Source organism: Streptomyces sp. NPDC093065 (assembly GCF_044754585.1).
Lineage (GTDB): Bacteria > Actinomycetota > Actinomycetes > Streptomycetales > Streptomycetaceae > Streptomyces.
The window spans coordinates 111434-165425 of the sequence record NZ_JBIVPJ010000018.1 but is presented as its reverse complement, the minus strand read 5'-3'; the positions used below and the strand labels follow the sequence as shown (position 1 = coordinate 165425).

58 protein-coding genes and 1 pseudogene (2 of these 59 cut by a window edge) are annotated in these 53992 nt (G+C 73.2%); 32 read left to right on the top strand and 27 right to left on the bottom strand.

All coding sequences use genetic code 11. The annotated features are described in order from the left end of the window. The 3 genes from ACIQFU_RS27910 to ACIQFU_RS27900 form a co-directional block, all read left to right on the top strand. Positions 1-21: the 3' end of a PP2C family protein-serine/threonine phosphatase gene (locus ACIQFU_RS27910; RefSeq protein ID WP_402555007.1), read on the top strand. 1713 nt of this gene lie to the left of the window's left edge; 21 of the gene's 1734 nt are visible here — the last part of the coding sequence; the start codon falls outside the window, past its left edge; it ends in the stop codon at positions 19-21. A gap of 244 nt (positions 22-265) precedes the next feature. Further along, positions 266-1642 carry an NAD(P)/FAD-dependent oxidoreductase gene (locus ACIQFU_RS27905; protein WP_402555005.1) on the top strand — a complete coding sequence of 459 codons (1377 nt, stop codon included), beginning with the start codon at positions 266-268 and terminating at the stop codon, positions 1640-1642. A gap of 133 nt (positions 1643-1775) precedes the next feature. Then, positions 1776-4022: an FUSC family protein gene (locus ACIQFU_RS27900; protein ID WP_402555003.1), complete on the top strand. Its 2247-nt coding sequence runs from the start codon at positions 1776-1778 to the stop codon at positions 4020-4022. Positions 4023-4045: 23 nt separating this feature from the next. Here ACIQFU_RS27900 and ACIQFU_RS27895 read toward each other — a convergent pair whose 3' ends face one another. The 5 genes from ACIQFU_RS27895 to ACIQFU_RS27875 form a co-directional block, all read right to left on the bottom strand. Further along, on the bottom strand, positions 4046-4480 hold the full coding sequence (locus tag ACIQFU_RS27895; RefSeq protein WP_042825638.1) for a hypothetical protein: 435 nt from the start codon (positions 4478-4480) through the stop codon (positions 4046-4048). A gap of 55 nt (positions 4481-4535) precedes the next feature. Next, a complete protein-coding gene (locus ACIQFU_RS27890) occupies positions 4536-5369 on the bottom strand; it encodes a DUF1206 domain-containing protein (protein ID WP_402555002.1) in 834 nt (277 codons plus the stop codon). A gap of 204 nt (positions 5370-5573) precedes the next feature. Further along, on the bottom strand, positions 5574-5819 hold the full coding sequence (locus ACIQFU_RS27885) for a DUF5133 domain-containing protein (RefSeq protein ID WP_402555000.1): 246 nt from the start codon (positions 5817-5819) through the stop codon (positions 5574-5576). Between the two features lie 55 nt (positions 5820-5874). Beyond that, positions 5875-6741 carry a SigB/SigF/SigG family RNA polymerase sigma factor gene (locus tag ACIQFU_RS27880; RefSeq protein ID WP_402554999.1) on the bottom strand — a complete coding sequence of 289 codons (867 nt, stop codon included), beginning with the start codon at positions 6739-6741 and terminating at the stop codon, positions 5875-5877. A gap of 183 nt (positions 6742-6924) precedes the next feature. Next, the gene (locus tag ACIQFU_RS27875; protein WP_402554997.1) at positions 6925-7380 is read right to left on the bottom strand and encodes an ATP-binding protein; all 456 of its coding nucleotides are present in this window, start codon (positions 7378-7380) and stop codon (positions 6925-6927) included. Positions 7381-7534: 154 nt separating this feature from the next. On the opposite strand from ACIQFU_RS27875, the gene ACIQFU_RS27870 reads away from it, so the two are divergent. From ACIQFU_RS27870 to ACIQFU_RS27860, 3 genes and pseudogenes are all read left to right on the top strand, one after another. Next, positions 7535-7750, top strand: a complete 216-nt coding sequence (locus tag ACIQFU_RS27870) for a hypothetical protein (protein WP_373901225.1) — start codon at positions 7535-7537, stop codon at positions 7748-7750. A 48-nt stretch (positions 7751-7798) separates the two neighbouring features. Continuing rightward, a pseudogene (locus tag ACIQFU_RS27865) lies at positions 7799-9276 on the top strand (aminotransferase class I/II-fold pyridoxal phosphate-dependent enzyme). Between the two features lie 320 nt (positions 9277-9596). Beyond that, positions 9597-10052, top strand: a complete 456-nt coding sequence (locus ACIQFU_RS27860) for a cyclic nucleotide-binding domain-containing protein (protein ID WP_402554995.1) — start codon at positions 9597-9599, stop codon at positions 10050-10052. A gap of 7 nt (positions 10053-10059) precedes the next feature. Here the strand turns inward: ACIQFU_RS27860 and ACIQFU_RS27855 are convergent, their stop codons facing one another. Beyond that, positions 10060-11367, bottom strand: coding sequence for an MFS transporter (locus ACIQFU_RS27855; RefSeq protein ID WP_402554993.1), 1308 nt, complete (start codon positions 11365-11367; stop codon positions 10060-10062). 97 nt (positions 11368-11464) lie between these two features. Next, complete coding sequence (locus tag ACIQFU_RS27850) at positions 11465-12079, bottom strand: LysE/ArgO family amino acid transporter (protein ID WP_402554991.1); 615 nt, start codon at positions 12077-12079, stop codon at positions 11465-11467. 77 nt (positions 12080-12156) lie between these two features. Between ACIQFU_RS27850 and ACIQFU_RS27845 the strand changes: the two genes are divergently transcribed. Together ACIQFU_RS27845 and ACIQFU_RS27840 are read left to right on the top strand one after the other, a co-directional pair. Next, entirely contained in the window at positions 12157-13059 is a 903-nt protein-coding gene (locus tag ACIQFU_RS27845; RefSeq protein ID WP_402554989.1) for a LysR family transcriptional regulator ArgP, read from the top strand. A gap of 125 nt (positions 13060-13184) precedes the next feature. Continuing rightward, positions 13185-13436, top strand: a complete 252-nt coding sequence (locus ACIQFU_RS27840) for a WhiB family transcriptional regulator (protein WP_003971835.1) — start codon at positions 13185-13187, stop codon at positions 13434-13436. 82 nt (positions 13437-13518) lie between these two features. On the opposite strand, the gene ACIQFU_RS27835 is transcribed toward ACIQFU_RS27840, so the two are convergent. Further along, positions 13519-15192, bottom strand: a complete 1674-nt coding sequence (locus ACIQFU_RS27835; RefSeq protein WP_402555038.1) for an FAD-binding dehydrogenase — start codon at positions 15190-15192, stop codon at positions 13519-13521. A 23-nt stretch (positions 15193-15215) separates the two neighbouring features. Continuing rightward, the gene (locus ACIQFU_RS27830; protein WP_402554987.1) at positions 15216-15839 is read right to left on the bottom strand and encodes a TetR/AcrR family transcriptional regulator; all 624 of its coding nucleotides are present in this window, start codon (positions 15837-15839) and stop codon (positions 15216-15218) included. A gap of 129 nt (positions 15840-15968) precedes the next feature. Between ACIQFU_RS27830 and ACIQFU_RS27825 the strand changes: the two genes are divergently transcribed. The 3 genes from ACIQFU_RS27825 (at position 15969) to ACIQFU_RS27815 (ending at position 18703) form a co-directional block, all read left to right on the top strand. Then, complete coding sequence (locus ACIQFU_RS27825) at positions 15969-16598, top strand: alpha-ketoglutarate-dependent dioxygenase AlkB (protein ID WP_402554986.1); 630 nt, start codon at positions 15969-15971, stop codon at positions 16596-16598. A 77-nt stretch (positions 16599-16675) separates the two neighbouring features. Beyond that, on the top strand, positions 16676-17422 hold the full coding sequence (locus ACIQFU_RS27820; RefSeq protein WP_402554985.1) for an MBL fold metallo-hydrolase: 747 nt from the start codon (positions 16676-16678) through the stop codon (positions 17420-17422). A gap of 9 nt (positions 17423-17431) precedes the next feature. Beyond that, a complete protein-coding gene (locus tag ACIQFU_RS27815; protein ID WP_402554984.1) occupies positions 17432-18703 on the top strand; it encodes a DUF4032 domain-containing protein in 1272 nt (423 codons plus the stop codon). A 16-nt stretch (positions 18704-18719) separates the two neighbouring features. On the opposite strand, the gene ACIQFU_RS27810 is transcribed toward ACIQFU_RS27815, so the two are convergent. After that, positions 18720-19592 (bottom strand): universal stress protein, encoded by an 873-nt coding sequence (locus ACIQFU_RS27810; protein ID WP_402555036.1) that lies wholly within the window; start codon positions 19590-19592, stop codon positions 18720-18722. Between the two features lie 209 nt (positions 19593-19801). Here ACIQFU_RS27810 and ACIQFU_RS27805 point away from each other — a divergent pair, with 209 nt between their 5' ends. The 9 genes from ACIQFU_RS27805 (at position 19802) to ACIQFU_RS27765 (ending at position 31780) form a co-directional block, all read left to right on the top strand. Further along, positions 19802-21478, top strand: coding sequence for an FAD-dependent oxidoreductase (locus ACIQFU_RS27805; protein ID WP_402554983.1), 1677 nt, complete (start codon positions 19802-19804; stop codon positions 21476-21478). A gap of 11 nt (positions 21479-21489) precedes the next feature. Continuing rightward, the gene (locus tag ACIQFU_RS27800; protein WP_402555035.1) at positions 21490-22977 is read left to right on the top strand and encodes an ATP-binding protein; all 1488 of its coding nucleotides are present in this window, start codon (positions 21490-21492) and stop codon (positions 22975-22977) included. Beyond that, positions 22974-23327, top strand: a complete 354-nt coding sequence (locus tag ACIQFU_RS27795; RefSeq protein ID WP_402554981.1) for a UBP-type zinc finger domain-containing protein — start codon at positions 22974-22976, stop codon at positions 23325-23327. The genes ACIQFU_RS27800 and ACIQFU_RS27795 overlap by 4 nt, the downstream gene beginning before the upstream one ends. A gap of 410 nt (positions 23328-23737) precedes the next feature. Then, entirely contained in the window at positions 23738-26701 is a 2964-nt protein-coding gene (locus tag ACIQFU_RS27790; protein ID WP_402555033.1) for an AAA family ATPase, read from the top strand. A 61-nt stretch (positions 26702-26762) separates the two neighbouring features. Further along, positions 26763-27440: an AIM24 family protein gene (locus ACIQFU_RS27785; protein WP_402554979.1), complete on the top strand. Its 678-nt coding sequence runs from the start codon at positions 26763-26765 to the stop codon at positions 27438-27440. A 92-nt stretch (positions 27441-27532) separates the two neighbouring features. Continuing rightward, entirely contained in the window at positions 27533-28492 is a 960-nt protein-coding gene (locus ACIQFU_RS27780; RefSeq protein ID WP_402554978.1) for a threonine/serine dehydratase, read from the top strand. A gap of 150 nt (positions 28493-28642) precedes the next feature. Then, entirely contained in the window at positions 28643-30223 is a 1581-nt protein-coding gene (locus ACIQFU_RS27775; RefSeq protein WP_402554977.1) for a serine/threonine-protein kinase, read from the top strand. A 57-nt stretch (positions 30224-30280) separates the two neighbouring features. Next, the gene (locus ACIQFU_RS27770; protein WP_402554975.1) at positions 30281-31258 is read left to right on the top strand and encodes an LLM class F420-dependent oxidoreductase; all 978 of its coding nucleotides are present in this window, start codon (positions 30281-30283) and stop codon (positions 31256-31258) included. Between the two features lie 93 nt (positions 31259-31351). Continuing rightward, positions 31352-31780, top strand: a complete 429-nt coding sequence (locus ACIQFU_RS27765; protein ID WP_402554973.1) for an SsgA family sporulation/cell division regulator — start codon at positions 31352-31354, stop codon at positions 31778-31780. 18 nt (positions 31781-31798) lie between these two features. On the opposite strand, the gene ACIQFU_RS27760 is transcribed toward ACIQFU_RS27765, so the two are convergent. Then, positions 31799-32308, bottom strand: a complete 510-nt coding sequence (locus ACIQFU_RS27760; RefSeq protein WP_402554971.1) for a DUF6328 family protein — start codon at positions 32306-32308, stop codon at positions 31799-31801. A 154-nt stretch (positions 32309-32462) separates the two neighbouring features. On the opposite strand from ACIQFU_RS27760, the gene ACIQFU_RS27755 reads away from it, so the two are divergent. Beyond that, the gene (locus ACIQFU_RS27755) at positions 32463-32807 is read left to right on the top strand and encodes a hypothetical protein (RefSeq protein WP_402554970.1); all 345 of its coding nucleotides are present in this window, start codon (positions 32463-32465) and stop codon (positions 32805-32807) included. Between the two features lie 27 nt (positions 32808-32834). Here ACIQFU_RS27755 and ACIQFU_RS27750 read toward each other — a convergent pair whose 3' ends face one another. The 5 genes from ACIQFU_RS27750 to ACIQFU_RS27730 all read right to left on the bottom strand — a co-directional run bounded on the left by ACIQFU_RS27750 (position 32835) and on the right by ACIQFU_RS27730 (position 37270). Further along, positions 32835-33818, bottom strand: a complete 984-nt coding sequence (locus ACIQFU_RS27750) for an aldo/keto reductase (RefSeq protein ID WP_402554968.1) — start codon at positions 33816-33818, stop codon at positions 32835-32837. Between the two features lie 12 nt (positions 33819-33830). After that, positions 33831-35093: an FAD-dependent monooxygenase gene (locus ACIQFU_RS27745; protein ID WP_402554967.1), complete on the bottom strand. Its 1263-nt coding sequence runs from the start codon at positions 35091-35093 to the stop codon at positions 33831-33833. Positions 35094-35190: 97 nt separating this feature from the next. Beyond that, positions 35191-35898 carry a ribonuclease H gene (locus ACIQFU_RS27740; protein WP_402554965.1) on the bottom strand — a complete coding sequence of 236 codons (708 nt, stop codon included), beginning with the start codon at positions 35896-35898 and terminating at the stop codon, positions 35191-35193. 31 nt (positions 35899-35929) lie between these two features. Continuing rightward, the gene (locus ACIQFU_RS27735) at positions 35930-36727 is read right to left on the bottom strand and encodes a VOC family protein (RefSeq protein WP_402554963.1); all 798 of its coding nucleotides are present in this window, start codon (positions 36725-36727) and stop codon (positions 35930-35932) included. A gap of 60 nt (positions 36728-36787) precedes the next feature. Continuing rightward, entirely contained in the window at positions 36788-37270 is a 483-nt protein-coding gene (locus ACIQFU_RS27730; protein WP_402554962.1) for a VOC family protein, read from the bottom strand. Positions 37271-37487: 217 nt separating this feature from the next. On the opposite strand from ACIQFU_RS27730, the gene ACIQFU_RS27725 reads away from it, so the two are divergent. Then, on the top strand, positions 37488-38141 hold the full coding sequence (locus ACIQFU_RS27725; RefSeq protein WP_402554960.1) for an ATP-dependent Clp protease proteolytic subunit: 654 nt from the start codon (positions 37488-37490) through the stop codon (positions 38139-38141). Between the two features lies 1 nt (position 38142). Then, a complete protein-coding gene (locus ACIQFU_RS27720; RefSeq protein WP_109028910.1) occupies positions 38143-38745 on the top strand; it encodes a ClpP family protease in 603 nt (200 codons plus the stop codon). A gap of 67 nt (positions 38746-38812) precedes the next feature. Here ACIQFU_RS27720 and ACIQFU_RS27715 read toward each other — a convergent pair whose 3' ends face one another. Further along, positions 38813-39241 carry a helix-turn-helix domain-containing protein gene (locus ACIQFU_RS27715; RefSeq protein ID WP_402554958.1) on the bottom strand — a complete coding sequence of 143 codons (429 nt, stop codon included), beginning with the start codon at positions 39239-39241 and terminating at the stop codon, positions 38813-38815. Positions 39242-39495: 254 nt separating this feature from the next. On the opposite strand from ACIQFU_RS27715, the gene ACIQFU_RS27710 reads away from it, so the two are divergent. Continuing rightward, a complete protein-coding gene (locus ACIQFU_RS27710; protein WP_402555032.1) occupies positions 39496-40383 on the top strand; it encodes an RNA polymerase sigma factor SigF in 888 nt (295 codons plus the stop codon). A gap of 30 nt (positions 40384-40413) precedes the next feature. Here the strand turns inward: ACIQFU_RS27710 and ACIQFU_RS27705 are convergent, their stop codons facing one another. Beyond that, entirely contained in the window at positions 40414-40869 is a 456-nt protein-coding gene (locus ACIQFU_RS27705) for an ATP-binding protein (RefSeq protein ID WP_402554956.1), read from the bottom strand. Between the two features lie 168 nt (positions 40870-41037). Between ACIQFU_RS27705 and ACIQFU_RS27700 the strand changes: the two genes are divergently transcribed. From ACIQFU_RS27700 to ACIQFU_RS27690, 3 genes are all read left to right on the top strand, one after another. Beyond that, entirely contained in the window at positions 41038-41622 is a 585-nt protein-coding gene (locus tag ACIQFU_RS27700; protein ID WP_402554954.1) for a PRC-barrel domain-containing protein, read from the top strand. Beyond that, positions 41619-42041 carry a PRC-barrel domain-containing protein gene (locus tag ACIQFU_RS27695; protein ID WP_402555031.1) on the top strand — a complete coding sequence of 141 codons (423 nt, stop codon included), beginning with the start codon at positions 41619-41621 and terminating at the stop codon, positions 42039-42041. The genes ACIQFU_RS27700 and ACIQFU_RS27695 overlap by 4 nt, the downstream gene beginning before the upstream one ends. Before the next feature lie 134 nt (positions 42042-42175). Next, positions 42176-43450: a streptophobe family protein gene (locus tag ACIQFU_RS27690; protein ID WP_402554952.1), complete on the top strand. Its 1275-nt coding sequence runs from the start codon at positions 42176-42178 to the stop codon at positions 43448-43450. Positions 43451-43480: 30 nt separating this feature from the next. Here ACIQFU_RS27690 and ACIQFU_RS27685 read toward each other — a convergent pair whose 3' ends face one another. Beyond that, positions 43481-43891, bottom strand: coding sequence for a hypothetical protein (locus ACIQFU_RS27685; protein ID WP_402554951.1), 411 nt, complete (start codon positions 43889-43891; stop codon positions 43481-43483). Positions 43892-44213: 322 nt separating this feature from the next. On the opposite strand from ACIQFU_RS27685, the gene ACIQFU_RS27680 reads away from it, so the two are divergent. After that, positions 44214-44597, top strand: coding sequence for a nuclear transport factor 2 family protein (locus ACIQFU_RS27680; RefSeq protein WP_402554949.1), 384 nt, complete (start codon positions 44214-44216; stop codon positions 44595-44597). Positions 44598-44676: 79 nt separating this feature from the next. Here ACIQFU_RS27680 and mgrA read toward each other — a convergent pair whose 3' ends face one another. Next, positions 44677-45669: an L-glyceraldehyde 3-phosphate reductase gene (gene mgrA / locus ACIQFU_RS27675; RefSeq protein ID WP_402554948.1), complete on the bottom strand. Its 993-nt coding sequence runs from the start codon at positions 45667-45669 to the stop codon at positions 44677-44679. Positions 45670-45797: 128 nt separating this feature from the next. Here mgrA and ACIQFU_RS27670 point away from each other — a divergent pair, with 128 nt between their 5' ends. Both ACIQFU_RS27670 and ACIQFU_RS27665 read left to right on the top strand, forming a co-directional pair. Continuing rightward, a complete protein-coding gene (locus ACIQFU_RS27670) occupies positions 45798-46682 on the top strand; it encodes a LysR family transcriptional regulator (RefSeq protein WP_402554946.1) in 885 nt (294 codons plus the stop codon). A gap of 40 nt (positions 46683-46722) precedes the next feature. Continuing rightward, positions 46723-47238, top strand: coding sequence for a DinB family protein (locus ACIQFU_RS27665; RefSeq protein ID WP_402554944.1), 516 nt, complete (start codon positions 46723-46725; stop codon positions 47236-47238). Here the strand turns inward: ACIQFU_RS27665 and ACIQFU_RS27660 are convergent. The 7 genes from ACIQFU_RS27660 to ACIQFU_RS27630 all read right to left on the bottom strand — a co-directional run bounded on the left by ACIQFU_RS27660 (position 47220) and on the right by ACIQFU_RS27630 (position 53067). After that, positions 47220-48299 (bottom strand): adenosine deaminase, encoded by a 1080-nt coding sequence (locus ACIQFU_RS27660; RefSeq protein ID WP_402554942.1) that lies wholly within the window; start codon positions 48297-48299, stop codon positions 47220-47222. The two genes, ACIQFU_RS27665 and ACIQFU_RS27660, sit on opposite strands and share 19 nt — an antisense overlap. An 82-nt stretch (positions 48300-48381) precedes the next feature. Further along, entirely contained in the window at positions 48382-48777 is a 396-nt protein-coding gene (locus ACIQFU_RS27655) for a VOC family protein (protein WP_402554941.1), read from the bottom strand. Positions 48778-48875: 98 nt separating this feature from the next. Further along, positions 48876-49775: an aldo/keto reductase gene (locus ACIQFU_RS27650; protein WP_402554939.1), complete on the bottom strand. Its 900-nt coding sequence runs from the start codon at positions 49773-49775 to the stop codon at positions 48876-48878. A 28-nt stretch (positions 49776-49803) separates the two neighbouring features. Then, positions 49804-50694 carry a glycoside hydrolase family 19 protein gene (locus ACIQFU_RS27645; RefSeq protein ID WP_402554937.1) on the bottom strand — a complete coding sequence of 297 codons (891 nt, stop codon included), beginning with the start codon at positions 50692-50694 and terminating at the stop codon, positions 49804-49806. 234 nt (positions 50695-50928) lie between these two features. Continuing rightward, the gene (locus tag ACIQFU_RS27640; RefSeq protein WP_402554935.1) at positions 50929-52077 is read right to left on the bottom strand and encodes an LLM class flavin-dependent oxidoreductase; all 1149 of its coding nucleotides are present in this window, start codon (positions 52075-52077) and stop codon (positions 50929-50931) included. A 116-nt stretch (positions 52078-52193) separates the two neighbouring features. Then, complete coding sequence (ssuE, locus tag ACIQFU_RS27635) at positions 52194-52784, bottom strand: NADPH-dependent FMN reductase (RefSeq protein ID WP_402554934.1); 591 nt, start codon at positions 52782-52784, stop codon at positions 52194-52196. A gap of 199 nt (positions 52785-52983) precedes the next feature. Then, positions 52984-53067, bottom strand: a complete 84-nt coding sequence (locus ACIQFU_RS27630) for a putative leader peptide (RefSeq protein WP_350891961.1) — start codon at positions 53065-53067, stop codon at positions 52984-52986. A 226-nt stretch (positions 53068-53293) separates the two neighbouring features. On the opposite strand from ACIQFU_RS27630, the gene ACIQFU_RS27625 reads away from it, so the two are divergent. Further along, entirely contained in the window at positions 53294-53737 is a 444-nt protein-coding gene (locus ACIQFU_RS27625; RefSeq protein ID WP_402554932.1) for an SPW repeat protein, read from the top strand. Between the two features lie 153 nt (positions 53738-53890). Beyond that, on the top strand, positions 53891-53992 hold the 5' portion of the coding sequence (locus ACIQFU_RS27620; RefSeq protein WP_402554930.1) for a GlsB/YeaQ/YmgE family stress response membrane protein. 168 nt of this gene lie beyond the right edge of the window; only the first 102 of its 270 coding nucleotides appear in the window; the start codon lies at positions 53891-53893; the stop codon falls past the right edge of the window.

Sequence of the window (53992 nt, the reverse complement as noted above, 5' to 3'; positions counted from 1 at the left end):
CACCTGCGCGACCGCGGCTGACCTCACGCGTCTCACGTGGTCTCGCCCGGTTCGCGTCTCTCGTGGTTCGCTCGCGCCCGGTGCCTTCCCGGCCCGGGCGGGGCATGGTGGTGGCCGGGCCGTGTCGCCTGCCTGCCGCGTCCGGCTGGCCGGAGCGGTCCGGGCGCGGTGACATGGGCGAGGTGACATGGGCGAGGTGCGAAGCAGCGATCCTCGGGCAGGCGAATGGCGTTCGCGGCAGACCGCCCCGGAGCCGCAGAAAGGGATGAACACCGTGACACGACCCAGGATCCTGGTGGTCGGCGCAGGCTTCGCCGGCGTGGAGTGCGTCCGTCGTCTGGAACGTCGGCTCTCCCCGAACGAGGCCGAGATCACTCTGGTGACACCGTTCTCCTATCAGCTCTATCTGCCGCTGCTGCCGCACGTCGCCGCCGGGGTGCTCACCCCCCAGTCGATCGCGCTCTCCCTGCGCCGCAGCAGCAAGTACCGGACCCGGATCATCCCGGGCGGCGCGATCGGGGTGGACCTCAAGGCGAAGGTCTGCGTCGTGCGCACCATCACCGACCGGATCGTCAACGAGCCCTACGACTACATCGTGCTGGCGCCCGGCAGCATCACCCGCACCTTCGACATCCCGGGGCTGACCGACCACGCGTTCGGCATGAAGACGCTCGCGGAGGCCGCGTACGTCCGCGACCACGTCATCTCGCAGCTGGACCTCGCCGACGCCAGCGAGGACCCCGTGGAGCGCGCCTCCCGGCTGCAGTTCGTGGTGGTGGGCGGCGGCTACGCGGGCACCGAGACCGCGGCGTGCCTGCAGCGGCTGACGCACGCGGCCGTCAAGCGCTACACCCGGCTGGACCCGGCCCTGATCAAGTGGCACCTGATCGACATCGCGCCGAAGCTGATGCCGGAGCTGGGCGAGCAGCTCGGCCGGGACGCGCAGCGGATCCTGACGCGGCGCGGCATCGAGATCTCCCTGGGGGTCTCCATCGCCAAGGCCGGGGCCGAGGAGGTCACGTTCACGGACGGCCGGGTGGTCCCCACCCGCACGCTGATCTGGACGGCGGGCGTGGTCGCGAGCCCGCTGATCGCCACGCTCGGCGCGGAGACGGTCAAGGGACGGCTCGCGGTCACCGCGGAGATGTGCCTGCCGGACCACGACGGGGTGTTCGCGCTCGGCGACTCCGCGGCCGTGCCCGACCTCGCCAAGGGTCAGGAGGGTGCCGTCTGCCCGCCCACCGCGCAGCACGCGATGCGGCAGGGCCGGCACGTCGCCGAGAACGTCATCGCCACGCTGCGCAACCAGCCGATGCGGCCGTACGTGCACAAGGACCTCGGTCTCGTCGTCGACCTCGGCGGCGCCGACGCGGTCTCCAAGCCGCTGGGTGTCGAGCTCAAGGGCCTGCCCGCGCAGGCGGTGGCCCGCGGCTACCACTGGTCGGCGCTGCGCACGGGCGTGGCCAAGGCGCGGGTGGCGGCCGACTGGGCGCTGAACGCGATCGCCGGCGACGATTTCGTCCGCACCGGTTTCCAGGCCCGCAAGCCGGCCAAGCTGAAGGACTTCGAGTACACCGACGCCTACCTGACCCCGGAACAGGTGCGGGAGCAGGTGGAGGGGGCGCAGCGGGCGGAGCTGTGACCCCGGCCGCCCCCGCGGCCCGTACCGGTCCGGGGCATGACATGCTGAGAAGTGGATCTCGGCGTGAACCGGCCGGGACATGGCTGGAACCGGCTGCGAGGGCCGGCTGTGAATCGGGAGTGTGTACGGCGGCGTGAAGGCAGCGGGGCGCCCGGCGCGGACACGGCTGCGCGACCGCGTCGCCGCGTCCGACCCCGGGCTGTTGCGGTTGACGGCGGGCTTGCGGACGGTCGGCGCCATCGCGCTGACGCTGGGCGTGCTCGCCCTGTCCGGCGTGGACGTCAAGCATCTGGTGGCGGGCGCCATGGTGGCGATGGTCGCGACCTTCGCCATCCGGGAGAAGGAGCCGGGCCCGCAGGCCGTCACGCTGGCGCTCGCCCTGCCCGTCGCGCTGGCCTCGGTCTCGCTGAGCACGCTGCTCAGCTCGTTGGTCGTCGTCGGTGACGCCTTCTTCGTCGTTCTGATCTTCTGCGCGGTCTTCGTCCGCCGGTTCGGCGACCGGGGCACGGCGCTCGGGCTGATCGGCTTCCAGGTCTACTTCGTGTCGCTGTTCGTCGGCGCGAAGGTGTCCGGGCTGCCGGGGCTGTGGGCCGCGGTCGCCGTGGCGTTCGCGTCCAGCGCGGTGGTGCGCTTCGGGGTGGTCCCGGCGACGCCCGCGCGCATCCTGGGTCTGCTGCGGCAGGCCTTCCGCGCCCGGCTGGCGCAGCTGATCGCCACGCAGATCGACTTGCTGGACGCGGGTCCCGACGCCATCGACAAGACGCTGGAACGCCTGCGCGAGGGCACCGCGCGCCTGCACGAGACGGCCCTGCTGATCCAGTCGCGGCTGGAGGAGGGCACGCCCGACGCGTCCACGGCACGGCTGGTGCAGCGGCGCATCGCGGACGCCGAGATCGCCGCCGAGCGGCTCGGGCTGCTGCTGCTGACCGCGCGCAGCGCCGAGCGGGCCGACACCCTGACCCTGCATCTGCCGGGCGCGCCCGCGCCCACCGTGGGCCGTTCGCCCGCGCCCGGCGAGGCCACGGAGACTCTGCGCCGCGATCTCACGGCGCTGCGCACCCTGGTGCTGCGCCCGCCCGCGGAGGCGCGCGGCACCGGGCTGTCCCACCTGCGCAACCGGCTGCTGGGCTACCGCGACGAGGAGAACCTGCCCGAGGCGACCGCCGCCGTCCAGGACGTGTTCCGCGGCATCGGTGAGACGGCGCGCGCGGTCATGGGCCTCAGGATCGCGCTGGACGGACCGCAGGACGAGTCCGACGACTCACCGGCCACCGCCCGTTCCCGCGAGGAGCTGGACGCCGAGGACGCGGCCATCGACGCCGGTGAGGAGGCGGCCGAGGAGGAGGAGCAGACCGGGCTGCGGCGGCCCACCACTCGTGCCGCGGTGCAGGTGGCCGTGGCGTCGTCGCTGGCCATCGTCGGCGGGGAGTTCCTGTCCACGCAGCGCTGGTACTGGGCGGTGCTCACCTGCTGGATCGTCTTCATCAACACCGCTTCGACCGGCGAGATCCTGGTCAAGGGCTACCGCCGGCTGCTGGGCACCGTGCTCGGGGTGGTGGCCGGCATCGTGCTGGCCGGGCTGGTCGGCAACCACACCTGGACGGCGTTCGGTCTGGTGCTGGTGCTGATCTTCGCCATGTTCTACACGGCGCCGCTGTCCTACACGCTGATGTCGTTCTTCGTCACCGCGATGCTCGGACTGCTGTACACGCTGCTGCACACCTACAGCATGTCGGTACTGCTGCTGCGGGTGGAGGAGACGGCGCTCGGCGCCGCCTGCGGGATCGTGGCGGCGGCGCTGGTGCTGCCGATACGCACCGACCGGCGTACGAACGAACTGCTCGGCACGGTGCTGGAGCGGCTCACCGACGTGACGGAGGGTGCCGTCGACCAGCTCAGCGGAGGGCCCGCGGCCGACCTGCTCGACACGGCGCGGGAGCTGGACCAGGCGCTCGGCGATCTGCGGTCCGCCACCCAGCCGCTGACCCATCCGATCACGCCGCTGCGGGCCCGGCGCGACACGGCCCAGTACGTGGTGGCGCTGCTGGAGACCTGCGCCTATCACGCGCGGTCGCTGGCGGCGACGGCCGAACTGCTGCCCACCCATCCCTCGATCGCGGCCGACCCGCGGCTGCGCGGCGCGGTGCGGCGCACGGTGCGCAACATCGAGGCCATCGGCGCCCGGGTCGCCGACGACGACGCCGGGACTGAGGTGGAGACCGGGCCGAGCATCGCCTCGCTGCTGGAGCCGGACGCCGCCGGAGTGCCGCGGTACGGCCGCATCACGGGCCGGGTGCTGCGGCACCTGGAGCGGCTGGACGAGGCGGTGGTCGGCCTCGCCCGGCCGCTGGGTGTTCCCGTCAGGGCTCCGCAGCGCTGACGGTCCCGCCCGGGTGGTGGGGGTCAGAAGTCGCTGGGCAGGCCACTGGCCTCGGCGATGCCGCGCAGCTCCTCGTTCTGCTGGTGGCGTTCCTTGAGGTAGTCGGCGATCTCGCCGAGACGCTCGGGGTCGGAGGCGGTGGCCGCGTCGGTGACGACCCGGACCGGACCGGTCTCGTCGGTGTCGATCTCGACGACCTCGTTGTCGAGACGACCGGTGACGGCGGTGGCGATGACCAGTGCGGCCTCGTCCCTGATCTCCTGGGGCAGCGCCTCGGCGTTGTCCCCGTCCAGGGAGAAGTCGATGGTCGGCATCTGCTGCTCGTCGATCGCCTGGAGGACCGGTTCCACCACGCTGAGCAGCAGCTGGTAGTCGTCGTTCGGCATGCGAACGCGCAGGAGGTCGAGGTAGACGTCCACGGGACGTCCGTCCGGCGGAGGAATCTCGTGTTCGTTCATTCGCCCCGTGTTCCCCGTGCCGGGCCGCTCAGACCCGTTCCCCGTGCCGGGCCGCTCAGACCCGCCGCAGTCGGGCGAGCACGAAGGAGAAGACGCCGAACAGCACCAGGCCCGCGGCGACACAGACCAGCAGCCAGGGGCCGAGCGGGGTGTCGGCGAAGGAGCGCAGGGTGTCGTCCATCCCCTTGGCCCGGTCGGGTTCGTAGTCGACGGCGGCCCGGACGGCGAAGGTGCCCGCCCCGGCGAAGACCAGACCGCGGGCCACCCCGCCGGCCACGCCCGTGACGTCGACCAGCCGCCGGACACGGGGACCGAGCCCGCCGAGCTTCATCTTCTTGTGAAAGGTGCGGCGGGCGGCCTGTACGCCGATCACCACTCCGGCGACGACGACCGCGGCCCCGGCCGCGCCCACGAGCCAGCGTCCCGCGGGCATGTCCATCACCCTGGCCGTGACGTCCCGGGACTGCCGGTCGCTGGAGCCGCTGCCGCCGGCGCCGGCCGCGAAGGCCAGTACGGAGTAGGCGACGAACGCGTAGAACACGCAGCGGGCCGCAGCGGGCAGGCGCTTCTTCGCCGTGCGGCCGTCCTTGCCCGTGACGCCGAACAGCGCCTCGGACAGTCGCCACAGGGCCATACCGGCGAGCCCGGCACCGAGCGCCCACAGCAGCACGGCCCCGAACGGCTTGTCGGACAGTTCGGCCAGGGCGCCGCCCCGGTCGGCCTGCCGGTTCCCGGCGCCGAAGGCGATCTGCAGGGCCAGGACGCCGACCAGCAGGTAGATGACGCCGCGGGCGGTGAGCCCGGCCCGGGCGGCTCCCTCGGCCGCCGACCCGTTCGCCGCCCGCCGGGCGCGACCTCGTCCGGTGGCCGCCAGGACACGTGCGTTCATGTGGATCCCCTCCCGGACTCCGGATGCCCCGGCTTCCTGCGCGCACACCGTGCGGCCCGTCCGCGCACGGCTCCGGCGTACGGCCGGCGGCGCACGGCTGCCCGTACACCGCGTCAGGCGGGTACGGGCAGCCGTCGCGTCGCGCCCCTGTTCGTCCTCGTCCGCCGGCCGCTCGTCCGTTCGTCCTCCGTCCGCCCCACCCCGTCAGTCCGCCACGCCCGCGTGCGCGCCGCCGGGCACGGGCGTCGGCTCCAGCGCGTCGGCCAGCTGGTGCCGGGCGGCCTCCAGGGCCCGCCCGACGTCACGCGTGCCGGTCGACACGCACAGCGTGTAGGCCAGGTCCCGGGTCCGCGGCCCGGGTTCGCCCGTCGCGCCCGCGGGCTCGTCCACCGCGGCCGCCTCGTACTCCGCCAGGAGCCTGCGCAGTACCTCGGGGTGTGGCGTCAGCATCCGTCTCGTCCCTCCCTGGTCCCCTGTCCGTGGCACGTGTCGTCCGTCCGGCTCGTCACGTGCGCACGGCGTGGCCGGGGCGGGCGGTCCGCTCCCCCATCGCCTCGTCGCGCACGCGGGCGCAGCTGCGGCTGATGAGCCGCGAGACGTGCATCTGCGAGATGCCCAGGCAGTCGGCGATGCGGCTTTGCGTCATGTCCTCGAAGAAGCGCATGTAGAGAATGGCGCGCTCGCGTTCGGGCAGCCTGCGCAGGCCCTCCTTGGCGGATTCGCGGTCGATCACGGTGTCGTACGAGGCGTCGGCCGCGCCGAGGGTGTCCGCGAGGCTGTAGCCGTCGTCGCCGGCCGACAGTTCGGCGTCCAGCGACAGGGTGCTGAAGCTCTCCAGCGCCTCCATGCCGGCGCCGACCTCGTCCTCGGTCAGCCCGGTGTGGGCGGCGAGGGCGGCCACCGAGGGCTCGGGGCTGCCCGGGCTCTGGGCGAGTTCCCGGCGGGCGACGCGCACCTTGTTGCGCAGTTCCTGGACCCGGCGGGGCACCCTGAGGGCCCACATCCGGTCGCGGAAGTGGCGCTTGACCTCGCCGGTGATGGTGGGCACGGCGTAGCTCTCGAAGGCGCCCCGCTCGGGGTCGAAGCGGTCGATGGCCTTGACCAGGCCGAGCGCCGCCACCTGGCGGAGGTCCTCGATGGATTCGCCGCGGTCCCGGAACCGTCCGGCGATGCGGTGGGCCATGGGCAGCCAGGCCGTGACGAGTTCGTCGCGGACGGCGTCGCGCTCGGGTCCGTCCGGCAGTCCGGCCAGGCGGCCGAAGAGGGCCATGGTGTCGGGCGTGTCGTCGTGTCGGCGGCGGGTCGGGGCGGCGGAGGGGTCGGTGGCGGGCTGAGGGGTACCGGGACGGATGGTGGGCGTTTCTATGAGCATGCGGATCCGCTCCTGAACGGTGGTCTCAGGGGACTTCCGCGGGAACGGCGCTGTCCGGGTCGCCCCGGCAGAGCCGGAGTACCGAAACAGCCGTACCGCTCCCGCTGCTGCGCCTCCGGTCCGAAGCACGAATCTGCGACTGCCCCTGCCCCGGTGGAACAAACTCCGCTTTTCGAAAAGTCATCAGGACAGCGGAACGACGACGGTGATGCACTTGCCGCCCGAGGGAAGATCTGCCACGCGCACCTCTCGGGCCAGCCGGCAGACGATCGGCCAGCCCCGGCCGCCGAGGCGCCGCCGTCCGCGGTCGTCGGTGGGCGGCACCGCCACCGGGAGGTCGTGGCTGCGGTCGCACACCGACAGGCGCACTCCGGGGTGCACTCCGGGCCCCACGACGTCGACCTGGAAGTCGGTGATGCCGCCGCCGTGCAGGATGGCGTTGGTGGTCAGTTCCGAGGCCACGAGCACGGCGTCGGAGAGGGCACCCACGTCGCACGCCGCGAGGCCGTGGATGCCCCGGCACTCGGTGACGGCGTGCTCGACCGCCTTGCGCGCGTCGGCGGGCCTGCACGGCCGGTACCGGCGGTGCGTGTCCGTGCTCCGCCGTTCGACGGGTCGGGTCGTGTCCCTCTCGCTCATCCGTCGGCTCCCTGGTAGGTGGACGGTCCGGTCCGGCCGGCGTGCTTGCCGTGCGGCCCCGTCACTGTCGGCTGACCCATGCCGGTACCGGCAAACCTTCGGTCCTCCTTGCGGCCCAAGGGATCCGGGCGCCCTGCGGGGGTACGCGGAGTGCATGACGGATGTTGTGGACTCGGACGAACTGCTGCGCCGCATGCATCGCGCGAGGGCATGTGCGCTGGAGGAGGGACGCAGCTGGCGGGCGCGCAGCGAGGAGCTGCGGCCGACCGACCCGGAGGGCTCGCGGGAGGCCGCCGTACGGACGGTGGCGTACGAGGCCGTCCTGCGGGTGCTCGACGAGGTGCTGACCCCGGGCCGGAACTCGCGGTGAGGGACCTCGGGGCGGATTGACGCGCCGCCGGGAGGGAAACCGGGCGGCATGACCGCCGATCACCGCCGCGCACCTGTCCTGGAGCCCCTCGTCGGGTACCGCCGCGAGGGCCGGCTGTCGTTCACGCCGCCCGGGCACAAGCAGGCGCGCGGAGTGGACCCGGCGGTGCGCGAGGTGCTGGGCGACGCGGTGTTCCACGGCGACGTGCTGGCACGGCCGGGCTCGACGACCGCCTCACCCGGGGCCGCATGCTGCAGCGCGCCCAGGAGCTGATGGCCCACACCGTCCACGCCGATCACACGTTCTTCTCGACGTGCGGGAGTTCCCTGTCGGTGAAGGCGGCGATGCCGGCGGTCGCGGGACCGCACGAGAAGCTGCTGATCGGCCGGGACGCCCACAAGTCCGTGGTCTCGGGCCTGATCCTGTCCGGCATCGAGCCGGTCTGGGTCGAACCGCGCTGGGACGCCGAGCGGCATCTGACCCGTCCGCCGTCCGCGGCGGCCTTCGAGGCGGCCTTCGCCGCCCGTCCCGACGCCAAGGGGGCCCTGGTCACCAGCCCGACTCCGTACGGCGCGAGCGCCGATCTGCGGGCCGTCGCCGAGGTCTGCCACCGGCGTTCGGCGCAGCTGATCGTCGACGAGGCGTGGGGCGCGCATCTGCCCTTCCACCCCGACCTGCCGTCCTGGGCGATGGACGCGGGCGCCGACATCTGCGTGACCAGCATCCACAAGATGGGCAGCGGTCTCGAGCAGGGCTCGGTGTTCCACCTGCGCGGCGACCTGGTGCAGCCCAGGCTCCTCGGCATGCGTGCCGACCTGCTGAGCACCACCAGCCCGTCGGTGCTGATCTTCGCCGGTCTCGACGGCTGGCGCCGCCAGATGGCGCTCGGCGGGCGGGAGCTGATGGGCGGCGCGCTGAAACTGGCGGCCGACGTACGCGCGGCCGTCGAGGAGATCGACGGCATGCACGTCAACGACCGCGACGACTTCTGCGGTCCGGGGGCGGCACACGGCTTCGATCCGCTGCCGGTCGTCATCGACCTCGACGGGCTCGGTGTCTCGGGCTTCCGGGCGGCGGACTGGCTGCGCGAGCACCGCGGCGTGGTCGCCCACATCACCGACCACCGCCGCATCGGCGCGCAGATCACCCACGGCGACGACCGGGAGACGGCGGACGAGCTGCTCACCGCCCTCAAGGACCTCGCCCGCGCCGCCCCCGGCCTGGGCCCCGCCCCGCGCGTCGAGGTGCCGTCCCCCGCGGAGCTGCGGATGCCCCAGGTGTGCCTGCCCCGGGACGCGTTCTTCGGCCCCACCGAGGACGTGCCCCTGGACCGGGCGGTCGGCCGGGTCGCGGCGGAGATGATCACGCCGTATCCGCCCGGCATTCCCGCCGTCCTGCCGGGCGAGCGGCTGGCCGAGCCGGTCCTGCGCTATCTGCGCAGCGGTCTGGAGGCCGGGATGTACCTCCCCGATCCGACCGATCCGGCACTGGAGACGATCAGGGTGGTCGCGGAGGGTGACCAGTGAGGAGAGGGCCGGGGGGGAGGCGAGTGAAACGGGTCACTCGCCCCGGTACCGGATTCGCGGAACACCCAGAGATGGTTTAGCGTTCATCCATACGTGGCGACGGAGTCGACGGAAATGTCCTCCGCGGTCACCGCTTGCGGCCCTGGCCGGCCTCCCCCGTCCGGCCAGGGCTTTTTCATGTCCTTTTCACGTCCTCGCGCTCCCGTCCCCGGTTCCCGCACGGGATCCGCCGGCCGCCGAGGTGCTCAGGGCGCCTGCAGCGACTGAAATGGGCATAGGGAAAGCCCCGGAACCGAATCGCCGGCGAGGAGTCCCGTGCCATGACCAAAGCGATCAAACTCCTGACCGCCCTCCCCCGCCCCCAGCGCGCGCGGCTGATGGAACTGGCCCAGGAGGTCTCCTTCCCGGAGGACGAACGGATCTTCGAGGCGGGGAGCAGGGCGGACCGTTTCTGGGTCATCCGCTCCGGCGCGGTCTCCCTGACCCAGCAGGTGACGTCCCTGCAACGGGTCACGGTCGCCAGCCTCGGCGTGGGCGACCTGCTCGGCTGGTCCTGGCTGTTCCCGCCCTACGAGTGGGACTTCGGCGCCGAGGCGTTCAGCCCGGTGCGCGCCTACGAGTTCGAGGCGTCCTCCGTGCTCGACCTGTGCGAGCGGGACCCGCAGCTGGGCATCGTGCTGGTGCGCTCGGTCGCGGAGATCCTCGCGCACCGGCTGGAGTCCACCAGGGGCCGGCTCATGGAGCACTACGCGCTGCACGGACGCGGCTCCCTGTGAGCGGCCGTCAGACGCGGTAGCGGCGCAGCGCCGGCATCGCGGCGGCCAGGGCCAGCATCACCGCCACGACGAGCAGCCCGCCGCCGGCCACGGCCTCCCGTGCGCCGAAGGCGGAGCCGGCGCCGCCGTGCAGGACGTCGGCGAGCCGCGGTCCGCCCGCGACGACGACGGTGAACACGCCCTGCATGCGCCCGCGCATCTCGTCGGTGGCCGCGGACAGCAGGATCGCCCCGCGGAACACCATGGAGACCATGTCGGCGATTCCGGCCACGGCCAAGAACGTCACCGCGAGCCACAGGCTGCCGCTCAGCCCGAAGCCGGTGATGGCGGCGCCCCACACGACGACCGCTCCGATCACCATCCAGCCGTGCCGGCGGGCCCGCGAGAAGGTGCCGGAGAACAGCCCGCCGGCCACCGCACCGATGGGAACGGCCGCGAACAGCAGGCCGAGCGCCAGCCCCTCGCCGTAGGAGGAGTACGTCTCGGCGGCGAGTTGCGGGAACAGGGCGCGGGGCATGCCGAAGACCATGGCGACGATGTCGGCCAGGAAGGACAGCAGCAGCACCTTGTGCCCGGCGATGTAGCGGAAGCCGGCCACGACCTCGCGCACGCCCGCGCGCCGCACCGCCGTGCCCGCCAGCGGCGGCAGGGCGGGGAGCCGGTAGACCGCCCACACGGTGACGCACAGGGCCAGGGCGTCGATCAGGTACAGCTCGGGCAGCCCGATCACCGGGATCAGCGCGCCGGCGAGCAGCGGGCCGACCACCTGTCCGGTCTGCATGACGGTCGAGCCGAGCGCGTTCGCCGCGGGCAGTTCGTCCTCGGGCACCAGCCGGGCGATGGAGGCGTTGCGGGCCGGGGCGTTCAGGCCCCAGAAGGCCTGCTGCAGGGCGAGCAGGACCATCAGGGCGGCCACCGACTCCATGCCGGTGACCGCCTGTATCCAGAAGAGCAGCGAGGTCACCGCGATGCCGGTGTTGGTGATCAGCAGCAGTTTGCGGCGGTCCATGGTGTCGGCCACGGCGCCGCCCCACAGCGCGAACACGATGAGCGGCAGCAGGCCGGCGAGGCTCGCGGCGCCCACCCAGGCCGAGGACCCGGTGATGTCGTAGATCTGCTTGGGTACGGCGACCGCGGTGAGCTGGCTGCCGACGGCAGTGACGATGGTCGAGGACCACAGCCTGCGGTAGGCCGGGCGGCGCAGGGGGCGGGTGTCCACGGCCCAGCGGCGCCACCCGCGCTGCCGGGCCCCGTCCGGCGCCGGGTCCTTCGCTCCGGATTCGGTGCCGCTGTTGCTGCTCTCGCTCGTGTCCACGCGCTTCCCACATGCTCGGTACATCTTTCGGCTGCGGGGATCACTATCGCAGCTCCGTTCGAGCCCGCCGGACGCGTTGGCCGGTCACCGGTCCCGCTCACGCCCCGACGACGAGGGAGACGCCGAGGACGATCATGGTGGCTGCCACCAGGCCGTCCAGGACCCGCCAGGCCGAGGGCCGGGCCAGGAAGCGGCCGAGGCAGCGGGCGCCGAAGCCGAGCGCGGCGAACCAGACCAGGCTGGCGACGGCGGCTCCGAGACCGAAGGTCCAGCGCAGCGGCCCCCGGTCGGCGGCGACGGAGCCCAGCAGGAACACGGTGTCCAGGTAGACGTGCGGGTTCAGCCAGGTCAGCGCCAGGCAGGTGAGCACGGCCCGGCGGCGGGAGCCCGCGGCGTCGCCGTCCGCCCGCAGCGCGCCGGACGGACGGAACACCCGCCGGGCGGCCAGGGCGCCGTAGCAGAGCAGGAAGGCGCCGCCGATCCAGCCGACGGCGGTCAGCGCGCCCGGCCAGGCCACCACCACGGCGCCGACCCCGCCGACGCCGAGGGCGATGAGCACGGCGTCGGACAGCGCGCAGATGCCGACCACGGCGAGGACGGCGTCGCGGCGGACCCCCTGACGCAGGACGAAGGCGTTCTGGGCGCCGATGGCGACGATGAGCGAGAGTCCGGTGCCGAAGCCGGCGGCGGCTGCCGTGAGGGCGCTGTTCATGCCCTCGACGCTAAGCGGACGATCACAGGACGTACAGCTAAAGATTCTTACGTAACATTAGCCAGTGTGATGACGACATGATGACGACCTTCGCGGATCTGCCGCTGGACCATGTGCGCACCCTGCTGGCCGTCGTGGACGAGGGCACGTTCGACGCGGCCGCCGCCGCTCTGCACGTGACGCCGTCCGCGGTCAGCCAGCGGGTGAAGGCGCTGGAGCAGCGCACCGGCCGGGTGCTGCTGCTGCGCACCAAGCCGGTGCGGGCGACCGACTCCGGTGCCGTGCTGGTGCGGCTGGCCCGCCAGGTGGCGCGGCTGGAGCGGGACGCCTCGGCCGAGCTGGGCCTGAGGGGGGAGGGCGAGCCGACCCGGGTGACGGTGGCGGTGAACGCCGACTCGCTGGCGACCTGGTTCCTGCCGGCCCTCACCCGCATTCCCCGGGAGCCCGCCCTCTGCTTCGAACTGCGCCGCGAGGACGAGGGCCACACGGCGACGCTGCTGCGGGAGGGCGTGGTGATGGCGGCGGTCACGTCCTCGCCCGAACCGGTGCCGGGCTGCACGGTCCGGACGCTGGGCCGGATGCGCTATCTCCCCTGCGCCGCACCCGAGTTCGCCGCCCGGCATCTGGCCGCGCCGCCGCGGGAGGCCGTCGCGGACGCCCCGGTGGTGGTCTTCGACCGGCGGGACGACTTCCAGGACGCCTTCGCGCGCCGGCTCGGTCACCGCGGCGCGAGTGCCGCGCGGCACTACGTGCCGACCTCGGAGGGATTCGTCGAGGCGGTCGCCGCCGGGCTGGGCTGGGGCATGGTCCCGCAGCCGCAGGCCGAGCCCCTGCTGCGCACCGGCCGGCTCGTCGGTTTCGCCCCGGACCTGGCGGTGGACGTCACGCTGTACTGGCAGCAGTGGAAGCTCGACTCCCCGGCGCTGGCCACGGTGGCGGACGCGGTGGTCACGGCCGCCGCGGAGGCGCTGAGCCGGTAGACGCACGGCGCCGGACACGGCGTCCCACGCGGGCCGCGCCGGTTTCACCCCGCTGTCGACAGGTCACCCGCAACGGAGTAAGCCATGCACGAGGGCCCGAACGAGACCGATCGCAGGTGACTTTGATGGACAACTGGCGAGAGCACGCCGCATGCCGGACGGAGGACCCCGACCTCTTCTTTCCGATCGGCACCACCGGCCCGGCCGCTTTGCAGACCGAGCAGGCGAAGGCGGTCTGCCGGACCTGCCCGGTCCAGGAGCAGTGTCTGCGCTGGGCCCTGGACACCGGGCAGACCCTCGGCGTGTGGGGCGGCACCAGCGAGCTCGAACGCCGGGCGCTCAAGCGGCGCGAGGCCGCGCGCCGGAGGTCGGGCTGACGGAGGCAGTTGGCGGACACGGGAGACGTGACACCGCTGACGGCGGCCGCGTACCCCGACGGGAGCCATGCCTCCGTGCCGCTCAGCCCGTCTGCCGTGCCGCGGCCCGGCCCGCCGCCCGTCCGGAGAACAGGCAGCCGCCCAGGAAGGTGCCCTCCAGCGCGTTGTACCCGTGCACCCCTCCCCCGCCGAAGCCGGCCACCTCGCCGGCCGCGTACAGGCCCTCGACCGGGGTGCCGTCGGCGCCCAGGGCGCGGGAGTTGAGGTCGGTCTGGATGCCGCCGAGGGTCTTGCGGGTGAGGATGTGCAGCTTGACGCCGATCAGCGGGCCCGCCGCCGGGTCGAGGAGGCGGTGCGGGGTGGCGACGCGGCCGAGCCGGTCGCCGATGTAGCGACGGGCGTTGCGGATGCCCTGCACCTGGGCGTCCTTGGCGTACGGGTTGGCCATCTGTAGGTCCCGGGCCTCGATCTGGCGGCGGAGTGCCCCGGCGTCCAGGAGCGGTTTGTCCGTCAACCGGTTCATCTTCTCCACCAGTTGCTCCAGGTCCGGCGCGGTCACGAAGTCGGCGCCGTTGCGCAGGAACGCGTCCACGGGGGCCGGGGCGCCCTTGCCCAGGACGCGTTCGCGCAGGAAGCCGGCGCGGTCCTTGGCGGTGATGTCCGGGTTCTGCTCGGAGCCCGAGAGCGCGAACTCCTTCTCGACGATCTTCTGGGTGAGGACGAACCAGGAGTGGTCGTGGCCCGCGAGGCCCTCCGCGGTGCGCAGGTGGCGCAGGGTGCCGAGGGTGTCGTAGCCGGGCAGGTACGGCTCCGGCAGGCGGCGGCCCAGCGCGTCGAACCACATCGAGGACGGTCCGGGCAGGATGCGGATGCCGTGGCCGGGCCAGATCGGGTCCCAGTTGCGTACGCCCTCGGTGTAGTGCCACATGCGGTCGCGGTTGACCAGGCGGGCGCCCGCCTCGGCGCTGATGTCGAGCATCCGTCCGTCGACGTAGGCGGGGACGCCGGTGACCATCCGGGCGGGCGGGGTGCCGAGCCGTTCGGGCCAGTGGCGGCGGACGATGTCGTGGTCGGCGCCGATGCCGCCGGAGGTGACGATCACGGCCTGGGCGGTGAGTTCGAACTCCCCGGCCGCTTCACGGCTGGAGGCGACGCCGCGCGGTGAGCCGTCCGGGGCGAGCACGGTGCCGCGCACCCCGCGCGCGGTGCCGCCCTCGACGACCAGGTGGTCGACGCGGTGGCGGTGGTGGAGGGTGAGCAGCCCGTCCCGCACGGCCTGCTTCGCGTACCGCACGAAGGGCTCGACGACCCCCGTGCCGGTGCCCCAGGCGATGTGGAACCGGGGCACGGAGTTGCCGTGACCGCCGGCCCTCAGGTCGCCGCGCTCGGCCCAGCCGACGGTGGGCAGGAAGGTGATGCCGTGTCCGGCGAGCCAGGACCGCTTCTCCCCCGCCGCCCACTCCACGTAGGCCCGCGCCCAGCGCACGGCCCAGGAGTCCTCGTCGTCGGCGCGGTCGAAGCCGGCGCTGCCCTGCCAGTCGTTCCAGGCCAGGTCGAAGGAGTCCTTGACGCCGAGCCGGCGCTGCTCCGGGGAATCGACGAGGAAGAGGCCGCCGAAGGACCAGAAGGCCTGCCCGCCGAGGTTGGCCGCGTTCTCCTGGTCGACCAGGGCGACCCTCCTGCCCCGGCTGGTCAGCTCGTGGGCCGCGACCAGGCCCGCGAGACCCGCTCCGACCACGATGACGTCGGCATCCATGGCGACCGTCCCTTCCTGTTGCGTCATTGGCGGGCGCTGCCGTCGGTGAGCAGCGCGGTGAGCAGCCGGCCGAGCCAGACCCGGGCGTGTGCGACGTCCCGGTCCAGGAGCAGCTGGGTGGTGACCCCGTCGTACGCGGCGACCACGGCGTGCGCGGCGCCCTCCGTGTCGCCCAGCACGGCGGGCAGGGCGGTGTGCCCGCGGGCCCGGGCGAGCCGGTCGGCGATCGACCGCCTGAGCCGGGCCCGGTGCTCCAGCAGCGTCCGGGCGACTTCCGGGTCGCGGGCGGCGTGCACGAGGAAGTCCGTCTTCACCAGGAGCCAGTCCCGGTCCAGGAGCAGCACCTCGGTGACGCGCTCCACGGCGTCCGGCACGTCCAGGCCGGGGCCGTCGGAGGCGAGGGCCGCGGACACCTGCTCGGCGATCAGGTCGGCCCGTTGCCCGTAGAGGGCGAAGAACAGCTCGTCGAGGGTGTCGAAGTTGGAGTAGAAGGCGCCCCGGCTGTATCCGGCGGCCTCGCAGACCTCCTCGATCGACACCCGCCCGAACCCCTTGGCGGCGAACACCTCGAACGCGGCGTCCAGGAGGTTGGCGCGGGTGCGCGCGCGGCGCCTGGTCACCCGCCCGGTCGTCTCCCGCACCGCCATGCCCGGCCCCTTCCCTCCGTGCCCCTCCGTGCCCCCGCCTGATGCGCGAATGTATCGGATACACCCGTGTATCGAAAGGGGTCACGACGCTAATAGAACGCATTTTCGAGCAAGGAGTACGCTGGTCCCATGACCACGCACCTCCAGGGCTCGCTCTTCGACCAGACCGACGAGGTCCGGCTGGGCCCGCTCGACGGGCTGCGCCGCACCCATCTCGGCTCCGGGGCCTGGATCGACCTGCTCCCCGGGTGGCTGAGCGGCGCCGACGCCCTGTTCGAGCGGCTGGCCACCGAGGTCCCCTGGCGCGCGGAGCGGCGTGAGATGTACGAGCGGGTCGTCGACGTACCCCGGCTGCTGGCGTTCTACGGCGCGGCCGACCCGCTGCCGGACCCGCTGCTGGCCGAGGCGCGCACGGCACTGTCCGCGCACTACGCCGAGGAACTGGGCGAGCCGTTCACGACGGCGGGCCTGTGCCACTACCGCGACGGCCGGGACAGCGTCGCCTGGCACGGCGACCGGATCGGACGCGGCGCGCGCCGGGACACGATGGTCGCGATCCTCTCCGTCGGCGCGCCCCGCGACCTGTTGCTGCGCCCGGCGGGCGGGGGCGGCGAGACCGTGCGCCGCCCGCTGGGCCACGGCGACCTGATCGTGATGGGCGGCTCCTGCCAGCGGACCTGGGAGCACTGCGTCCCCAAGAGCACCCGCGCCGCCGGGCCCCGCATCAGTGTCCAGTTCCGCCCGCACGGCGTGCGCTGAGGGCCGGGCAACCGTCCGCGCTCCGTTTCTGGTTGGCTGTCCCCCGCTGGTGCAGCCAACCTGAGACGCGGGAGACCATGAGCACGGACGTACGGCAAGTGGCCGACGGCACCTACCTGGTGCACGGCGGCAACACCAACTGGGTCATCCTCACCGACGGCGACGCGGTGACCCTCGTCGACACCGGATACCCCGGCGACCGCCGGGCGCTGCTCGACTCCCTGGCCGCCGTAGGGAGTTCACCGGAGGCGGTGGCGGCGGTGCTGATCACCCACGCGCACAACGACCACCTGGGCTCGGCCGAGTACCTGCGCGCCACCCACGGCACCCCGGTCCTCCTGCATGAGGCCGAGGTCCCGCACGCCCGGCGCGACTACCTCCAGCAGGTGTCGGTCGGCACGGTGCTGCGCAACGCCTGGCGGCCCGGCGTACTGCCGTGGATGAGGCACGTGCTGCGCACCGGCGGCACAGAGCAGCACCCGGTGACCGCGCCCGCGGCCTTCCCCGCGGACGGCGCCCTCGACCTGCCCGGCCGCCCCGTGCCGGTGCACACCCCCGGGCACACCGACGGCCACTGCGTCTACCACCTCCCGGACGCCGGTGTGGTGATCTCCGGCGACGCGCTGGTCAGCGGGCACGCCATCTCCCGGATCGAGGGACCGCAGCTGCTGCCCGACCTGTTCCACCACGACCGGCCGCGCGCGATCGCCTCGCTCGACGTCGTCGCCGGGCTGGAGGGCGACCTGCTGCTCCCCGGCCACGGCCCCCTCCACCACGGGCCGGTGAAGGACGCCGCGGAACTGGCCCGGGAACGGGCGTCCTAGAGTCGGGGCATGGCCTTGCAGATCAGTGCCACCAATCCGGAGCACCCCGCTCTCCTGCTCGAACTGCCCTGGCAGCTGCCGCTTGAGCAGTGGCCCGAGGAGTACCTCGTGCCGCTGCCGCGCGGCATCTCCCGGCACGTGGTCCGCTACGCGCGCGCCGGGGACGAGGTGATCGCCGTCAAGGAACTGGCCGAGCGGCCCGCGCTGCGCGAGTACCAGCTGCTGCGCGATCTGGACCGGCTCGCCATCCCGGCGGTGGACGCGCTGGCCGTGATCACCGGCCGCACGGACACCGCCGGGGGCGCGCTGGAGCCGGTGCTGGTCACCCGGCACCTGGGCGGATCGCAGCCGTACCGGTCGATGTTCGAGACGACGCTGCGCCCCGCGACGATGCACCGTCTGATGGACGCCCTCGCGGTGCTGCTCGTGCGGCTGCACCTGGCCGGGTTCGCCTGGGGGGACTGCTCGCTGTCCAACACGCTCTTCCGGCGCGACGCGGGTGCCTACGCCGCCTACCTGGTCGACGCGGAGACCGGGGAGCTGCACCCGCGGCTGAGCCCCGGGCAGCGCGACTACGACCTCGACCTGGCCCGGGTGAACATCAGCGGGGAACTGCTCGACCTGGAGGCCTCCGGGGCACTGCACCCCTCCGTCGACCCGGTCGACTTCGGCACGGAGATATGCGCCCGCTACCGGGGCCTGTGGGAGGAGCTGACCCGCACCTCCGTCTATCCGGCGGGCAAGTACCACTACATCGAGCGCCGGATCCGGCGCCTGAACGACCTGGGCTTCGACGTGGCCGAGATGCAGATCGAGCACGCCTCCAACGGCGACACGGTCACCTTCGTGCCCAAGGTCGTCGACGCCGGTCACCACCAGCGCCAGCTGCTGCGGCTGACCGGCCTGGACGCCGAGGAGAACCAGGCCAGGCGGCTGCTGAACGACCTGGAGAGCTGGATGGCCACCCAGGACGACTACGCCCCGGGCGACCCTCCCCCAAGCTCTCGACTTCGCTCGGGCAGGGGGGACCCCCATGGCGCCCGCCCGGAGGTCCTCGCCCACCGCTGGGTGCGCGAGGTCTTCCGGCCCACCGTGCGCGCCGTGCCGGTGGAGCTGCGCGGCGCGATGGACCCGGCGGAGATCTACCATGAGCTGCTGGAGCACCGCTGGTACCTGTCCGAGCGGGCCCAGCACGACATCGGCCTGGACACGGCGGTCGAGGACTACATCGTCGACATCCTGCCCAGGGCCCGGGAGACCCTGCAGCCCACGGCGGACTGAGCGGCCCGCCGGGTCCTCACGCGTGCGGGACCACCGCCACGGGGCACTCCGCGTGGTGCAGCACGCCGTGCGCCACCGAGCCGATCCGGGCGCCGACGGCGCCGCGGCGGGCCCGGCGGCCGACGACCATCAGCTGGGCGTTCGCGGACACCGACAGCAGCACCTGGCCGGCGCTGCCCATCTCCACGTGCTCGACCACGGGCACGTCGGGGAAGCGCTCGCGCCAGGGGGCGAGGGCCTCGCCGAGCGCCTTGCGCTCGTACTGCTCCAGGCCCCCGGCCTCGTCGGCGAGCGCCATGGAGCCGGGGCTGTAGGTGAACACGGTCGGCAGGGTCCAGGCCCGCACGGCACGTACGGTGGCGCCCCGCGCAGCGGCCGCCTCGAACGCGAACCCGATGACGTCGGCGCTGTCCTCGGGCTCGCCCTGCTGGCCCACGACGACCTCGCGGCCCGCGGCCTCGGCGGCGGCCTCGGCACCGGCACGCACGAGGACGACCGGCCGGGTGGCCTCGGCGATCACCTGCCGGCCGACCGAGCCGAGCAGGAAGCCGACGACCGGTCCGTGACCGCGCGAGCCGAGGACCAGCGTCCCGGCGTCGGCCGCGGCGGCGAGCAGGGCCGCGACGGCGTCCCCCTCACGCAGGTCGGTGGTCACCGTGAGGCCGGAGTGCCGTTCGGCGACGGTGCCGACCGCCTCGGCGAGAGCGTCCCGCGCCCACTTCTCCTGGGTCTCCCGGTCCACCGTGCCGGCCACGCCCCGGTCCTGGAACCGCCAGGCGTGCACGACGTGCAGCGGGGCATCGCGACGGACCGCCTCCCTCGCCGCCCAGGCCAGTGCGGCCAGGCTCTCCTCGGAACCGTCCAAGCCTGCCGTGATCGGGCGCGTCATGCGGGTCACTCCCTGGGTCGCGGTCACGTCGTTCATGGCGCCCAGTCTTCCCCAAGCCGTTCCCGTCACCGCGCAGGGGGAGCGGGCGGGCGCCGGCGGCCCCCGCGCCGCCTGAGCGAGGACCGGCGATCGAACATACGATGGGTCGCAGGCCGGTGCGGTGACGGGCACGCCGTGCCGTGAATCCGGCCGCGCGACGTGGGGGACGTATGGCACAGGCCGACGGGGAGACACGGACCGTCATCATGACCGTGGACGACGATCCGGGGGTCTCCCGTGCCGTCGCCCGCGACCTGCGGCGACGCTACGGCGCCACGTACCGGATCGTGCGCGCGGAGTCCGGCGGGTCGGCGCTGGAGGCGCTGCGCGAACTGAAGCTGCGCGGCGACCTGGTGGCCGTGATCCTCGCCGACTACCGGATGCCGCAGATGAACGGCATCGAGTTCCTCGAACAGGCCCTGGACGTGTATCCCGGCGCCCGGCGGGTGCTGCTGACCGCCTACGCGGACACCAACGCGGCGATCGACGCGATCAACGTCGTCGATCTGGACCACTACCTGCTCAAGCCGTGGGACCCGCCCGAGGAGAAGCTGTACCCGGTCGTGGACGACCTGCTCCGGGCCTGGCGCGCCGGCGACCACCGTCCGGTGCCCAGCACGAAGGTCGTCGGGCACCGCTGGTCGGCGCGGTCCTCGGAGGTCCGGGAGTTCCTGGCGCGCAATCAGGTGCCCTACCGCTGGTACTCCGCCGACGAGCCGGAGGGGCGGCGGCTGCTGTCGGCGGCCGGGCAGGGCGGGGAGCGCCTGCCGGTGGTGATCACGCCGGACGGGACCCCGCTGGTCGAGCCGGAGGCGCCCGAGCTGGCCGCCCGGGTGGGCCTGGCGACCACGCCGACGGCCGACTTCTACGACCTGGTGGTGATCGGCGGCGGCCCGGCCGGGCTCGGCGCGGCCGTGTACGGGGCCTCGGAGGGGCTGCGTACGGTGCTGGTGGAGCGGTCGGCGACCGGTGGGCAGGCCGGCCAGAGCTCCCGCATCGAGAACTACCTCGGCTTCCCCGACGGCGTCTCCGGCGGCCAGCTCACCGAGCGGGCCCGGCGGCAGGCGGCGAAGTTCGGCGCCGAGATCCTCACAGCGCGCGAGGTGACCGGCCTGGAGGCGAACGGCGCGGCGCGCGTCGTCCGGTTCTCGGACGGCTCGGCGATCGCCGCGCACAGCGTCATCCTGGCGACCGGCGTGTCCTACCGGCAGCTGACCGCGCCGGGCACGGAGGACCTGGCCGGCTGCGGGGTGTTCTACGGCTCGGCGCTGACCGAGGCGGCCTCCTGCCAGGGCCACGACGTGTACATCGTCGGCGGTGCCAACTCGGCCGGGCAGGCGGCGATGTACCTGGCCCGGGGCGCCAAGTCGGTGACGCTGCTGGTCCGCGGCGGCTCCCTGGAGGCGTCGATGTCGTACTACCTGATCCAGCAGATCGAGGAGACGCCCAACATCCGGGTGCGCTGCGGCACCGTCGTCGAGGGTGCGCACGGCGACGGCCACCTGGAGCGGCTGACGCTGCGCGACGCGGGGAGCGGCGCCACCGAACTCGTCGACGCGCAGTGGCTGTTCGTGTTCATCGGCGCGGCTCCGCTGACCGACTGGCTGGACGGCACGGTGCTGCGCGACGGGCGCGGGTTCATCCTCGCCGGGCCCGACCTGACGCCGGACGGGCGGCCGCCGGCCGACTGGGAGCTGGACCGGCCGCCGTACCACCTGGAGACCAGCGTCCCGGGCGTGTTCGTGGCGGGCGACGCCCGCGCGGAGTCCGCCAAGCGGGTCGCGTCCGCCGTCGGAGAGGGAGCCATGGCCGTGATGCTCGTCCACCGTTACCTGGAGCAGTCGTGAGCGGCCGGCCGATGCCGTGCAGCCCCGGCGAGATCGGGGAACTGTTCCTGTTCGAGAAGCTGACGCCCGAGCAGTTGGGGCGGCTGTGCGCCGAGGGCCGGGTGGAACTCTTCGACCCCGGACCGGTGTACGCCGAGGGCGAGGACGCCACCTGCTTCTACGTGCTGCTGGAGGGCACGGTCGTGCTGACCCGCCGGGTCGGCGGGGACGACGTGGAGACCAACCGCACCTCGCAGCGCGGGGTGTACGCGGGCGCGATGCAGGCGTACGTCGGCGACCGGGTGCCGCAGGTCTACAACAACTCCCTGCGGGTCACCGAGCCGACGCGGTTCTTCGTGCTGCCGGCCGACACCTTCGCGGCCGTCATGCGCGAGTGGTTCCCGATGGCCGTGCATCTGCTGGAGGGGCTGTTCTTCGGCTCCAAGAACACCCAGCGCACCATCGGGCAGCGCGAGCGGCTGCTGGCGCTGGGCTCGCTGTCCGCCGGGCTCACCCACGAGCTGAACAACCCGGCGGCGGCCGCGGTGCGGGCGACCTCGACGCTGCGGGAGCGGGTCGCGAAGATGCGGCACAAGCTCGCCGTGATCGCCGAGGGCCCGTTCTCCCGCGAAGCGCTCGCGGAGCTCATGGAGATCCAGGAGCGCACGGCGGAGCGGGTCGCCAAGGCGCCCTCGCTCAGCCCGCTGGAGGCCTCCGACCGCGAGGACGAACTCGGCGACTGGCTGGCCGACCACGGCATCGAGCACGGCTGGCAGCTGGCTCCGACCTTCGTGCAGGCCGGTCTCGACACCGGGTGGCTGGAGCAGGTCGCGGCGGCCGTGGACGCGGAGATCCTGCCGGGAGCGGTCGGCTGGCTCAACTACACGGTCGAGACCGAGCTGCTGATGAACGAGATCGCGGACTCCACCGCCCGCATCTCGCACCTGGTGGACGCCGCCAAGCAGTACGCGCAGCTCGACCGGGCGCCCTACCGGACGGTCGACGTCCACGAACTGCTCGACAGCACCCTGCTGATGCTCTCCGGCAAGATCGGCCCGCGGATCGAGGTCGTCAAGGAGTACGACCGTACGGTGCCCGGGATTCCGGCGTATCCGGCGGAGCTGAACCAGGTGTGGACGAACCTGATCGACAACGCCGTCGCCGCGGTGAACGAAGCGGGCGGCGAGGGCACGCTGGCCGTGCGCACCGCGCTCCACCACGACCGGCTGCTGGTGGAGTTCCGCGACACCGGCAGCGGGATCGCACCGGAGATCCGGGAGCGCGTCTTCGATCCGTTCTTCACCACCAAGCCGGTGGGCGAGGGCACCGGGCTCGGGCTGGACATCTCCTGGCGGATCGTGGTCGACAAGCACCACGGCGGCCTCCAGGTCGAGTCCGAGCCGGGCGACACCCGTTTCCAGGTGCTCCTGCCGCTCACCGCCACGGAGTCCGATCCGGCAGACCCGGCCGATGCGACCGGGCCCGCCGGTCCAGTCGATGCGAACGAGGAGCCGGTATGACCAGCGACACCGGAATCGACCCCACCGTCCCGCCGAGCGGTACCGGCTGCGCCGAGTGCGACGCGGTCGGCGGCTGGTGGTTCCACCTGCGGCGCTGCGCGAGCTGCGGCCACGTCGGCTGCTGCGACAGCTCCCCGGGACAGCACGCGACGGACCACTACCGGTCCACCGGGCACCCGGTGGTGCAGAGCTTCGAACCGGGCGAGGACTGGTACTGGGACTACGCGACCAACGAGGTCCGCGCGTCGGGTCCGGGGCTCGCGCCGCCCGGCAGCCACCCGCAGGACCAGCCGTCACCGGGCCCGGCGGGCCGCGTCCCGTCGGACTGGGCGGCCACGCTCCACCGCTGACCCACCCGACAGTGACCACCGCGACGGCCCGAGGCCCACCCGCACACCCGCCGCTCACGGCGCGCCGGCCCGGCACTCGACCGTCCGGTCCCGAGGTGTATTCGTCCGCCGCAGACCCACCCGGACACGAGCCCGGAACCTCCACAGGCACCCGGCCGCTCACCGAACAGGAGCACCCGCCCACCCCGGCACCACCCCGACCGGGCACCCGCCGCTCACGCACCACAGGCCGGTGCGGAGAGGCCGCCGCCCGCGGACCGGCCCGGGACGTCCACGGGCGTCCGGGCGCGTGTCCGGCACGCCCCGCACCCGCGGGGAGGCACACCCGGCGGAGCGACCAGAGCGCGGCAGCGGCCTCCCCCGGCCGGGCTCCGAAACCGGGAGGCCCGTTGTCGGAGCCGCGTGTCAGGATGGGCGGCGTGCCACAGACCTCACTCACCAGCCCGCTCGTCGGCCGGGAGGACGAACTCGCGCGTCTCACCGGCGTACTGGAGCGCGCCCGCGCCGGCGAGGCCCGCGCGGTGCTCGTCGCCGGGGACGCCGGGGTCGGCAAGACGCGGACCCTGGACGAGGTCGCCGGACGGGCCGCAGCGGCCGGGACGACCGTGCTCACGGGTCACTGCGTGGACCTGGGCGACGTGGGCCTGCCGTATCTGCCCTTCACCGAGATCCTCGGCGTGCTGGCCGCCGACGAGCGGTTCGCCGCCGTGCTGGCCGGGCATCCGGTGGCCGACCGGCTGCTCGGCGGCGGCCCGGACGGCGGGACCGACGCCGCGCCCTCGCGGCTGCGGCTCTTCGAGGGCGTGGCCGCGCTCCTGACCGACCTGGCGGACGCCGCACCGCTGCTGCTGGTCCTGGAGGACCTGCACTGGGCCGACCAGTCCTCCCGGGACCTGCTGAGGTTCCTGCTCAGCCGGGGGGTCCTGCAGCGGCCGACGGGCGGGGCGCCCGGCCACCGGCTCGCGCTGTTCGCCTCGTACCGGGCGGACGACCTGCACCGCCGGCATCCGCTGCGCCCGCTGCTGGCCGAGCTGGTGCGCCTGCCCGGCGTGGAGCGGCTGGAGCTGCGGCCGCTGCCGGACGCCGACGTGGCCCGGCTGGTGCGCTCGCTGCGTCAGCGGCGGCTGCCGGACACCACCGTGCGCCGGATCGTGGAGCGGGCCGAGGGCAACGCCTTCTACGCCGAGGAGCTGGTCGCGGCCACGGACGCGCCCGCCGGCGGTGTGCCCAGCGGGCTCGCCGACGTGCTGCTCATCCGCTTCGAACAGCTGTCCGAGACCGCCCAGCAGGTGCTGCGCACCGCCGCCGTCGCCGGGCGCCGCGTGGGCCACGGCCTGCTGCGGGACGCCGTCGGACTGCCCGAGGAGGAGCTGGAGTCGGCGGTGCGCGAGGCGGTGGAGCGGCAGCTGCTGGTCTCCGCCGACGGGGACACGTACTCCTTCCGGCACGCGCTCGCCCGGGAGGCGGTCTACGCCGATCTGCTGCCGGGGGAACGGGCCCGGCTGCACGGCGCGTTCGCCCGGCTGCTCGCCGGTCCGGGCCGCCGGTCCGACAGCGCGGCCGAGCGCGCCCACCACTACCGCGAGAGCCACGACCTGCCCGAGGCGCTCTCCGCCTCCCTGGAGGCCGCCGACCACGCCCAGCGGGTCGGCGCGCCCGCCGAGGAACTGCGGCACGTCGAGGCCGCCCTCGACCTGTGGGCGGCGGTCGACGCGACCGCGCGGCCCGCCGGACCCCACGCGGTGACGCTCACTCTGCGTGCCTCGGCGGCCGCCGTGCACGCCGGCGAGCTGCACCGCGCGGTCTCCCTCACGCGCTCCGCGCTGGCCGGCCTCGGCCAGGACGCGGACCTGGAGCTGGCCGCCCGGGTCCGCTATACCCTCGCCGGCAACCTCCTGAGCGTCGACGACCTGGAGGCCGCGTACTCCCACAGCAGCGAGGCCCTGGCCCTGATCCCCGCCGAGCCGCCCTCGTCGACGTGGGTGTGGGCGGCGGCCACGCACGTGACGACGGCCCGCCAGGTCGGGGAGAACGAGACGGCGCTGCGGGTGGCCCGCCGGGCGCTGCGGGTCGCCGAGGAACTGGAGGTCACCGACGCTCGCGCCGACCTGCTGATCTCCCTGACCAGCCTGGAGGGCGCCAACCGGGCCACCCCTGCGGGCCGGGAGCGGCTCCTTGAGGCACGCGAGCTGGCGCGGCGGGCGGGCAACGCGCCCGTGGAGCTGCGGGCGCTGTTCAACCTGGCCATCGGCTGCTTCGAGTCCGGCGACCTGGAGGAGTGCCTGCCCTGGGCGTCGGAGGGGCTCGACCGGGCCCGCCGCGCCGGACTGCTGTCCTCGCCCTACCCGCGGGAGATGCGGTATCTGCGGCTGCTGGTGCGCTACACGCTGGGCCACTGGGACGAGGTGGTGCGGGAGTCCGCCGACCACGCCGGGCACGGTCCGGCCCTGGACGGTCACGCCCTCGGGCCGGGTCTGTACGTGGCGCTGGCGCGCGGCGACCTCGGGGCGGCCGACCGGGCGAAGAGGCTGCTGGAGGGGCCGTTCGACTGGATGGCGCGGATGGTCGCGGCCGTCGTGCTGACCGACGCGGCGGCGCTGCGCGGGGACGCGGAGGACGCCGTGCGGTGGATGCGGACGAGCGTCGAGGCGCTCACCGAGGCGGGCACCCGGCCCACCGTCACCCTCCGGCTGGCCACTCTCGCGCTGTCCGCGGTCGCCGACACCGTGGCCGAGCTGCGCCGGGCCGGGGACGCGGCCGGGGTGGCCCGCTGGACGGACACGGCGGCCGAACTGCTGGCCGACGCCCGCTGGTCGGCCGGGCACGGCTACGACGACGCCCCGCAGGGCCCGGAGGGCCGGGCGTGGCTGGCGCGCGCGGAGGCCGAGTGGTCCCGGGTCGCCGACGCCGCACCGGACCCGGCGGCGTGGCAGAGGGCGGTGGCCGCCTTCACGTACGGCGACGCCTACGAACGCGCGCGGTGCCGGCTGCGGCTGGCCGAGGTCCTGCTGGCCGCCGACCGCCGCGAGGAGGCGGCCGCCGAGGCCGACGCGGTACGCGCGGAGGCCGACCGGCTCGGCGCCACGGTGCTGCGCGAGCGGCTCGACGACCTGGCCCGTCGCGGCCGCCTCACGGACACGGCACCGGCCGGGCCGGGCTCCGCCGTACTGACCGCCCGCGAGCAGGACGTCCTGCGGCTGCTCGCCCTCGGCCACAGCAACCGGCGGATCGGCGAGGAGCTGTTCATCAGCGCGAAGACGGCGAGCGTCCACGTGTCCAACATTCTCGCCAAGCTGAACGCGGCGAGCCGCACGGAGGCGGTGGCGGTCGCCTACCGGCAGGGGCTCGTCGCACCGGAGCACACGTCGTCGTAGCCCGGCCCGCCCCCCGATCTCGGGTTTGGCGGAACGGAACGCTCCGGGCCAGGATGCCCTCATGAAGGGTGATCTCTTTTCCAGCGAGCACATGGTGCAGCCCGCCACGGCGCCGGGCATGACCGTCGAGAACGCCAAGTGCATCCGGTACGCGGTGAACGGCGAGATGCTCGCCAGGCAGGGCGCGATGATCGCCTACCGGGGCAGTCTCCAGTTCGAGCGCAAGGGCCAGGGCGTGGGCGGCATGCTCAAACGCGCGGTCACCGGGGAGGGGCTGCCGCTGATGGCGGTGCGCGGACAGGGCGAGGCCTGGTTCGCGAACGAGGCGCAGAACTGCTTCATCGTCGAGGTGGAGCCGGGCGACGAGTTCACGGTCAACGGCCGCAACGTCCTGTGTTTCGACGCGTCGTTGTCGTACCGCATCGCCACCGTGAAGGGCTCGGGCATCGCCGGTGGCGGACTGTTCAACAGCGTGTTCACCGGCCACGGCAGGCTGGGGCTGGTGTGCGAGGGCAACCCGCTGGTCATCCCGGTCTCGCACCAGTATCCGGTCTACGTCGACACGGACGCGATCGTCGGCTGGTCCGCGGGGCTCGCGACCTCCCTGCACCGTTCCCAGTCGATCGGCTCGATGCTGCGCGGCGGTTCGGGCGAGGCGGTCCAGCTGGTGCTCCAGGGCGAGGGCTTCGTCGTCGTACGGCCCAGTGAGGCGACGCCGCAGAAGACGCAGCAGCACTGAGCCTCCCTCCGGGAACTTGTTGACCTTGGACGGCGCGCGCGAAAGGCTGCGCAGGGGCGCGGATCACCGCCCGCGCCGGAAGGAAGACTGCCTTGATCGCGATCACGGAGATCGAAGCCGCGGCGGAGCGGATCGCCGGACACGTCGTACGCACCCCCACCGTGCCGAGCCCGGGGCTGTCGGCGTTGCTCGGCATCCCGGTCACCGCGAAACTGGAGCTGCTCCAGCGCACCGGCTCGTTCAAGGCGCGCGGCGCGACGGCGAAGCTGCTGTCGCTGACCGGGGCCGAGCGGGCCGCCGGTGTCGTCGCGGTCAGCGGCGGCAACCACGGCATCGCGGTGGCCGTGATGGCCGCGGCCCTGGACGTGAAGGCCACGGTGGTCATGCCGCGTACGGCACCGGCCCGTTCCGTGGAGATCGCCGAGGAGGCGGGGGCCGTCGTGCGGCTCACCGACGGCATGGACAGCGCCTTCGCGCTCGTCACCCGGCTGCGCGAGGAGGGGCTGACCCTGGTCCATCCCTTCGACGACCCCGTGGTGATCGCGGGGCAGGGCACCGTGGGCCTGGAGTTCGCCGAGGACGCCCCGGACCTCACCGACGTGCTGGTGAGCATCGGGGGCGGCGGGCTGATCGCGGGCGTGGCGGCGGCGCTGCGGGCACTGCGGCCCGGGGTGCGGGTGTGGGGCGTGGAGACCGAGGGCGCCGAGGCCATGTCCAGGGCGCTGGCGGCGGGCGGGCCGCTGGCGGTGCCGCTGTCGTCGGTCGTCACGACGCTCAGCGCGCCGTCCGTCTCGCAGCTGACGTACGACCATGTCTCGGAGCTGGTCGCCGAGGTGCTCGTGGTGCCGGACCGGGAGGCGGTGCGGGGTTCGCTCGCGCTCGCCGAGCACGCCAAGGTGTGGACCGAGCCGGCCGCCGGCTGTCTGCTGCCGGCGGCCCGGCGGGTGGTGGAGCGGGTGGGTGACGGCGCCCGGATCGGGCTCGTGGTGTGCGGCGGCAACGCCACGGTGACCGACATGGCGGTGTGGGCGGACCGCTTCGGACTGCGCTGACGCCGGGGCGGCCGGGCCACTGCCGGGCCCGGCCCGTTCTTGAAGAAGGGTCAGAAACGGGGCGGGCGGACGCGTGCGCTGAACGCACCCCGGCCCCCTCGACGTACCTCTGGTCAAGCAGTGAGCCGGCGGTGCGAACGAGGGATGGCCATGGGCAGGGCGCACGTCTCCACACACGGGCTGGTCGCCGGGCGCTACCGCCTGTTCGAGGTCGTCCAGCGCGAGACGAACCGTGTCTGCTGGTCCGGCGAGGACGCCACGACGGGCCTTCCTTGCCTGGTCACCCAGATCGCGCTGCCGGCGGGACAGGACGCCGAGACCGGCCGCCGGGCCCCGGACCGGGTGATCCGCACCGGCGAGACCATGGCCTCGCTGTGCCCCGGCAGGATCGCCGCGGTGCTGGACTCGGTGGTCGCGGACGGCACGCTGTGGACCGTGTCCGAATGGGTGGCCGGTGTTCCGCTCGGCGACCTCCTCGACCGCCGGGGCGCCTTCGGCCACGCCCGGGCCGCACGCGTCGCTCTGGAACTGCTCGCCGTGCTGGAGGCGGCACACGCCCACGGTGTGACACACGGCGAGCTGAGTCCGGGGCAGGTGTTCGTGCGCGAGGAGGACTCCGTCGTCGTCACCGGTTTCGGGCTGGCGGGCGCCACCCTCGCGCCCCGGCTGACCGCGCCCGCGTACGCCTCGCCCGAGCAGGCCCGCGACGAGCGGATCGGGCCCGCGGCCGACCTGTGGACGCTGGGCGCGATCCTCTACACGATGGTCGAGGGCCGTCCGCCGTTCCGTGACCGGGGCCGGCCCGAGGCGACGCTGAGGGGGGTGGACCGGCTGCCGGTGCGCACGCCGGTGCGCGCCGGTCCGCTCACCCGGGCCGTGCAGGGGCTGCTGCGCAAGAACTCCCGTGAGCGGCCCACCCGCACGGTGGTGCGCGCGGCTCTCGTCCGGGCGCTGGCGCAGGCTCCCGACGGGGCCGGGGACGAGGCGGCACGGACCGCGCGGCGCGGTGGACACGCCGTCGTCCGGAGCACGGGACGCGACCGGTCCCGGCGGACCGTGGTCGCCGGGACGGCGCTGGTCCTCGCCGCGCTGACGGTCGCCGTTCTCGCCGCCACCGAAGGGCTCCCCGGCGCCGGTGACGGCGCCGCGGCGGGTGCCGGACGGCGCTCCCCGGCCCCGGCCGCCCCGCCCACCGGATCAGCCCCCTCCTCCCCCGCGGACCGGCCGGGCGCCGGTGCCCCACCCCCGGGCCCCGGCCCCTCCACGCCGGCCGGGTTCCGCCGCTACGAGGCTCCGGAGGGTTTCTCCGTGGCCCTGCCCGGGGGCTGGCGGCGCCTGGACACCGCACGGGTTGCGGGCGGCGCGTACCGGGTGGTCTTCGGCGCGTCCGGCGATCCGCGCACCCTCGCGGTCACCTACAGCCGGCGCGCGGGCGACGACCCGGTGGCCGTCTGGCGCGACGACGTCGAGCCGGGCCTCGAACGCTCCGGCGGCTACCGGCGGATCGGCGACATCCGCGCCACCACCTACCGGGGGCGGGAGGCGGCCGACATGGAGTGGCTGGCCCGGGGCGACGGCACCCGGATCCGCACCTTCGGCCGCGGCTTCCTGCTCGGCGGGGGCCGCAGCTTCTCCCTGCGCTGGACGACACCGGCCGGCGACTGGGACGACAGCGCGAACGAACGGGCGCTCGCCGCCTTCCTCGGCACCTTCCGGGAGGGCGCGGCGTGACCCCTTGCGTCCCGTTTCCCCCTGTTTTCCCTCGCGCCGGGCGGGGACTCGGCCGCCATGGCACACATCGGATACACGATGATGACCGAGCAGGCGGGCCCCCGGGAACTCGTCGGCCATCTGGTGCGGGCCGAGGAGGCGGGGTTCGACTTCTCGGTGACCTCGGACCACTACTTCCCCTGGCTGCGCTCGCAGGGCCACGCGCCCTACGCCTGGAGCGTGCTGGGCGCCGCCGCCCAGGCGACCTCCCGCATCCCGCTGATGACGTACGTGACGTGTCCGACGTTCCGCTACCACCCGGCGGTGGTGGCGCAGAAGGCGGCGACGCTGCAACTGCTCTCGGGGGGCCGGTTCCGGCTGGGGCTCGGCTCCGGCGAGAACCTCAACGAGCACGTGGTGGGCGGCGGCTGGCCGTCGGTCGACGTACGGCACGAGATGCTCCAGGAGGCCGTGGAGATCATCCGGGCGCTGTTCCGGGGCGGCCATGTGAACCACCGCGGCGCGCACTTCGACGTGGAGTCGGCCCGGCTGTGGGACGTGCCGGACAGCCCGCCGCCCATCGGCATCGCCGTCTCCGGGGAGCGCTCCTGCAAGCTGGCGGGCGAGTTGGCCGACCTGGTGATCGCCACCGAGCCGAAGGCGGGTCTGCTGGAGTCCTTCGGCCGGCACGGCGGCGAGGGCAAGCCGCGCGTGGGCCAGCTGCCCGTCTCCTACGATCCCGACCGGGACACGGCGATCGAGCGGGCCCACTCCCAGTTCCGCTGGTTCGGCAGCGGCTGGAAGGTCAACTCCGAACTGCCGCACCCCGACTCCTTCGAGGCGGCCACCCGGTTCGTGACGCCCGACGACGTCGCCGAGTCCATCCCGTGCGGTGACGACCCCGACGCCTTCGTGGCGGCCGTACGCCCGTACGTCGACGCCGGGTTCACCGAGATCGCGCTGGTGCAGATCGGCGGCGAGTCCCAACCGGCCTTCCTGGACTGGTCGGAGAGGACCCTGCTGCCCGCGCTGCGCGAGGCGTTCGGCCGCGGCTGAAACCGGCGGGCGGGCGAATCACTCGAACGACGGAGCATCTTGCCCGTGAAGCGGGTACTAGAGGGCTCTACGTCCGTCCCCCTGGAGGCTCTCGTGAACACCGTCGTGCACAGGACCATGGTCGTGCAGTTCCAGGCGGGCGACACCGCGGACCGTTTCCCCGTACTCGCCCATCTCGGATACGACGCGGCGGACCCGTTCGCCCTCACCGTGGTCTTCAGTCACGACGGACGGGTCCTCGCCGAATGGGCGCTGGACCGGGAGATGGTCGGTGAGGGCCTCACCCGCCCGGTCGGCGTGGGCGACGTGCGGATGCGGCCCGAGTCGCGGGGCATGTGGGACGAGCTGCGCATCGAACTGCTCGGCGACGACCGGGCCGACGGGGAGCGCCACCGCGCCGTGGTGTACGTGTGGGCGGCGGCCGTCGAGGCGTTCCTGCGCGAGACGTACACGGTGGTCGGACTCGGCGAGGAAGAGGTCTGTGTCGACGACTTCCTCGCCGAGCTGACCGCCGAGGGGTGAGGGCCCGCCGGGGGTGCCTCAGCGGGCCGTGTGGCGGTGCCGGGTCCACAGGGGGATCCCGAACCAGCACAGCAGGTACCAGAGCACCACGCCGGTGACGAGGTAGGGGACGAAACCGTCGTGGGTCGCGACGCGCAGGATCAGCAGGAGCGAGCAGGCCGTCGTGGCGAGCAGCAGCACCAGGCCGAGCAGTGTCAGCCGGGACGCCCACCGCACTGCCTGGGGTTTCACCCGCCGCCCGGAGACGAGGCGGTGCAGGGACACCGGTCCGATCAGGGCACCGGTCGTCACGGCCCCGAGGACCACCGTGATCAGGTAGATCGTCTGATCGGTGTCCGAGAGGGTCTCGTACCTGGGCTGGAACACGACGGTGAGCAGGAAGCCGAACAGGATCTGCACGCCCATCTGTGCGACGCGGACCTCCTGGATCAGCTCCGTCCACATCCGGTCGGCCCGCTCCTCCTCGGTCTCGTTGCGGCCCCTGCGCCGGACCTGTCCCCCGGCCGCTTCCGAGTCCGAGCGCGTCACGTCTTCCTCCCGTCGTCCGTCGCCTGCGTCCCCTTTCCTCTTCCCGGGATCCCCGTACTCAGGCGCCGGTCCGGCACGGCGACGCCCGGTTTGGCTGATCGGGGGACGGTTACACGGGGCGGGACCGACCCAGGCGCGGCAAGGAAGGCGAAGGATGTCCGACACTCAGCTCACCGTGACGCTCGACGGCGGCGGCATCGACGACGCGCGGGCGGTCGTCCGCGCGCTGGAGGGTGTCTTCGGAACCCCCGGCGAACTGCCCGCGGACGAGGGGGCCACGGTGCGTACCGCGACCTTCGACGCCCCGGGCGACCCGCGGGCCGACTCCGCCCCGGCGGCGGGCGGGACACTGTCCGCGCCGGTGACGGTCACCGTGCAGGGCACACCGCGGGCGGTGGAGGCGGCGAGCGAGACGCTCTCCCGTGCCTTCACCGCGCGCGACGAGGGAGCGGCCTCCGGCGACCAGGAGCGGGAACGGCAGTTGCTCCTGGTGCCGTGAGGCCGTGAGGCACCGTCGGGGAACCGCCTACCAGCGGCCCTCGACCTGGTCCTTGACGCGCCGCTCGTAGAGGTCGCGGATCGCGGCGAGGGTGGCCTCGGACAGCTCCGGCAGCCGGGCGGCGTCCGTGTTGGCGCGGGCCTGCTCGGGCGAACGGGCGCCCGGGATCACGCTGGTCACGCCGGGCTGCTGGACGATCCAGCGCAGCGCCAGCTGGGCCGGGGTGTATCCCTCGGGGGCGAGCGCGGCGAACTCGGCGGCGGCCTCCACACCGGTGGCGAAGTCGACGCCGGAGAAGGTCTCGCCCTGGTCGAACGCCTCCCCGTGCCGGTTGAAGGTGCGGTGGTCGTTGGCCGCGAAGACGGTGTCCTTGGTGTACTTGCCGGTCAGCAGACCGGACGCCAGCGGCACCCGGGCGATGATACCGACGCCCGCCTCCCGGGCGGCGGGCAGGACCTCGCGCAGGGGCTTCATCCGGAACGGGTTGAGGATGATCTGGACGCTCGCCACGTTCGGCCGGGCGATCGCGGTGAGCGCCTCCGCGCAGGTCTCCACGCTGACGCCGTACGCGGCGACGCGCTCCTCCTCGACGAGGGTGTCCAGGGCGTCGAACACCTCGTCGCTGGAGTAGACGGGCGTCGGCGGGCAGTGCAGCTGCACCAGGTCGAGGCGGTCGACGCCGAGGTTGCGGCGGGAGCGGTCGTTCCACTCCCGGAAGTTGTCCAGGACGTAGTTCTGCGGGATCTGGTCGACCCGGCGGCCCATCTTGGTGGCGACCAGCACGTGCAGGTCGGGCCTGCTCGCGAGGAAGGTCGCGATGGTCTGCTCGCTGCGGCCGTCGCCGTAGACGTCCGCGGTGTCGAAGAAGGTCACCCCCGACTCGGCCGCCGCCTCCAGTACCGCGAGGGCTTCCTTGTCGTCGACATCTCCCCAGCCGGCGCCCAGTTGCCAGGTGCCGAGGCCGATGACCGACGCGTGCTGATCCGACCTGCCGAAAGTGCGCTCGTCCATGGCGTCAGTCTGTCATCCGCGGTGCGCGGGCACCGCGTCGGGACGCCCCGGGCGGCCCGGCCGGTCGCCGGTGGCGAGCCTGCGTGCCTGGACCGTGCGCGCGATCACGGGTCCCAGCCGGCGCTTGACCCTGCGCAGCGTCTCCAGCCGGCCGGCCGCCCGGTCGATCCGGTAGTACAGGCGGGGCGGGAGGTACGGCAGCAGCGGCGAGTGGCGCTGGCCGAGCAGGGCGAACATCTGCTGCGGCGGCAGGTGGATGTAGCGGGGCAGGTTCTCGTACCACTGGGCGCTGAGCCGGGCCGCGCTCTGCGCCGGCAGCAGGGCGGTCCGGCGTGCGCGTTCGTAGTGGGCGAGGGCGTCCCGGAGGGGTGCGTCCGGCTCGCGCAGTGCCGTGGCCAGGGCCATGGCGTCCTCCAGGGCGAGCGTGGTGCCGGCGCCGACGGAGTAGTGCGTGGTGTGGGCGGCGTCGCCGAGCAGGACGAGGTTGCCGCGGGACCAGGTGCGGTTGGTGACGGTGCGGAAGACGGGCCAGGGGGCACTGGCCCGGCCGGCCGACCGCGCGGTGAGCGGGTGCCCGTCCAGTACGTCGGCGAAGAGCTTCTCCAGCAGGACCAGCCCCTCGGCCTCGTCGGCCCGGTCCAGGCCCAGCCCGGTCCAGGTCCGGGGCGCGCACTCGACGACGCAGGTGCTGCCCTCGGCGCCGTAGCCGTAGCCGTACGCCCAGATCCAGCCGTGGTCGGTCTCGGTGAAGGCGAAGGTGAAGGCGTCGAAGACCTTGGTGGTGCCGAGCCACACGTAGTGGTTGCGGCCGCCGGTGATCTCGGTGCCGAAGTGGCCGGCGTGGTGGCCGCGCAGGGCGCTGCCCGCCCCGTCGGCGGCCACCACGAGGTCGGCGGCGGGCGGGTTGGCTCCGGTGACCGGGTGCTCGTACTCGAGGCGTACGCCGAGTTCGCGGGCGCGGGCGGCGAGGATGGCCAGGAGGCGGTGGCGGCCGATGCCGAAACCCTCGTCGCCGTGGTGCCGGGCGGCCCGGTCGCCGACGTGGGCGACGCCGTCCCGCCAGCGCACCGAGTGTTCCTCGACGGAGCGCGCGGACTCGGGGTCGTGCTCCTGGAGCAGGTCGAGCAGTCCGCGCCAGTAGGTGACGCCCCAGCCGTAGGTGGAGCCCTCCGGGTCGCGTTCGTACACGGTGACGTCGTGGGTCGGGTCCTGCCGCTTCAGCAGGATCGACAGGTACAGTCCGGCGGGCCCACCGCCGACGCAGGCGACCTTCACACACACCCCTGATATGCACTCATAACGGTCATTCGGGACCGCAGAGTAGCAAGGCGGAGGGCTCGGGCCGGTGCTACGCGGCCGTGGCCGGCGCGGATTACCCGGCGGCCGCCGTACGGCACTCCGGGTGGCCCCAGCCCTGGTCGTTCTTGGCGATGGACTCACCGGCCGCGTACGAACGGCCGCACAGGCAGCGTCCGGGGAACTTCGCCTTGACGGTGCGGGCGGAGCCGCCCTTGCGGGCCGCCGTCCCGCCGGTGCCGGGCTTGCGCCGGGGTGCCTTGCGGGCGGCGGGGACGTCGGGGCTCGGCGGCGGTTCCGGGGAGCCGAGGCCGCTGCCCGCGGCTTCCTGCACGACGGCCGCCTGGCTGGCGGCGCGGTCGGCGAAGTCGTTGAGCCGGTCGCCGTCGACCTGGTGGGCGGGTACGTACCGGAACTCGACGGTGCGGCCGTCGAGCAGCTCGTCGATGCGGACGACCAGCTCCTGGTTGGCGACCGGCTTGCCGGCGGCCGTCTTCCAGCCGTTGCGCTTCCAGCCGGGCAGCCAGGTGGTGACGGCCTTCATGGCGTACTGCGAGTCCATGCGGACCTCGAGCGGCACGTCGGGGTCGGTCGAGGCCAGCAGGCGTTCCAGCGCGGTCAGTTCGGCGATGTTGTTGGTGGCCCTGCCGAGGGGGCCGGCCTCCCAGCGGACCGGGGTCTCCGACGCGTCGGCGACCACCCAGGCCCAGCCGGCCGGGCCCGGGTTTCCCTTCGAAGCCCCGTCGCACGCGGCCACTGCTCGTTCACGCATGCGCTCGATCATGCCATGGCCCGGCGGGGTGTCCGGACGGGGTTCAGGCGACGTCCGAGACCTCGGGCATCTCCCCCTCGGTGGTCGTGGTGTCGATCACCGAGAAGCTCGCGCCCTGCGGGTCGCTCAGTGCCGCGAACCGGCCGAACGGGGTCGTGACCGGGCCGAACCGCAGGACCCCGCCGAGTTTCGTGGCGCGGGCCACGGCGTCGTCGCAGTCCTCCACGGTGAAGTAGAGGTTGATGTAGGGCGGGACCTCGGGCGGGAAGTCCTCCGTCATGGCCATGCGGCCCAGGACGGTGGTGTCGCCGAGGTCGTAGAGGCGGAAGTCCACCTGGTCGTCCTGCATCTGCCTGGCCCGGTAGGAGAAGACCGCGGGGAAGAAGGCGTCCGACTTCGCGGGCTCGCGGGTGAAGACCTCGGCCCAGCAGTAGGCGCCGGGCACGGCCGTGGCCCCGAAGCCCTCGTGCTGGTCGCCCTGCCACACGCCGAAGACCACTCCGCCCGGGTCGCGGGCCAGGCACATGGTGCCGAAGTCGCCGACCCGCATCGGTTCGAGCAGCAGCTCGCCGCCGGCCTCGCGGATCCGGCCGGCGGTCGCCGCGGCGTCCGGGGAGGCGAGGTAGAGGCACCACTGGGACCGGTCCTCGTGACCGGGCGGGGGCGGGACCACCGCGGCCACCGCCTTGCCGTCCGCGTAGCACTGGGTGTAGCCGCCGAACTCCGACGAGGACTCGCCGAAGGTCCAGCCGAGCACGTCGCCGTAGAAGCTCTTGGCTCCCTCGACGTCGGTGAACATCGCGTCGGCCCAGCAAGGGGCCCCTTCGGGTGACACGGCCATGGCTGCCGCCTCCTCTGCGCACGTGGGTGCGGGTGGTTCGGGTGGGGGTTCGGGTACGGGTCACTCCCCGGCGTACGCCCGCTCCAGCTCGGCGATGTCGAGCTTGCGCATCGACATCATGGCCTTGTTGGCGCGCGCCACCTTGGCGGGATCGGGGTCGCGGAACATCTCCTCGAGCCGGCTCGGCACGACCTGCCAGGACACGCCGAAGCGGTCCTTGAGCCACCCGCAGGGGCCGTGCTCGCCGCCGCCCTCGGTGAGCACGGTCCAGTAGTGGTCGACCTCGTCCTGGTTCTCGCAGGTGACCTGGAAGGAGATCGCCTCGGTGAACTTGAACTCGGGGCCGCCGTTGAGGGCGACGAACTTCTGGCCGTTGGCCGTGAACTCGACGGTGAGCACGGTGCCGGCGGGCTGGTACGACCCCTCCGGGTAGCGGGTGACGGCCCCGATGCCGGAGTTCTTGAAGACGGAGACGTAGAAGTGGGCGGCGTCCTCGGCGTCTCCGTCGAACCACAGGCACGTGGTGAATCCGTCGGTGCTCATGACTACCTCCTGGGCGTGCGACACGGTCACCACTGTCGACCGGCGCGGATGGCGGAACTCATCGCTCTGCCGGTGGCGAATCTGCCGCGGGCAGAGAAGCGCCCGGCGGGGGCCGCGGCGGGCCGAGAGTGGAGGAACCGCGCCGCCGTCGGCCGCGCACCACTCCCACCACCACTACCACCCCTCACGACTCGCTACGACTCGACAAGGAGTGCCGATGTCTCCACTCATCGCCGGACCCGCCCCGGCCGCGCCGCCCAGGGCCGAGGAGGGCGACACGCCCGCGTCCCGGTTCGACGACCGGCTCGCCGAGCAGTTGCTCGACCAGCGGATCGTGCTGCTGGGCACACAGGTCGACGAGGTCTCCGCGAACCGGGTCTGCGCCCAGCTGCTGATCCTGTCCGCGCAGGACCCGCGCACCGACATCAGCCTGTACGTCAACAGCCCCGGCGGCTCCGTGCACGCGGGGCTCGCCATCTACGACACCATGCGGCTGATCCCCAACGACGTCTCGACGCTCGCCATGGGGTTCGCCGCCAGCATGGGGCAGTTCCTGCTGAGCGTCGGCACGGCGGGCAAGCGCTACTCGCTGCCGAACGCGCGGATCATGATGCACCAGCCGTCGGCGGGCATCGGCGGCACCACCGCCGACATCGAGATCCAGGCGGACAACCTGGAGTTCACCAAGAAGACCATCGAGCGGATCACCGCCGAGCACACCGGTCAGAGCCCGGAGACCATCTCCCGGGACGGCGACCGCGACCGCTGGTTCACGGCGGAGGAGGCCAGGGAGTACGGAATGGTGGACCAGGTCGTGCAGTCCCTCGCGGATGTGCGCCCGGCCGCCACCAGGCGACGGATGGGGCTGTGACATGGGGAGCTACACGATTCCGAACGTCGTCGAGCGGACCCCGCAGGGCGAGCGGTCCTACGACGTGTTCAGCCGGCTCCTGTCGGAGCGGATCATCTTCCTGGGCACGGAGATCGACGACGGCGTGGCCAACGTCGTGATCGCCCAGCTCCTGCATCTGGAGTCGTCGGCCCCGGAGAGCGAGATCGCCGTCTACATCAACTCCCCCGGCGGCTCGTTCACCTCGCTCATGGCGATCTACGACACGATGACCTTCGTACAGGCGCCGATCTCGACGTTCTGCGTCGGGCAGGCGGCGTCCACGGCGGCCGTGCTGCTGGCGGGCGGGGACCCCGGGCGGCGGTTCGTGCTGGAGCACGCGCGGGTCCTGCTGGGCCAGCCGGCCAGCGGCGGACGGCAGGGCACGGTCTCCGACCTGGCGCTCCAGGCGAAGGAGATGGTGCGGATCCGCTCCCAGGTCGAGGAGGTGCTGGCCCGCCACACCCACCACGACGTCGCGACCCTGCGCGCGGACATGGACCGCGACAAGGTGTTCACCGCCCAGGAGGCGGTGGCGTACGGGCTGGCCGACGAGGTGCTCGCACGGCGGCTGGCGAGGGTGTGAGCGGCCGGGCCGGTGTCCCGCCGAGGGCGGGGCACCGGCCCGTGCGCGTCCGCGCGTCCGCGCGTCCTCAGGCGGCCAGGCACATCCCGTCGAAGCGCGCGCCGGACGTGCCCCGGCCCGCCCGCACGGCGGTGTGCCGGGAGGTCAGGCGGACCAGCTCGCCCTGTGCGCGGGCCAGCAGGTCGCCGAGTCCCAGTCCGAGGGCGCCGGCGGCGGCCGCCAGCACCTCCGAGGACGCCTCCTTGCGGCCGCGCTCCACCTCCGACAGGTAGGGCATGGAGATCCGGGCGGCCTCCGCGACCTCCTTCAGCGTGCGCTCCTGGTCGAGGCGTTCACGCCGCAGGACGTCGCCGACCAGATCGCGCCACAGGGGCTCGCGCACGGTGGGCGGCCTTCGCTCCGGCGGAACCGGCGGGGCGGCGGGACGGACTTCCGGGCGCGCCGCCTGCGGGCGCAGCGGAATGACGCGGGCTTCGTTCGGCACGTGGCTGGTCACCTCCTCAGCCTAGGGTCGTGGCCGGATCACGGAAGGGTGCGGCGTTCCGCCCTCAGGGAAATCCCGGCGACGTCCGGGGTGCCGCGCACTTGTGACGGGACTGGCCTGGGAAAGTGGGCAGCACCCCGCGATGACGCCGCGGCACACGAATCGCGCCACCCGTGAAATCGGGGGCATGTGCCGCCGCGCCCCGGGTACCCGCAAGCGGGAAAAGCCTAGGGAGACGTCGAACCGTGACTTTCGTGGGAGAGGTAATGGAGACCGCCGTGGTCCGGCCGGAAGCGCAGGTTGTCGAAGAGACCGCCGGGAGCGGGACGGGTGAGGGACCACTGCGGGGTGTCGTGGACCCCCGCACCGTGGCCCCGCGCGACGCACGGCAGTTGTCCCGCCAGTTCTTCCGGCGCCTGACGGAACTCGAAGAGGGCACGCACGAATACCAGTACGCGCGCAACACTCTGATCGAGATGAACATGTCGCTCGTGCGGTTCGCCGCGGGCCGCTTCCGCGGTCGCGGGGACGACATGGAGGACATCGTCCAGACCGGCATGATCGGCCTGATCAAGGCGATCGACCGCTTCGAACTGTCGCGCGAGGTGGAGTTCACGTCCTTCGCGCTGCCGTACATCGTCGGCGAGATCAAGCGCTTCTTCCGTGACACGACCTGGGCCGTGCACGTGCCGCGGCGGCTCCAGGAACTGCGCGTGGAGCTGGCCAGGGCCCGCGAGGAACTCTCCTCCCGACTGGACCGCGAACCCACCGTCGCCGAACTCGCCACGCTGATGAACATCGGCGAGAACGAGGTGGTCGAGGGCCAGATCGCGTCCAACGGCTACAACTCCTCCTCGCTGGACGCCGCGCTGACCGGTGACGGCCCCGAGAACGGCGAGTCGGTGCTGGCCGACTTCATCGGCGTGGAGGAGGACGGTCTGCGGCTCGTCGAGGACTTCCACTCGCTGGCCCCGCTGATGGCCGAGCTGAGCGAGCGCGACCGGCAGATCATCCACCTGCGGTTCGTGGAGGAGGCCACCCAGGCGGAGATCGGTGAACGGCTCGGCTGCTCGCAGATGCACGTGTCCCGGCTGATCAAGCGCATCATCACCCGGCTGCGCGAAGGCATGCTGGGCGAACTCGGCTGCGCCTGAGTCCCGGCCCCGTGGTGGCGACGGTGCCCTTCACCCTCCGGTGAGGGGCACCACGGCGCGTACCCGCTTGCCCACCGGGACACGCTCGACGACGACCGTCTCCACCAGGGCGTGCACTATCTCCAGGCCGTGCCCGCCGACGCGCTCGGGGTCCTTGGCGAAGCGCTCCGGCACGGCGCCGCTGCTGTCGTAGACGGTCACCGCCACCGAGTTGCCCGTACCCTCCAGCTCCAGGATGTACGGTCCCCTGCTGTGCCGGTCGGCGTTGGTGACCAGCTCGCTCACCACCAGGAGCACCGCGCCGTCCGCGCGGGGACCGATCGTGGCGCACCACTCGGTCCTCAGCTGGTCGAGGAAGAGCGAGGCGAAGGAACGCGCCTGCGCTATGCATCCCGGCTCGCCGGAGTAGTGTGCCGCCCGCCTCAGCGGTTCAACGGGTACGTCGAAACCAGTCGGTATCACTGCCCCGTCCAGGTACTCGGTCATGCGTTTCTCTCTCGGAAGCCGGACTGGCCGGACGCTGCTGCACCAGTCCTCGTACCCCGAGCCGCGCATCGCAGTCCCCGTCTCTTCACAGTGCGGGAATCGTCACAGTGGTGCGGGGAACCCGTGGGTGCGAGAAGGGTGTGCGAGCGGGCGGGGGAAGGGTGTGCGATGGACGAACTGATGGCCGCGCGAAGCCTGACCACCCGGCCGGTGGTCACCCTCGGCGGCGATGCCGTCGCCCATGTCAAGGACACCGTATGCGACGCCGCCGCGGGCCGGATCACCGGTTTCACCCTGACGGGACGGGGTCTGCTGTCCGGCCCGCTGAAGCAGGCCCTGCCCTGGCCGGCGGTGTACGCGCTGGGTCACGACGCGGTGATGATCCGGGACCGGCGCGGTCTGGTGAACGCGGCGGCGATGACGGCGCACCAGCACAACCTCAGGTCGCGGTTGCTGGGGGCCAGGGTCGTGACCGAGGCGGGTGCCGACATCGGCACCGTGCTCGACGTGGTGGTGGAGGGCGGCACCGGGGGACGGATCGTGGGTTTCCGGGTGGCGGCGAGCCGGCGGTTCGTGCCGGGTCCCGCCCGGCACCGGCGCCGGGTGTACGTGCCGCGCGGCGGGACGGTCGCGGTCACCGGCCGGTCCCTGGTCCTCCCGGAGGACGCCGCCCGGCACGTCGCGGACGACCTGCCCGGCCTCACCGCCCTGGTCGGTGGTGTGTCCGGCCCGTGGAAGGGCTCGCTGCCGTGATGCTGTTCACCGAGGTGCGCGGGCTGCCGGTGCTTGCGCCGGAGCCCGCCGGGAGCGGCCCGCTCGGCACCGTGTCGTCCCTGACCGTCGACGTCGGGTCCGGGTCGGTCGGTCATGTCCGCTTCCGCGGCGGCCGGTTCGGCCGGGAGAGGGCACTGCCCTGGGACGCGGTGGACACGATCGGACCGGGCGCCGTGCGCCTCCGCTCCGCCGCCGCCCCGGGACCGGTGCCGTTCCACCACGACCTGCTGGGCCACCGGGTCCTCGTCGACACGGGCACCGAGCACGGCACGGTGCTGGACGTCGCGTTCGACCCGCGGACCGCCCGCGTCCTCGCGCTCTTCACCACCCGCGGCGAACTGCCGGCCGAGCGTCTGCTGGGCCTCGGCGAGTACGCCCTCGTCGTGCGGGCGCACTGAACGCCGGTCGGGTCCCGGCTCGGCCGGACGCCGCCGTCCGGCGCGGACGGCCCTGCCGGCGGGCGTGGCACGCGGGGGCTGCTTAGCGTGGCACCGTGAGTCCGCACATCCCGCCAGTGCCCCCCGAACCCCCCGTGCCACCCGTACCTCCCGGGCCCTCCGGCCGGGTCGTCGCCCGTCACGGCTGGGCGCAGGCCCTCGCCACGGTGCTGGCGGGGCTGGTCGCCATGGGGGCCGTCGCCGCGCTCGGGCTGTGGGCGGCCGGCGCCGCGGACCTGCCCGACAACGCCTTCCCCCGGGTCGTCGTGGCGACGGTCGTCACCGCCGTGGGCGGCGCGCTGGAGATGTCCGGCGACGCGGGCGAGCTGGCGGCCACCGACGCCGGGCTGACCGTGATGCCGCTGTCGGTCACCCTGACCGGTGCGCTGGTGATCGCCCGCGGCTTTCTGCGGCCGTTGCGGCACCGGGCCGTCACCGGCGTCCCGGAGCTGGCCGGCTGGGCCGGGCGGATCGCCGTCCTGTGGCTGCTCGCGCTCCTCGGCACGGCCTTCGCCGCACGGCAGACCTTCGAGGTGTCTCTGGGGGAGGGTCTGCTGAGCGACCTCGGTGATCTCTTCGGCGTCACCCCGACGGTCGGCTTCACCACGGACGTGCCGCTGACCGTCCTGTTCGGGCTGCTGTGGCTGGCGGGTGTGCTCGCCCTCGCCCTGCTGGCCTCGCGGCGGGCGCCGCTGCCCGGGCGGCTGCTGCGGCTGCGGACGTCGGTGCGGCCGGCCGCGCACGCGATGGTCGCGCTGCTGCTCGCGTACGTGGCCGTCGGCATCGTGGTCGCCCTGGTCGCCGCCGGGACGCGTGGTCACCCTGCGGACACCTTCGCCGTGCTGCTGCTCGGGCTGCCGAACCTGGCCTGGCCGGCGCTCACGATCGGCCTCGGGGCGACCTGGAACGGGCGGGTGGAGGGGCCGTTCGGCCTCCCGATGCCCCGTGTGCTCGACGAGGTGCTGCGCACGCCGGACGTCTCGACCGTGAACGTGGGCACGCTCGCCGAGCAGGACGGGCGGATGTGGTGGCTCCTGGTCGCCGCGGCGGTCCTGGTCCCGGCGGCGGGGTTCCTCATGGTGCGCCGTTCCCCGGACCGGGCGCCGGCCTGGCTGCACGCGGTGCGCATGGCGGTGGCGCTGGCCCTCACGGTCCTAGTGATCGGCCTCGTCGGCCGGGTCTCCGCCCACTACGGGCTGTCGGTGCTCGGCATCGGCGACCTGGGCGGCGGACTGTCCGGGCGGTTGTTCCTGCGGCCGCGTCCGTGGGGTGCGGTCGGCCTGGCGCTGCTGTGGGGACTCGTCGCCGGGTTCCTGGGCGCGTTGCTCGCGCGGTGGGTGGGCGGGCGGTCCGGCCGGGCCCGGCCCTGAAGTCTGCGGGAGGGGCGGCACGGGGCGGGCTCAGGCGACGGGGACGACCAGGGGCGGGGCGGCCCGCTGCATGCGCAGCGCGTCCACGGACTCGGCCATCAGCTCGTACTCCGTGGTCTCGTCACTGGTCGCGACGCGCACCAGGTGTCCCGCGGCCAACTCGTCGGCGACCAGCTCCTGTTGTATGTCGTCGGCGCACCAGGTGCGCAGCATGCGCGGCACGTCGGGCGCGTCGTCGGCGACGGGAGTCAGGGCGCCGCGGGGTAAGTGGGGGGTGTCGGGCTGCGGATCCAGCCGCTCGGCGATCCACGCCGCCCGGTCCCGCAGCCACCACAGGGCCAGCGCGAGCGTGGGGGCCCGGTAGGTACCCAGGGGGACACCGATACGCCGGCCGTCACAGACACCGTAGGCCGTGACATGGCACAGGAACTCGTCGTGCACTGCTACCCTCCCCCGTCACCCAGCCCGCCTGCCGGTCCGGCATGACGTCCGTGCGGCTCGTGTGCTGTGCGTGAGGGCGCTGTCGCATGGTGTGAGAGGCCCTAGTGGTGAGTATGTTCACGACTGAACCACTGTCACCATGAATTTCCGGCCAGTCTCCTGGCATATTCGCGGCGCGGGTTGGCCGAAATGCCGCTCGGGTGCCATGACCCCGGGGGTAATCGACGGTGCCCGCGGATGCGGGCAGTGTGGTCGTACCAGGTCACCGGGACCGGGATCCGGCCCCTGACCAGCGCACCCATCCCATTGGAGGCTGATCGCCATGTCCGCACCCACCCGTCGTTACGAGGATGCCGTCGCCCGCTACTTCGAGGCCTGGAACGCGGCCCCGGACGCCGTGGCCGAGGCGGTCGCCGCGGCCTGGACCGAGGACGGCGGATACACCGACCCGCTGGCCGACGTGCGCGGCCACGGGCAGATCGCCGCCGTGGTGGCCGCGGCGCAGGAGCAGTTCCCCGGCTTCTCCTTCCGGCTGTCGGGTGCCGTCGACGGACACCACGACACGGCGCGCTTCTCCTGGGAGCTGGTCAGTGGGTCGGCGGGAGGGCCGGCACCGGTGGCCGGGTTCGACGTGATCACGCTGGACGGCGAGGACCGCATCCGGTCGGTGTTCGGCTTCCTGGACCGGGTGCCCGCTGGGGCCTGAGCGCGGCCGGACGCGCACATGCGCCGATGCCGGAGGCGGGCCGCCTCCGGCATCGGCGCATGTGTCTCCCGCCCGGGTCCTAGCCCTTGACGACCTTGTCGATGCGGGCCAGTTCGTCGGCGTCGAAGTCGAGGTTTCCGATGGCCGCGACGCTGTCCTCGAGCTGCCGCGGGCTGCTCGCGCCGACCAGGGCCGAGGTCACCCTGCCCTGCCGCAGGACCCAGGCCAGGGCCGTCTGGGCCAGCGACTGGCCGCGGGCGCCGGCGATCTCGTTCAGGGTGCGCAGCTTGCCGACCAGTTCCTCGGTGACCGCGTCGGAGTTGAGGAAGGGGCTGTCGCTCGCGGCCCGGGAGTCCTCCGGGATGCCGTTCAGGTAGCGGCCGGTCAGCAGGCCCTGCTCGAGCGGGGAGTAGGCGATGGAGCCGACCTGCAGCTCGTCGAGGGTGTCCAGCAGGCCGCTGGTCTCGGGGCGGCGGTCGAGCATGGAGTAGCGCGGCTGGTGGATCAGCAGCGGGGTGCCCAGGCCGGCGAGGATGCGGGCGGCCTCGCGGGTCTGCTCCGGCGAGTAGTTGGAGACGCCGACGTAGAGCGCCTTGCCCTGCTGCACCGCCGTGTGCAGGGCGCCCATCGTCTCCTCCAGCGGAGTGTCCGGGTCGGGGCGGTGCGAGTAGAAGATGTCGACGTGGTCCAGACCCATGCGGGTCAGGCTCTGGTCCAGGGACGACAGCAGGGACTTGCGCGAGCCCCACTCGCCGTACGGGCCGGGCCACATCAGATAGCCGGCCTTGGTGGAGATCACCAGCTCGTCGCGGTACGCACCGAAGTCGGCCTTCAGGGCCTCGCCGAGCGCCGACTCGGCCGATCCGGGCGGCGGGCCGTAGTTGTTGGCGAGGTCAAAGTGGGTGACGCCGAGGTCGAAGGCGCGGCGCAGGATGGCGCGCTGGGTCTCGACGGGGCGGTCCGGGCCGAAGTTGTGCCACAGGCCGAGCGAGAGCGCGGGGAGCTTCAGACCGCTGCGTCCGGTGCGCCGGTAGGGCATCTCCGCGTAGCGGTCGGGGTGTGCGGTGTACAACGCGACTCCAGAGGGGTTGGCCCCCGAGGTACGGGGCTTGGGTGGAACCGTCCTCCACTCTCGCGTGACCTGCGGGCAGTGGTCCAACAGAAGAATCCGATGGGATTGCGCGGTTAGGCTTCTGAGTCATGGAACTGCGTCATCTCCAGCACTTCGTGGCGGTCGCCGAGGACCAGCACTTCACCCGGGCGGCGGAACGGCTGCTGGTGTCCCAGTCGGGTCTTTCGGCGTCGATCCGGGCGCTGGAGCGGGAGCTGCGGGCGCCGCTGTTCGTGCGCACGACCCGCCGGGTGACGCTGACGGAGGCGGGGCGGGCGCTGCTGGACGAGGCGCGGCGGATCCTCGCCCAGGTGCGCTCGGCGCACGAGGCGGTCGCGGCGGTGCAGGGGGTGCTGCGCGGGACGCTGTCGCTGGGCGCCGAGCAGTGCATCGCGGGGGTGCCGGTGGCCGGGCTGCTGGCGGGCTTCAGGCGACGGCATCCCGACGTGGAGATCCGGCTGCGGCAGGCGGGCTCCGGGGAGCTGGCGGAGGAGGTCGCGGCGGGGCGGCTCGACCTGGCCTTCGCCTACCGCACGCAGGCGGACACGGACCAGCTGCGCTCGGTCTCGCTGGCGGGCGAGCCGATGACGGTGCTGTGCCACCCGGACCACCGGCTGGCGGCGGACGGCGCGGTGCTCACCCCGCACGACCTGGCCGACGAGGTGTTCGTCGACTTCCACCCGGACTGGGGTCCGCGCCGCGTGACCGACGCCGTGTTCGCCGCGGCGGGCGTGCGACGGACCGTGCCGCTGGAGGTGAACGACGTGCACGGGCTGCTCGACCTGATCGACGAGAACCTCGGCATCGCGGTGGTGCCGCGTCACTTCCGGCACAAGCGGGCCGCGCTGACCTCGCTGCCGCTCAAGGACGCGGACGGGACGGAGTACGAGACCATCGCGCTGCTGCCGCCCGCGGCGGCCACCAGCCCGGCGGCGCGGGCGCTGATGGGGCTGCTGGAGACGGCAGGCGTGTGAACGGGAAGCGCGCACGGGCCGACTGCGCGATGGTGGACGTATGCATGCGAAGGACATCCTCATCGAGGGCTACGGCCGTATCCAGGAAGAAGTCCACGCCGCCGTCGAGGGCCTGGACCCCGACGGCCTGAACGCCCGCCCCGCCGCCGACGCCAACTCCGTGGCCTGGCTGGTCTGGCATCTCACCCGCGTCCAGGACGACCACGTCGCCGACGCCTTCGGGCTCGACCAGGTGTGGCTCACCGGAGGGTGGGAGGAACGCTTCGGCCTGGGGCTGCCCCGCCGGGACACCGGGTACGGGCACAGCCCGGCCGAGGTCGCGAAGGTGCGGGTCGACTCGGACGACCTGCTGACCGGCTACCACGACGCCGTGCACGAGCAGACGCTCACCGCTCTGCGCTCCCTGAGCGCCAAGGACCTGGAGCGGGTCGTCGACGACAACTGGGATCCGCCGGTCACGCTCGCGGTGCGGCTGGTCAGCGTCCTGTCCGACGATCTCCAGCACGTCGGACAGGCCGCCTATGCGCGCGGGCTCGTTCAGAGCGCGGACGCGTAGCCCGGCAGCACGACGTCCTCGATGAGGGCCTTGCGCTCGTCGTAGGGGAGGAAGGCGCTCTTGAGGGCGTTCACGGTGACCGTGCGCAGGTCCTCGGCGCTCCAGCCGGCCTCCTCGACCAGCAGGGACATCTCGCGCGTCATGGTCGTGCCCGAGACCAGACGGTTGTCGGTGTTGAGGGTGACGCGGAAGCCGAGGTCCTTCAGGGCGGTGATGGGGTGCTCGGCGATCGAGGTGGCGGCGCCGGTCTGGAGGTTGGAGGTCGGGCACATCTCCAGGGCGATCCGGCGGTCGCGCACCCAGGCGGCGAGCCGGCCGAGCTTGCCGGCGGCGAGGTCGGGGATGTCGTCGGTGATGCGCACGCCGTGGCCGAGGCGCTGGGCGCCGCACACCTGGAGGGCCTGGTGGATGCTGGGCAGCCCGTGCGCCTCGCCGGCGTGGATGGTGAAGGGCACGTTCTCGCGGCGCAGGTGCTCGAAGGCGGCGAGGTGGTCGGCGGGCGGGAAGCCGTCCTCGGCGCCGGCGATGTCGAAGCCGACGACACCGGCGTCCCGGAAGGCGACGGCGAGGTCGGCGGCCTCGCGGACCCGGTCGAACATCCGCATGCCGCAGAGCAGGGTGCCGACCCGTACGGGTGTCCCGGCGGCGGCCGCCTTGGCCATGCCGGCGGCGAGCCCCTCCTGGACGGTCTCCACGACCTCGCTCATCGACAGGCCGCCCCCGGTGTTCAGCTCGGGGGCGTAGCGGACCTCGCCGTAGACGACGCCGTCGGCGGCGAGGTCGAGGACGTACTCCTCGGCGGTGCGCAACAGCCCCTCGCGGTTCTGCATCACGGCGAGGGTGTGCTCGAACGTGGCGATGTAGCGCACGAGGTCCCCGGAGTTGGCGGCCTCGTAGTACCAGGCGGCCAGCTCGTCGGGGTCGGTGGTGGGCAGGGTGTGGCCGGCGCTCTCCGCCAGCTCGACGACGGTCGCGGGGCGCAGGCCGCCGTCGAGGTGGTCGTGGAGGACCGCCTTGGGGAGGCGGCGGAGGGTCTCGGTGTCTATGCGCGTAGATGACATGTGCGGAGGTTCCTCGGCGGTTCTGGGCGCGGATGCGGGGACGGATGCGACGTGCGGGTGTGGCGCGTGGAGCGGGGGACGGTCAGGGGGTGGCGGGCTGGAGCAGGTCCCAGCGGTTGCCGTACAGGTCCTGGAAGACGGCGACCGAGCCGTAGGGCTCGTGGCGGGGCTCCTCCAGGAAGGTCACGCCGGCCGCCGCCATGCGGGCGTGGTCGCGGGCGAAGTCGTCGGTGTGGAGGAAGAAGCCGACCCGCCCGCCGGTCTGGTCGCCGACCCTGGCGCGCTGGGCGTCGCCCTTGGCGCGGGCCAGCAGCAGGGCGGTGCCCCGCTCCGGACCGCCGGGCTCCACGACGACCCAGCGGGAGCCGTCGGGCCGGGGCGTGTCCTCGGCGAGGCGGAAGCCGAGGGCCTCGGTGTAGAAGCGGATCGCCTCGTCGTAGTCGTCGACGACGAGGGCGACCAGGGCGATGCGTGTCATCGGCACCTTCCGGGACGGGCGATTGACGGGAGAGGTTATACGTAAAACGCACCGGACGCCAAGTCCCCGCTCCAGGGGACGGCGCCGTGCGTCGCGGGTCAGCCCGTGCGGGCACCGTCGAGCCGTGCCAGTTCCTCGTCGGTGAGGCGCAGGGCGCCCGCGGCGACGTTCTCGGCGAGGTGCCCGGGGTCGCCGGTGCCGGGGATGGCCAGGACGTGCGGGCCCTGGTGCAGGGTCCAGGCGATCCGGACCTGCGCGGGGCTCGCCCCGTGCGCCCGGGCCACCGCGCGCACGTCGTCCTCGTGGGCGGTGCCGGCACCGCGCGGTCCGGCCTCGCCGGCGATGGCGTAGAACGGCACGAAGGCGACGCCCCGGGCTCGGCACTGGGCCAGGAGCGCGTCGGTGGCGGGGTCGTGGAAGCTCAGTCCGTACCGGTTCTGCACCGCGACCACGGGTGCGACGGCCTGCGCCTCGGCGAGGTGTCGCGGCTCCACGTCGGAGAGGCCGAGGTGGCGGATCAGGCCGGCCTCGCGCAGCTCGGCCAGGGCGCCGAAGTGGTCGGTGATCGACTCCTGCCGCATGCGGCGCAGGTAGACGACGTCGAGGTGGTCGCGGCCGAGCTGGCGCAGGTTCTCCTCCACGTGGGCACGCAGGTCCTCGGGGCGGGCGGAGGTGCCCCACTCCCCCGACCAGTCGCGGTACGGGCCGACCTTGGTGGCGACGACCAGGTCGTCGGCGTAGGGGGCGAGCGCGCTGTTGATCAGTTCGTTGGCGGAGCGCAGGGAGGAGAAGTAGAAGGCGGCGGTGTCGATGTGGTTGACGCCGAGTTCGACGGCCCGGCGCAGTACGGCCAGGGAGCGTTCGCGGTCGCTCGGGGTGCCGAGATGGAAGGCGGCGCTGCCCGTCAGCCGCATCGCGCCGAAGCCGACGCGGCGGACGGGCAGGTCGCCGAGGTGCCAGGTGCCCGCGGACTCCGCGGTGATCGTTTCCGAGGTCATCGGCGGAGTTTCGCACACCCGGGCGGCGTCAGCAGTAGAGATTCCCGCCCGGGGAGACGCCGAGGATCTGGGCGAACTGCTGGTACTTCGTGACGCGGCTCTGGACCTGGGCGGGGTTCCTGCCGTCGCACTCCAGGGACCCGTTGATGGAGCGGATGGTCTGGCCGAAGCCGGCGCCGTTGACCATCGCGTTGTGTGCCGTCATGCTGCCGGGCCCGGACTGGGTGTTCCAGTACCACAGGCCGGTCTTCCAGGCCACGGCCGCGTCGTTCTGCACCAGCCAGGGGTTGCCCAGCAGGTCGATGCCGAGCGCGTCGCCCGCGGCCTTGTAGTTGAAGTTCCAGCTGAGCTGGATCGGCCCGCGCCCGTAGTAGGCGGCCTGGCCGGCCGGGCAGCCGTAGGGCTGGTTCCAGTCGCAGTAGTGGGGGTAGTTGGCGGTGTTCTGCTCGACGACGTACACCAGGCCGCCGGTCTCGTGGCTGACGTTGGCGAGGAAGGCGGCGGCCTCCTGCTTCTTGGTGGTGTCGCTGCCGGTGTTGGCGAAGCCGGGGTAGGCGCTGAGCGCGGCGGTGAGGCCGCTGTAGGTGTAGAAGCTGTTTCTGCCCGGGAACATCTGGTTGAACTGGGCCTCGCTGACGACGAAGTCGCCGACCGGCGTCTGCGAGCCGCCGTCACAGGCGTACGGGTCCCAGTACCAGGTGCTGATGAGCGGGTCGTAACCCGGGTTGGCGTGCTCGGCGATGTAGGCCTTGCCGTCGGTGTAGCGGACGATGTCGCCCGCGTTGTAGTTCGCGCCGGCCGACCAGGCCGGGTAGCTCGAACACGCGGCGGCCGACGCTTCGTCGGCGGGCATGAGCAACGGCACGGCGCCCGCGAGGGCGAGTGCGGTCACCACGGCGGATATACGGCGCCTCGACACAGGCTTGTCTCCTTCTGCGGAGCACGGCCGCTCCCGTACGGGGACACAGCGGAGCGGAGCCCTGTGCGCGCGTGCCGGTGGAACCGGCCACGGCGTGGGGGCGGCCGTGGAGGGGGGTGTGGAGGCACACTCAACCGCGTTGGTCTGTACCAGTCAAGGGTGTAGACCAGTTCAACTCAACTGCCTCGCACCCGAGTTGATCCTCGACCGGTCCGACGACCGGACGGGCGGCTGTCAGACCGCGACCGGCAGGGGCACCGCGCCGCGCCCGGCGGACACACGGGCTGGATGGCGCCACAGCCCCCGGGCGGCGAGTCGTGGCAGCACGCCCTCGCCGAACCAGTAGGCCTCCTCCAGGTGCGGGTATCCGGAGAGGACGAACTCGTCGATGCCGAGGGCGTGGTACTCGGCGATCCGGTCCGCGACCTCGTCGTGGCTGCCGACCAGGGCGGTGCCCGCGCCGCCACGCACCAGGCCGATGCCGGCCCACAGGTTGGGGTGGATCTCCAGGGCGTCGCGGGATCCACCGTGCAGGGCGAGCATGCGCCGCTGCCCCTCGGACTCGCTGCGGGCGAGGCCGGCCTGCACGGCGCGAACGGTCTCCGGATCGAAGCCGTCGAGCAGCCGGTGCGCCTCGGTCCAGGCCTGCTCCGCGCTGTCCCGGGTGATGACGTGCAGCCGGATGCCGAAACGCAGGGCGCGGCCCTTCTTCGCGGCCGACTCCCGCATCCGGGCGATCTTGCCGGCCACCTGCTCGGGCGGCTCGCCCCAGGTGAGGTACACGTCGACGTGCCGCGCGGCGACCTCGAGGGCGGCGGGTGAGGAGCCGCCGAAGTACACCTCGGGCACGGGGTCGGGCACACGCACCAGCTTGGCGTCCTGCACGCTCAGGTGCTCGCCGCGCAGGTTCACGGTCCCGCCCGCCCACAACTCCCTGACTACGTGCAGGAATTCACCGGTACGGCGGTAACGGGCGTCCTTGTCCAGAAAGTCCCCGTAGGCCCGCTGCTCGCGGCTCTCGCCGCCGGTGACGACGTTGAGCAGGAGCCGTCCGCCGGTCTGCCGCTGGAAGGTGGACGCCATCTGTGCGGCGAGCGTGGGCGAGACGAATCCGGGACGGAACGCGACCAGGAACTTCAGCCGCTCGGTCGCCTGGGAGACCATGGCGGTGGTCAGCCACGCGTCCTCGCACCAGGCGCCGGTGGGGGTGAGCGCGCCGACGAAGCCGAGGTCCTCGGCGGCGCGGGCTATCTGGGTCAGATAGGCCACTGTCGGCGGCCGGTTGCGCCCGGAGTCGGTGGCCGGGGCGCCGTGGCCACCGCCTACGACATCGCGGCTGTCACCGCTGGTGGGCAGGAACCAGTGGAAGGTGAGGGCGGACACGGAGGCTCCGTTCGTGAGGTGGACGCGCTGCCGGCCCGGTGCGGGGCGGGCGGACGGGGCAGATCGGGCGGACGGCGGACGCCACGCCCCCCGGGGGGGGATGCGGTGCGCGCGGTTCAGCCCGCCGCGGCCAGCGCCGGGGGCGTCGGCGCGGCGGCGACCGGGCCGACGGCCGGGCGGGCGGCCAGGGCCGCCGAGAACTGGTCGACCACGTGGTCCAGAGCCTCCGCGGCGCTCGGGGCGACGGTGATCGTGCCGTCTTCGTGGGCCGTGATGTCCCGGTCCAGGGTGAACCAGCCCTGCACGACGTGCGCCGCGCCCATGGAGCTCAGCACGGGGCGGAGCGCGTAGTCGATCGCCAGGACGTGGGCGGTGGAACCTCCCGTGGCCAGCGGCAGCACCGTCTTGCCGGTGAGGGCGTACTGCGGGAGCAGGTCGAGCAGGGCCTTCAGGACACCGGAGTACGACGCCTTGTAGACGGGGGTGCCGACGACGACGCCGTCGGCTCGGGCGAACAGCCCGGCGGCCTCGCTGATCGCGGGATGCCCGAAGTCGGCGCCGAGCAGGGCCTGGGCGGGGACGCTGCGGACGTCGAGCTGTATCACCTCGTGGCCCTGTGCGGTCAGCCGCTCGTCGAGGTGGCGCAGCAGCCGGTTGGTGCGGGAGGAGGCGGACGGACTGCCGGAGACGGACAGGACGGTGGCCATGGGTCCTCTTTTCGGGAAGGCGGGCGCGGCGGAACGCCCGGCGGGCTCTCCCCCGCGGGAGCACGTCGGCCGGGACATGGGAAGCACCGGGCCCGACCGGTTTGCGGGTGCGGCCGGGTTCAGACGGTGGGGGCAGCCGCCGGCGGACGGGTGCCGGAGCGGTGCGGCGAGGTGGAGGCGAGGCGGCGGATCGGCGGGATCAGGCCGCGGTGCGACAGGAGGCGCTGGAGACGCGCGCGAGGTCGACGTGGCGTCGCCGCGTGAGGTCCGGTCGCGTTGTCATGCCGCCGATCGTGGCAGCCGCGGTCGAGGACGGTCAAGGAGAACCGGACCGGTCTCGGATGCCGGTCCCGGAATTCACACGGGCGTGACAAAGCGGACCGGACGGCTCGGATCGCGGGCCGCCCACCTCTACACATAAGGGCGCAATAAGAGCAGAATGTAGGTATGCGGCGCTACCGCACACCGCACCAGAAGCGGATGGCCCTGCAAGTCAAAGGAGACGACTCATGGCCAACGTCTCGCATACCCGAGGTGACATCACCAGTCACCCGGACGCCCCGGAAATGCAGGCGCGCTACGCGCGCATGCTCGGTGGTCGCGACGTGGCACTCGTGGACGGGCCGGTGTTCCTGCTCGGCCTCTACTGTGCCGTGTCCCCGTGGATACTCCACTTCACCACCAGCCAGCCCTCACTCGTGGCCCACAACCTGATCATGGGCATCGCCATCGGTCTGCTGGCCCTCGGATTCACCCGCGCCCCCGAGCGCATGTACGGCCTCAGCTGGGCCATGTGCGCGATCGGCGTCTGGATGATCATCTCGCCGTGGATCGTCGGCTCCAGTCCCGACGCCGGCGTCATCTGGAACAACATCGTCATCGGCGCCCTGGCCGTGGTCCTGGGCACGGTCTGCGCCGGTACGGCGGCGCGGAGCGCTCCACGCAGGCACTAGACGCACCGGAAGGAAACGGCACGGGCCGGTCCCGCACTCGCGGACCGGCCCGTCGCCCGTGCCCGCGGTCGACGGCGGGTGACACCGGCGGACTGCACCCGCCCGCAGTGGGCAGACGCACCACTGCGGGGTTCCTGACACGAAGGGGTGGAGATGGAGATCGACGGCATTATCAGCGCCATCGTCATCGGTGTCGTCATCGGTGTGCTGGGCCGGCTGGTCGTTCCGGGCCGGCAGCGCATCGGCGTTCTGTGG

Bases quoted from the DNA above. Each gene is read 5' to 3' on its own strand.
- ACIQFU_RS27905 (WP_402555005.1), top strand. From the start codon at position 266: ATGAACACCGTGACACGACCCAGGATCCTGGTGGTCGGCGCAGGCTTC.
- ACIQFU_RS27895 (WP_042825638.1), bottom strand. From the start codon at position 4,480: ATGAACGAACACGAGATTCCTCCGCCGGACGGACGTCCCGTGGACGTC.
- ACIQFU_RS27890 (WP_402555002.1), bottom strand. From the start codon at position 5,369: ATGAACGCACGTGTCCTGGCGGCCACCGGACGAGGTCGCGCCCGGCGG.
- ACIQFU_RS27885 (WP_402555000.1), bottom strand. From the start codon at position 5,819: ATGCTGACGCCACACCCCGAGGTACTGCGCAGGCTCCTGGCGGAGTAC.
- ACIQFU_RS27880 (WP_402554999.1), bottom strand. From the start codon at position 6,741: ATGCTCATAGAAACGCCCACCATCCGTCCCGGTACCCCTCAGCCCGCC.
- ACIQFU_RS27875 (WP_402554997.1), bottom strand. From the start codon at position 7,380: ATGAGCGAGAGGGACACGACCCGACCCGTCGAACGGCGGAGCACGGAC.
- ACIQFU_RS27870 (WP_373901225.1), top strand. From the start codon at position 7,535: ATGACGGATGTTGTGGACTCGGACGAACTGCTGCGCCGCATGCATCGC.
- ACIQFU_RS27860 (WP_402554995.1), top strand. From the start codon at position 9,597: ATGACCAAAGCGATCAAACTCCTGACCGCCCTCCCCCGCCCCCAGCGC.
- ACIQFU_RS27850 (WP_402554991.1), bottom strand. From the start codon at position 12,079: ATGAACAGCGCCCTCACGGCAGCCGCCGCCGGCTTCGGCACCGGACTC.
- ACIQFU_RS27845 (WP_402554989.1), top strand. From the start codon at position 12,157: ATGATGACGACCTTCGCGGATCTGCCGCTGGACCATGTGCGCACCCTG.
- ACIQFU_RS27840 (WP_003971835.1), top strand. From the start codon at position 13,185: ATGGACAACTGGCGAGAGCACGCCGCATGCCGGACGGAGGACCCCGAC.
- ACIQFU_RS27835 (WP_402555038.1), bottom strand. From the start codon at position 15,192: ATGGATGCCGACGTCATCGTGGTCGGAGCGGGTCTCGCGGGCCTGGTC.
- ACIQFU_RS27830 (WP_402554987.1), bottom strand. From the start codon at position 15,839: ATGGCGGTGCGGGAGACGACCGGGCGGGTGACCAGGCGCCGCGCGCGC.
- ACIQFU_RS27825 (WP_402554986.1), top strand. From the start codon at position 15,969: ATGACCACGCACCTCCAGGGCTCGCTCTTCGACCAGACCGACGAGGTC.
- ACIQFU_RS27820 (WP_402554985.1), top strand. From the start codon at position 16,676: ATGAGCACGGACGTACGGCAAGTGGCCGACGGCACCTACCTGGTGCAC.
- ACIQFU_RS27815 (WP_402554984.1), top strand. From the start codon at position 17,432: ATGGCCTTGCAGATCAGTGCCACCAATCCGGAGCACCCCGCTCTCCTG.
- ACIQFU_RS27810 (WP_402555036.1), bottom strand. From the start codon at position 19,592: ATGACGCGCCCGATCACGGCAGGCTTGGACGGTTCCGAGGAGAGCCTG.
- ACIQFU_RS27805 (WP_402554983.1), top strand. From the start codon at position 19,802: ATGGCACAGGCCGACGGGGAGACACGGACCGTCATCATGACCGTGGAC.
- ACIQFU_RS27800 (WP_402555035.1), top strand. From the start codon at position 21,490: ATGCCGTGCAGCCCCGGCGAGATCGGGGAACTGTTCCTGTTCGAGAAG.
- ACIQFU_RS27795 (WP_402554981.1), top strand. From the start codon at position 22,974: ATGACCAGCGACACCGGAATCGACCCCACCGTCCCGCCGAGCGGTACC.
- ACIQFU_RS27790 (WP_402555033.1), top strand. From the start codon at position 23,738: ATGGGCGGCGTGCCACAGACCTCACTCACCAGCCCGCTCGTCGGCCGG.
- ACIQFU_RS27785 (WP_402554979.1), top strand. From the start codon at position 26,763: ATGAAGGGTGATCTCTTTTCCAGCGAGCACATGGTGCAGCCCGCCACG.
- ACIQFU_RS27775 (WP_402554977.1), top strand. From the start codon at position 28,643: ATGGGCAGGGCGCACGTCTCCACACACGGGCTGGTCGCCGGGCGCTAC.
- ACIQFU_RS27770 (WP_402554975.1), top strand. From the start codon at position 30,281: ATGGCACACATCGGATACACGATGATGACCGAGCAGGCGGGCCCCCGG.
- ACIQFU_RS27755 (WP_402554970.1), top strand. From the start codon at position 32,463: ATGTCCGACACTCAGCTCACCGTGACGCTCGACGGCGGCGGCATCGAC.
- ACIQFU_RS27750 (WP_402554968.1), bottom strand. From the start codon at position 33,818: ATGGACGAGCGCACTTTCGGCAGGTCGGATCAGCACGCGTCGGTCATC.
- ACIQFU_RS27740 (WP_402554965.1), bottom strand. From the start codon at position 35,898: ATGATCGAGCGCATGCGTGAACGAGCAGTGGCCGCGTGCGACGGGGCT.
- ACIQFU_RS27735 (WP_402554963.1), bottom strand. From the start codon at position 36,727: ATGGCCGTGTCACCCGAAGGGGCCCCTTGCTGGGCCGACGCGATGTTC.
- ACIQFU_RS27730 (WP_402554962.1), bottom strand. From the start codon at position 37,270: ATGAGCACCGACGGATTCACCACGTGCCTGTGGTTCGACGGAGACGCC.
- ACIQFU_RS27725 (WP_402554960.1), top strand. From the start codon at position 37,488: ATGTCTCCACTCATCGCCGGACCCGCCCCGGCCGCGCCGCCCAGGGCC.
- ACIQFU_RS27720 (WP_109028910.1), top strand. From the start codon at position 38,143: ATGGGGAGCTACACGATTCCGAACGTCGTCGAGCGGACCCCGCAGGGC.
- ACIQFU_RS27710 (WP_402555032.1), top strand. From the start codon at position 39,496: ATGGAGACCGCCGTGGTCCGGCCGGAAGCGCAGGTTGTCGAAGAGACC.
- ACIQFU_RS27705 (WP_402554956.1), bottom strand. From the start codon at position 40,869: ATGACCGAGTACCTGGACGGGGCAGTGATACCGACTGGTTTCGACGTA.
- ACIQFU_RS27700 (WP_402554954.1), top strand. From the start codon at position 41,038: ATGGACGAACTGATGGCCGCGCGAAGCCTGACCACCCGGCCGGTGGTC.
- ACIQFU_RS27680 (WP_402554949.1), top strand. From the start codon at position 44,214: ATGTCCGCACCCACCCGTCGTTACGAGGATGCCGTCGCCCGCTACTTC.
- ACIQFU_RS27670 (WP_402554946.1), top strand. From the start codon at position 45,798: ATGGAACTGCGTCATCTCCAGCACTTCGTGGCGGTCGCCGAGGACCAG.
- ACIQFU_RS27665 (WP_402554944.1), top strand. From the start codon at position 46,723: ATGCATGCGAAGGACATCCTCATCGAGGGCTACGGCCGTATCCAGGAA.
- ACIQFU_RS27660 (WP_402554942.1), bottom strand. From the start codon at position 48,299: ATGTCATCTACGCGCATAGACACCGAGACCCTCCGCCGCCTCCCCAAG.
- ACIQFU_RS27655 (WP_402554941.1), bottom strand. From the start codon at position 48,777: ATGACACGCATCGCCCTGGTCGCCCTCGTCGTCGACGACTACGACGAG.
- ACIQFU_RS27650 (WP_402554939.1), bottom strand. From the start codon at position 49,775: ATGACCTCGGAAACGATCACCGCGGAGTCCGCGGGCACCTGGCACCTC.
- ssuE (WP_402554934.1), bottom strand. From the start codon at position 52,784: ATGGCCACCGTCCTGTCCGTCTCCGGCAGTCCGTCCGCCTCCTCCCGC.
- ACIQFU_RS27630 (WP_350891961.1), bottom strand. From the start codon at position 53,067: ATGACAACGCGACCGGACCTCACGCGGCGACGCCACGTCGACCTCGCG.
- ACIQFU_RS27625 (WP_402554932.1), top strand. From the start codon at position 53,294: ATGGCCAACGTCTCGCATACCCGAGGTGACATCACCAGTCACCCGGAC.